This window comes from Mesorhizobium sp. CA13, from assembly GCF_020165235.1.
Taxonomy (GTDB): domain Bacteria; phylum Pseudomonadota; class Alphaproteobacteria; order Rhizobiales; family Rhizobiaceae; genus Mesorhizobium.
This window is the reverse complement of record NZ_JAIUHS010000001.1, coordinates 1-54,415: the sequence shown is the minus strand read 5'-3', so window position 1 is coordinate 54,415 and position 54,415 is coordinate 1. Positions and strand designations below refer to the sequence as shown.

63 protein-coding genes, 1 tRNA gene and 1 pseudogene (1 of these 65 cut by a window edge) are annotated in these 54,415 nt (G+C 62.6%); 32 read left to right on the top strand and 33 right to left on the bottom strand.

Annotated elements, in window-relative coordinates:
- The 4 genes from LB566_RS00320 to LB566_RS00305 form a co-directional block, all read left to right on the top strand.
- Positions 1 to 361, top strand: partial view of an XdhC family protein gene (locus tag LB566_RS00320; protein WP_224622397.1) — the 3' portion only. It extends 344 nt beyond the left edge of the window; 361 of the gene's 705 nt are visible here — the last part of the coding sequence; its start codon lies off the left edge, out of view; the stop codon is at positions 359 to 361.
- Positions 358 to 1,968: an NTP transferase domain-containing protein gene (locus LB566_RS00315; RefSeq protein ID WP_224622395.1), complete on the top strand. Its 1,611-nt coding sequence runs from the start codon at positions 358 to 360 to the stop codon at positions 1,966 to 1,968. The genes LB566_RS00320 and LB566_RS00315 overlap by 4 nt, the downstream gene beginning before the upstream one ends.
- Positions 1,969 to 2,153: 185 nt before the next feature.
- Entirely contained in the window at positions 2,154 to 3,065 is a 912-nt protein-coding gene (locus LB566_RS00310) for an alpha/beta hydrolase (protein WP_224622393.1), read from the top strand.
- Between the two features lie 99 nt (positions 3,066 to 3,164).
- On the top strand, positions 3,165 to 4,337 hold the full coding sequence (locus LB566_RS00305) for an epoxide hydrolase family protein (protein ID WP_224622391.1): 1,173 nt from the start codon (positions 3,165 to 3,167) through the stop codon (positions 4,335 to 4,337).
- Positions 4,338 to 4,381: 44 nt separating this feature from the next.
- Here LB566_RS00305 and LB566_RS00300 read toward each other — a convergent pair whose 3' ends face one another.
- Entirely contained in the window at positions 4,382 to 5,419 is a 1,038-nt protein-coding gene (locus LB566_RS00300; protein WP_224622390.1) for a DUF1176 domain-containing protein, read from the bottom strand.
- Positions 5,420 to 5,560: 141 nt separating this feature from the next.
- On the opposite strand from LB566_RS00300, the gene LB566_RS00295 reads away from it, so the two are divergent.
- Positions 5,561 to 6,067, top strand: a complete 507-nt coding sequence (locus LB566_RS00295) for a DUF1993 family protein (RefSeq protein WP_224622388.1) — start codon at positions 5,561 to 5,563, stop codon at positions 6,065 to 6,067.
- Between the two features lie 58 nt (positions 6,068 to 6,125).
- Here LB566_RS00295 and LB566_RS00290 read toward each other — a convergent pair whose 3' ends face one another.
- On the bottom strand, positions 6,126 to 6,290 hold the full coding sequence (locus tag LB566_RS00290; protein WP_140493788.1) for a hypothetical protein: 165 nt from the start codon (positions 6,288 to 6,290) through the stop codon (positions 6,126 to 6,128).
- 384 nt (positions 6,291 to 6,674) lie between these two features.
- On the opposite strand from LB566_RS00290, the gene LB566_RS00285 reads away from it, so the two are divergent.
- The 3 genes from LB566_RS00285 (at position 6,675) to LB566_RS00275 (ending at position 9,641) form a co-directional block, all read left to right on the top strand.
- Positions 6,675 to 7,136 carry a hypothetical protein gene (locus LB566_RS00285; RefSeq protein ID WP_224623602.1) on the top strand — a complete coding sequence of 154 codons (462 nt, stop codon included), beginning with the start codon at positions 6,675 to 6,677 and terminating at the stop codon, positions 7,134 to 7,136.
- A gap of 121 nt (positions 7,137 to 7,257) precedes the next feature.
- Positions 7,258 to 8,325 (top strand): aldo/keto reductase, encoded by a 1,068-nt coding sequence (locus LB566_RS00280; protein WP_224622387.1) that lies wholly within the window; start codon positions 7,258 to 7,260, stop codon positions 8,323 to 8,325.
- A gap of 47 nt (positions 8,326 to 8,372) precedes the next feature.
- Entirely contained in the window at positions 8,373 to 9,641 is a 1,269-nt protein-coding gene (locus LB566_RS00275) for a cysteine desulfurase-like protein (protein WP_224622385.1), read from the top strand.
- Between the two features lie 15 nt (positions 9,642 to 9,656).
- Here LB566_RS00275 and LB566_RS00270 read toward each other — a convergent pair whose 3' ends face one another.
- From LB566_RS00270 to LB566_RS00230, 9 genes are all read right to left on the bottom strand, one after another.
- Positions 9,657 to 10,685 (bottom strand): histone deacetylase family protein, encoded by a 1,029-nt coding sequence (locus LB566_RS00270; RefSeq protein WP_224622383.1) that lies wholly within the window; start codon positions 10,683 to 10,685, stop codon positions 9,657 to 9,659.
- Positions 10,682 to 11,197, bottom strand: coding sequence for an N-acetyltransferase family protein (locus LB566_RS00265; RefSeq protein WP_411910446.1), 516 nt, complete (start codon positions 11,195 to 11,197; stop codon positions 10,682 to 10,684). Before LB566_RS00265 ends, LB566_RS00270 begins: the two co-directional genes overlap by 4 nt.
- Positions 11,198 to 11,397: 200 nt before the next feature.
- Positions 11,398 to 12,327, bottom strand: a complete 930-nt coding sequence (locus tag LB566_RS00260) for a 3-keto-5-aminohexanoate cleavage protein (RefSeq protein ID WP_224622379.1) — start codon at positions 12,325 to 12,327, stop codon at positions 11,398 to 11,400.
- Between the two features lie 4 nt (positions 12,328 to 12,331).
- Complete coding sequence (locus LB566_RS00255) at positions 12,332 to 13,717, bottom strand: aspartate aminotransferase family protein (RefSeq protein WP_224622377.1); 1,386 nt, start codon at positions 13,715 to 13,717, stop codon at positions 12,332 to 12,334.
- Between the two features lies 1 nt (position 13,718).
- Positions 13,719 to 15,359, bottom strand: a complete 1,641-nt coding sequence (locus LB566_RS00250; protein WP_224622375.1) for a N,N-dimethylformamidase beta subunit family domain-containing protein — start codon at positions 15,357 to 15,359, stop codon at positions 13,719 to 13,721.
- A gap of 8 nt (positions 15,360 to 15,367) precedes the next feature.
- Positions 15,368 to 16,132: an amino acid ABC transporter ATP-binding protein gene (locus LB566_RS00245; protein WP_318012807.1), complete on the bottom strand. Its 765-nt coding sequence runs from the start codon at positions 16,130 to 16,132 to the stop codon at positions 15,368 to 15,370.
- Entirely contained in the window at positions 16,129 to 16,788 is a 660-nt protein-coding gene (locus LB566_RS00240; protein ID WP_224622374.1) for an amino acid ABC transporter permease, read from the bottom strand. The genes LB566_RS00245 and LB566_RS00240 overlap by 4 nt, the downstream gene beginning before the upstream one ends.
- A gap of 13 nt (positions 16,789 to 16,801) precedes the next feature.
- On the bottom strand, positions 16,802 to 17,449 hold the full coding sequence (locus LB566_RS00235; protein WP_224622372.1) for an amino acid ABC transporter permease: 648 nt from the start codon (positions 17,447 to 17,449) through the stop codon (positions 16,802 to 16,804).
- 56 nt (positions 17,450 to 17,505) lie between these two features.
- Positions 17,506 to 18,288, bottom strand: a complete 783-nt coding sequence (locus LB566_RS00230; protein ID WP_224622370.1) for an ABC transporter substrate-binding protein — start codon at positions 18,286 to 18,288, stop codon at positions 17,506 to 17,508.
- Positions 18,289 to 18,421: 133 nt separating this feature from the next.
- Here LB566_RS00230 and LB566_RS00225 point away from each other — a divergent pair, with 133 nt between their 5' ends.
- The 9 genes from LB566_RS00225 (at position 18,422) to LB566_RS00185 (ending at position 26,041) form a co-directional block, all read left to right on the top strand.
- On the top strand, positions 18,422 to 19,381 hold the full coding sequence (locus LB566_RS00225; protein ID WP_224622368.1) for a LysR family transcriptional regulator: 960 nt from the start codon (positions 18,422 to 18,424) through the stop codon (positions 19,379 to 19,381).
- 122 nt (positions 19,382 to 19,503) lie between these two features.
- Positions 19,504 to 19,752 carry a ParB N-terminal domain-containing protein gene (locus LB566_RS00220; protein WP_006206067.1) on the top strand — a complete coding sequence of 83 codons (249 nt, stop codon included), beginning with the start codon at positions 19,504 to 19,506 and terminating at the stop codon, positions 19,750 to 19,752.
- Between the two features lie 207 nt (positions 19,753 to 19,959).
- On the top strand, positions 19,960 to 20,916 hold the full coding sequence (locus LB566_RS00215) for an alpha/beta fold hydrolase (protein WP_224622366.1): 957 nt from the start codon (positions 19,960 to 19,962) through the stop codon (positions 20,914 to 20,916).
- 148 nt (positions 20,917 to 21,064) lie between these two features.
- A complete protein-coding gene (locus tag LB566_RS00210; RefSeq protein WP_224622363.1) occupies positions 21,065 to 21,460 on the top strand; it encodes a GFA family protein in 396 nt (131 codons plus the stop codon).
- A 270-nt stretch (positions 21,461 to 21,730) separates the two neighbouring features.
- Positions 21,731 to 21,928 (top strand): hypothetical protein, encoded by a 198-nt coding sequence (locus LB566_RS00205; RefSeq protein WP_224622361.1) that lies wholly within the window; start codon positions 21,731 to 21,733, stop codon positions 21,926 to 21,928.
- 255 nt (positions 21,929 to 22,183) lie between these two features.
- Positions 22,184 to 23,056 (top strand): undecaprenyl-diphosphate phosphatase, encoded by an 873-nt coding sequence (locus tag LB566_RS00200; protein WP_224622359.1) that lies wholly within the window; start codon positions 22,184 to 22,186, stop codon positions 23,054 to 23,056.
- Positions 23,057 to 23,262: 206 nt separating this feature from the next.
- A complete protein-coding gene (locus LB566_RS00195; RefSeq protein WP_140548834.1) occupies positions 23,263 to 23,889 on the top strand; it encodes a transglutaminase-like cysteine peptidase in 627 nt (208 codons plus the stop codon).
- A gap of 131 nt (positions 23,890 to 24,020) precedes the next feature.
- Positions 24,021 to 24,806, top strand: coding sequence for a phosphodiester glycosidase family protein (locus LB566_RS00190; RefSeq protein WP_224622358.1), 786 nt, complete (start codon positions 24,021 to 24,023; stop codon positions 24,804 to 24,806).
- Positions 24,807 to 24,976: 170 nt separating this feature from the next.
- On the top strand, positions 24,977 to 26,041 hold the full coding sequence (locus LB566_RS00185; RefSeq protein WP_140548830.1) for a GH25 family lysozyme: 1,065 nt from the start codon (positions 24,977 to 24,979) through the stop codon (positions 26,039 to 26,041).
- Between the two features lie 113 nt (positions 26,042 to 26,154).
- Here LB566_RS00185 and LB566_RS00180 read toward each other — a convergent pair whose 3' ends face one another.
- The 8 genes from LB566_RS00180 to LB566_RS00145 form a co-directional block, all read right to left on the bottom strand.
- Positions 26,155 to 26,361: a type II toxin-antitoxin system HicB family antitoxin gene (locus LB566_RS00180; protein ID WP_224622356.1), complete on the bottom strand. Its 207-nt coding sequence runs from the start codon at positions 26,359 to 26,361 to the stop codon at positions 26,155 to 26,157.
- 4 nt (positions 26,362 to 26,365) lie between these two features.
- Complete coding sequence (locus LB566_RS30470) at positions 26,366 to 26,443, bottom strand: hypothetical protein (RefSeq protein ID WP_318012821.1); 78 nt, start codon at positions 26,441 to 26,443, stop codon at positions 26,366 to 26,368.
- Between the two features lie 77 nt (positions 26,444 to 26,520).
- Positions 26,521 to 30,282 (bottom strand): vitamin B12-dependent ribonucleotide reductase, encoded by a 3,762-nt coding sequence (locus tag LB566_RS00170; protein WP_224622352.1) that lies wholly within the window; start codon positions 30,280 to 30,282, stop codon positions 26,521 to 26,523.
- Positions 30,283 to 30,942: 660 nt separating this feature from the next.
- On the bottom strand, positions 30,943 to 31,254 hold the full coding sequence (locus LB566_RS00165; RefSeq protein WP_224622350.1) for a PilZ domain-containing protein: 312 nt from the start codon (positions 31,252 to 31,254) through the stop codon (positions 30,943 to 30,945).
- A 108-nt stretch (positions 31,255 to 31,362) separates the two neighbouring features.
- Complete coding sequence (locus LB566_RS00160) at positions 31,363 to 31,851, bottom strand: NUDIX hydrolase (protein ID WP_224622348.1); 489 nt, start codon at positions 31,849 to 31,851, stop codon at positions 31,363 to 31,365.
- Positions 31,852 to 32,060: 209 nt separating this feature from the next.
- Entirely contained in the window at positions 32,061 to 32,561 is a 501-nt protein-coding gene (gpt, locus tag LB566_RS00155; RefSeq protein ID WP_140493737.1) for a xanthine phosphoribosyltransferase, read from the bottom strand.
- A 114-nt stretch (positions 32,562 to 32,675) separates the two neighbouring features.
- A complete protein-coding gene (locus LB566_RS00150; protein ID WP_224622346.1) occupies positions 32,676 to 33,509 on the bottom strand; it encodes a universal stress protein in 834 nt (277 codons plus the stop codon).
- Positions 33,510 to 33,590: 81 nt separating this feature from the next.
- Positions 33,591 to 34,334: a competence/damage-inducible protein A gene (locus LB566_RS00145; RefSeq protein ID WP_224622344.1), complete on the bottom strand. Its 744-nt coding sequence runs from the start codon at positions 34,332 to 34,334 to the stop codon at positions 33,591 to 33,593.
- A gap of 347 nt (positions 34,335 to 34,681) precedes the next feature.
- Here LB566_RS00145 and LB566_RS00140 point away from each other — a divergent pair, with 347 nt between their 5' ends.
- The gene (locus LB566_RS00140; RefSeq protein ID WP_224622342.1) at positions 34,682 to 34,978 is read left to right on the top strand and encodes a hypothetical protein; all 297 of its coding nucleotides are present in this window, start codon (positions 34,682 to 34,684) and stop codon (positions 34,976 to 34,978) included.
- 107 nt (positions 34,979 to 35,085) lie between these two features.
- On the opposite strand, the gene LB566_RS00135 is transcribed toward LB566_RS00140, so the two are convergent.
- The 4 genes from LB566_RS00135 to LB566_RS00125 form a co-directional block, all read right to left on the bottom strand.
- Positions 35,086 to 35,325: a DUF2188 domain-containing protein gene (locus tag LB566_RS00135; RefSeq protein WP_140493732.1), complete on the bottom strand. Its 240-nt coding sequence runs from the start codon at positions 35,323 to 35,325 to the stop codon at positions 35,086 to 35,088.
- Positions 35,326 to 35,355: 30 nt separating this feature from the next.
- A complete protein-coding gene (locus tag LB566_RS30545; RefSeq protein WP_411910445.1) occupies positions 35,356 to 35,469 on the bottom strand; it encodes a hypothetical protein in 114 nt (37 codons plus the stop codon).
- Between the two features lie 22 nt (positions 35,470 to 35,491).
- Positions 35,492 to 35,635 carry a DUF982 domain-containing protein gene (locus tag LB566_RS30540; RefSeq protein WP_263497927.1) on the bottom strand — a complete coding sequence of 48 codons (144 nt, stop codon included), beginning with the start codon at positions 35,633 to 35,635 and terminating at the stop codon, positions 35,492 to 35,494.
- Positions 35,636 to 35,744: 109 nt separating this feature from the next.
- Positions 35,745 to 36,848, bottom strand: coding sequence for an NADH:flavin oxidoreductase/NADH oxidase (locus tag LB566_RS00125; protein ID WP_224622341.1), 1,104 nt, complete (start codon positions 36,846 to 36,848; stop codon positions 35,745 to 35,747).
- Positions 36,849 to 37,001: 153 nt separating this feature from the next.
- Between LB566_RS00125 and LB566_RS00120 the strand changes: the two genes are divergently transcribed.
- Together LB566_RS00120 and LB566_RS00115 are read left to right on the top strand one after the other, a co-directional pair.
- A complete protein-coding gene (locus LB566_RS00120; protein ID WP_140548808.1) occupies positions 37,002 to 37,580 on the top strand; it encodes an NUDIX domain-containing protein in 579 nt (192 codons plus the stop codon).
- 159 nt (positions 37,581 to 37,739) lie between these two features.
- A tRNA-Leu gene (locus LB566_RS00115) sits at positions 37,740 to 37,825 on the top strand.
- Positions 37,826 to 37,997: 172 nt separating this feature from the next.
- On the opposite strand, the gene LB566_RS00110 is transcribed toward LB566_RS00115, so the two are convergent.
- Positions 37,998 to 38,297, bottom strand: a complete 300-nt coding sequence (locus tag LB566_RS00110; RefSeq protein WP_224622339.1) for a DUF1236 domain-containing protein — start codon at positions 38,295 to 38,297, stop codon at positions 37,998 to 38,000.
- A 210-nt stretch (positions 38,298 to 38,507) separates the two neighbouring features.
- Positions 38,508 to 38,825 (bottom strand): hypothetical protein, encoded by a 318-nt coding sequence (locus LB566_RS00105; RefSeq protein ID WP_224622337.1) that lies wholly within the window; start codon positions 38,823 to 38,825, stop codon positions 38,508 to 38,510.
- 23 nt (positions 38,826 to 38,848) lie between these two features.
- Here LB566_RS00105 and LB566_RS00100 point away from each other — a divergent pair, with 23 nt between their 5' ends.
- Positions 38,849 to 39,091 (top strand): hypothetical protein, encoded by a 243-nt coding sequence (locus tag LB566_RS00100; RefSeq protein ID WP_224622335.1) that lies wholly within the window; start codon positions 38,849 to 38,851, stop codon positions 39,089 to 39,091.
- Between the two features lie 152 nt (positions 39,092 to 39,243).
- Here the strand turns inward: LB566_RS00100 and LB566_RS00095 are convergent, their stop codons facing one another.
- Both LB566_RS00095 and LB566_RS00090 read right to left on the bottom strand, forming a co-directional pair.
- Positions 39,244 to 39,537 (bottom strand): hypothetical protein, encoded by a 294-nt coding sequence (locus tag LB566_RS00095; protein ID WP_140548802.1) that lies wholly within the window; start codon positions 39,535 to 39,537, stop codon positions 39,244 to 39,246.
- Positions 39,538 to 40,176: 639 nt separating this feature from the next.
- Positions 40,177 to 40,842: an outer membrane protein gene (locus tag LB566_RS00090; protein WP_224622333.1), complete on the bottom strand. Its 666-nt coding sequence runs from the start codon at positions 40,840 to 40,842 to the stop codon at positions 40,177 to 40,179.
- Between the two features lie 240 nt (positions 40,843 to 41,082).
- Here LB566_RS00090 and ade point away from each other — a divergent pair, with 240 nt between their 5' ends.
- Positions 41,083 to 42,900, top strand: coding sequence for an adenine deaminase (gene ade, locus LB566_RS00085; protein ID WP_224622331.1), 1,818 nt, complete (start codon positions 41,083 to 41,085; stop codon positions 42,898 to 42,900).
- 21 nt (positions 42,901 to 42,921) lie between these two features.
- Here the strand turns inward: ade and LB566_RS00080 are convergent, their stop codons facing one another.
- Together LB566_RS00080 and LB566_RS00075 are read right to left on the bottom strand one after the other, a co-directional pair.
- A complete protein-coding gene (locus LB566_RS00080) occupies positions 42,922 to 44,082 on the bottom strand; it encodes an alpha/beta hydrolase (protein ID WP_224622329.1) in 1,161 nt (386 codons plus the stop codon).
- Between the two features lie 140 nt (positions 44,083 to 44,222).
- Positions 44,223 to 45,296 carry an alpha/beta hydrolase gene (locus tag LB566_RS00075; protein WP_140548794.1) on the bottom strand — a complete coding sequence of 358 codons (1,074 nt, stop codon included), beginning with the start codon at positions 45,294 to 45,296 and terminating at the stop codon, positions 44,223 to 44,225.
- Between the two features lie 417 nt (positions 45,297 to 45,713).
- On the opposite strand from LB566_RS00075, the gene ilvA reads away from it, so the two are divergent.
- Both ilvA and LB566_RS00065 read left to right on the top strand, forming a co-directional pair.
- A complete protein-coding gene (gene ilvA / locus LB566_RS00070; RefSeq protein WP_224622327.1) occupies positions 45,714 to 46,970 on the top strand; it encodes a threonine ammonia-lyase IlvA in 1,257 nt (418 codons plus the stop codon).
- Entirely contained in the window at positions 46,967 to 47,524 is a 558-nt protein-coding gene (locus tag LB566_RS00065; protein ID WP_224622325.1) for a DUF1697 domain-containing protein, read from the top strand. Before ilvA ends, LB566_RS00065 begins: the two co-directional genes overlap by 4 nt.
- 27 nt (positions 47,525 to 47,551) lie before the next feature.
- On the opposite strand, the pseudogene LB566_RS00060 reads toward LB566_RS00065, so the two are convergent.
- Positions 47,552 to 47,772: pseudogene (locus tag LB566_RS00060) on the bottom strand (DUF2218 domain-containing protein).
- Between LB566_RS00060 and LB566_RS00055 the strand changes: the two are divergent.
- Entirely contained in the window at positions 47,722 to 47,898 is a 177-nt protein-coding gene (locus tag LB566_RS00055) for a hypothetical protein (RefSeq protein ID WP_224623644.1), read from the top strand. The pseudogene LB566_RS00060 and the gene LB566_RS00055 sit on opposite strands and share 51 nt — an antisense overlap.
- 60 nt (positions 47,899 to 47,958) lie before the next feature.
- On the opposite strand, the gene gloA is transcribed toward LB566_RS00055, so the two are convergent.
- Entirely contained in the window at positions 47,959 to 48,399 is a 441-nt protein-coding gene (gene gloA / locus LB566_RS00050) for a lactoylglutathione lyase (protein WP_224622323.1), read from the bottom strand.
- A gap of 268 nt (positions 48,400 to 48,667) precedes the next feature.
- Between gloA and LB566_RS00045 the strand changes: the two genes are divergently transcribed.
- Genes LB566_RS00045 through LB566_RS00035 form a run of 3 tightly spaced genes read left to right on the top strand, consistent with a single transcriptional unit; the run spans position 48,668 to position 50,587 of the window.
- A complete protein-coding gene (locus LB566_RS00045; protein ID WP_181165163.1) occupies positions 48,668 to 49,213 on the top strand; it encodes a cold-shock protein in 546 nt (181 codons plus the stop codon).
- A 22-nt stretch (positions 49,214 to 49,235) separates the two neighbouring features.
- Positions 49,236 to 49,799, top strand: coding sequence for a DUF192 domain-containing protein (locus LB566_RS00040; protein ID WP_224622321.1), 564 nt, complete (start codon positions 49,236 to 49,238; stop codon positions 49,797 to 49,799).
- A gap of 20 nt (positions 49,800 to 49,819) precedes the next feature.
- Positions 49,820 to 50,587 (top strand): alpha/beta fold hydrolase, encoded by a 768-nt coding sequence (locus LB566_RS00035; RefSeq protein WP_224622319.1) that lies wholly within the window; start codon positions 49,820 to 49,822, stop codon positions 50,585 to 50,587.
- Between the two features lie 42 nt (positions 50,588 to 50,629).
- On the opposite strand, the gene LB566_RS00030 is transcribed toward LB566_RS00035, so the two are convergent.
- A complete protein-coding gene (locus tag LB566_RS00030) occupies positions 50,630 to 51,235 on the bottom strand; it encodes a hypothetical protein (protein ID WP_224622317.1) in 606 nt (201 codons plus the stop codon).
- Positions 51,236 to 51,359: 124 nt separating this feature from the next.
- Here LB566_RS00030 and cysE point away from each other — a divergent pair, with 124 nt between their 5' ends.
- Complete coding sequence (cysE, locus tag LB566_RS00025; protein ID WP_140493699.1) at positions 51,360 to 52,208, top strand: serine O-acetyltransferase; 849 nt, start codon at positions 51,360 to 51,362, stop codon at positions 52,206 to 52,208.
- 148 nt (positions 52,209 to 52,356) lie between these two features.
- Positions 52,357 to 52,560 (top strand): DUF3126 family protein, encoded by a 204-nt coding sequence (locus LB566_RS00020; RefSeq protein WP_019857879.1) that lies wholly within the window; start codon positions 52,357 to 52,359, stop codon positions 52,558 to 52,560.
- A 50-nt stretch (positions 52,561 to 52,610) separates the two neighbouring features.
- On the opposite strand, the gene LB566_RS00015 is transcribed toward LB566_RS00020, so the two are convergent.
- Complete coding sequence (locus tag LB566_RS00015) at positions 52,611 to 53,342, bottom strand: hypothetical protein (protein ID WP_224622315.1); 732 nt, start codon at positions 53,340 to 53,342, stop codon at positions 52,611 to 52,613.
- A 102-nt stretch (positions 53,343 to 53,444) separates the two neighbouring features.
- On the opposite strand from LB566_RS00015, the gene LB566_RS00010 reads away from it, so the two are divergent.
- Positions 53,445 to 53,789, top strand: a complete 345-nt coding sequence (locus tag LB566_RS00010; protein ID WP_140548776.1) for a DUF6949 family protein — start codon at positions 53,445 to 53,447, stop codon at positions 53,787 to 53,789.
- Between the two features lie 19 nt (positions 53,790 to 53,808).
- On the top strand, positions 53,809 to 54,336 hold the full coding sequence (locus LB566_RS00005; protein ID WP_224622313.1) for a gamma carbonic anhydrase family protein: 528 nt from the start codon (positions 53,809 to 53,811) through the stop codon (positions 54,334 to 54,336).
- Positions 54,337 to 54,415: the final 79 nt, after the last annotated feature.

Sequence of the window (54,415 nt, the reverse complement as noted above, 5' to 3'; positions counted from 1 at the left end):
CCCCGACGTCGCGTTGCACGCCGAATGGCCTGCGGAGGTCCTGCAACGACAGCCACTCGACAGCTACACGGCGGTCGCTGCCGTCACCCACGATCCCAAGATCGACGATTTCGCGTTGAAAGCGGCGCTCGACGCCAGGTGCTTCTATGTCGGGGCACTTGGCAGCAGGAAAACCCACGCCAAGCGGGTCGAGCGCCTGTTGGCGCTGGGCGCCACTTCCGAGCAGATCGATCGCATCCATGCGCCGATCGGTCTCGACATCGGTGCGGCCAGCCCCGCCGAGATCGCCGCCGCCGTGCTGGCGCAGGTTATTCACGCATTTCGCTCGCGCGGCCTTGAAGCCAGGGACGCCGCAGCGTGAAATTCGGCCCGGTTCCTATCGAACAGGCTGAGGGCGCCGTGCTTGCGCACGCGACGACGGTCGGCGAGCGACGTTTCCGCAAAGCGCATCGGCTGAGTGCAGAGGATGTCGGGGTGCTGAAAGCGGCGGGCATCGGCGAAGTCGTTGCGGCCGTGCTTTCTCCCGGCGATCTGGGCGAAGACGCCGCCGCTGAACGGATCGCGACCGGTATGCGCCACCGCAATGTCGTGGCCAAGCCTGCCGCGACCGGGCGGGTCAACCTCCATGCCCAAGCCGCTGGCGTCTTCACCGTCAACAGCGCGATGATCGACGCCATCAATGCCGTCGATCCAACCATTACCATTGCCACGCTTGGCCAGCATGCGCCGGTTGAAAAGGGCCAGATGGTAGCGACAGTGAAGATCATTCCCTTCGCCGTCGGGTCGGCGCTGGTCGATGCGGTCATGAAGATCTGCGCCGGCGGCGAGATCTTTGCCGTCAATGCCTATCGGCCCATTCGTGTCGGTGTCATCCAGACCGTGTTGCCGGGCGTCAAGCCGAGCGTGCTCGACAAGACGTTGCGCGTCACCGAGGCACGGCTGGCGCGTTCGGGCGGGCGGCTGACGGCCGAGCGCCGCACGCCGCACGAGGTTGCGTCGGTGGCCGAGGCGGCCGCCTCGCTGGCGCGCGATAACGACATGGTGGTGATCTTCGGCGCTTCGGCCATGAGCGATTTCGCCGACGTCGTTCCGGCCGCGATCGAGGAAGCGGGCGGTACCGTCATCCGCGCCGGCATGCCGGTCGACCCCGGCAATCTGCTGGTGCTCGGCAAGCTTGCCGGCAAGCAGATCATCGGCGCGCCGGGCTGCGCCCGCAGCCCCAAGGAGAACGGCTTCGACTGGGTGCTCGACCGGCTGATCGCCGGCCTCGACGTAACGGCGACCGACATCGCCGGCATGGGCGTCGGCGGCCTGCTGATGGAAATCCCGACACGCCCGCAGCCGCGCGAACCGCTGCCGGCCGTAAGCCGGCTCAAGGTTGGGATCGTGCTTTTGGCAGCAGGCCGTTCGAGCCGCATGGGCGGGCCGAACAAGCTTATGGCGCTTTTCGACGGCCAACCGTTGGTCCGCCGTACAGCAGAGCGTGCGCTCGCCTCGCAAGCTTCGGGCACGATCGTCGTCACCGGCCATCAACGTGAGCGGGTGCGCGGCGCGTTGTCGGGCCTGGACGTGACCTTCGCCGACAATCCCGATTTTGCCGATGGGCTCTCCACCTCCGTGAAAGCCGGTATGGCCTATCTGCCGGGAGACGCCGCCGGTGCGATGATCGTTCTCGGAGACATGCCGGGTGTCTCGTCCGGCGATCTCAACCGGCTGATCGATGCGTTTCGCGGGGCAGGAGGCAATTCGGTGGTCCGCGCCTCGCACCTTGGCAAACGCGGCAACCCGGTACTTCTGCCGCGCTCGCTGTTCCCGGCGATCGCCCATCTCGAAGGCGATACCGGCGCACGCCATCTGGTGGAGGCCGAGGGGCTCGACGTCATCGATGTGGAGATCGGCGAGGGCGCGTCCGTTGATGTCGACACCCGCGAGGCGCTGGAAGGCGCCGGCGGCGTGCTGCAGGATTGACAAACCGAAGCTGAATTACGCATGGCTGAGTGATGGTTTTCAGTTCACCAGCGTCTGCGCTTCTACCCCCCTCTGGCCTGCCGGCCATCTCCCCCTCAAGGGGGGAGATCGACAGTTTCGATGACGGCTCCCGCCTTGCAAGCGTGGAGGTTGGCGAAAGCCGAACATATGTCCAATCTCTCCCCTTGAGGGGGAGATGGCCGGCAAGCCAGAGGGGGGCGTGCCGCGCTGCCCTCACAGCTTTACTTTTCTTGTTTTCCGCCGCCTATGCCGATGCGCTCGAACTAAAACCCTTCAAGGACGATCTGTTCGCCTATCCCCCGACGCTCTCATCCGACACCAATGGCGCCTATACGGTCATCGACTACCGAGAGATGCGTGACATCAACCAGCGTGACCAGGTGCCGGAGCGAAGGGTGCACGCCCAGTACACCGACACCGGCGTACGCAAGGTGCAGCAGGATCTGCTGTTGAAGACCGATGTCGGCGATGTCAGGCACATTGCCGTTGGCAAGACGCAAGGCGCCGGCATCATCGTGCTTTACCTGCACGGGCAAGGGGGCAGCCGCAAGCAGGGCGTCGACGACTTCACCTTCGGCGGTAATTTCAACCGACTGAAAAACCTGATGGCCGGCAATGGCGGCCTCTATCTCAGCCCGGACTTTTCCGATTTCGGCGACACCGGCGCGGCGCAGGTCGCGGCCCTGATCAATCACTATGCCGAACAATCGCCAGCCGCGAAAATCTTCGTCGCCTGTGGCTCGATGGGCGGCGCCCTGTGCTGGAAGCTTGCCGCCCGCAACGATACCGGCCGGCGCATCAACGGGCTGCTGCTGCTCGGCTCGCTATGGGACGAGAGTTTCCTCGCAAGCCCTGCCTTCAGGCGCCATGTCCCGGTCTTCTTCGGCCAGGGCAGCCATGACGTGGTTTTCCCTGTGGAAAAGCAGGAAGCGTTCTTCCGCTCCATCATCGCGAGATCGAAAGCCTATCCCTATCCGACGCGGTTTGTCCGCTTCGAGACCGGCACCCATGGCACGCCGATCCGCATGACCGACTGGCGGGGCACGCTCAACTGGATGTTGTCGAAGGCGCCTTGATGCATGTCGACCAAAGAGCATTGGGTTTGGCTATCATCGTTCGGCCGATATCCTCTTGCAGGTGTAGGCTGATATGATCCAACGGCTCGGAGCACGGCGATGGACGCTCGCCCCTTCAATATCCAGATTCCGAACGAACAACTTGAGGATCTCCAGGGCCGTCTTCACGCAACGCGATGGCCCGTTCCGCCAATCGAAACAGGCTGGAACGATGGGGCCGACCTGACGTTCATGGAGCGCCTTGCCGGTTACTGGCGAGATCGCTTCGACTGGAGAGCGCAAGAGGCGCGGCTGAACCGGCTGCCGCAATATCTGGCCAGGGTGAACAACCTGGACGTCCATTTTGTCCACCAGCCAGGCACCGGACCGGCGCCGCTGCCGCTGATCATCACGCATGGCTGGCCCGGTTCCTTCATCGAAATGGAACGCATCATTCCATTGCTGACGGATCCATCTGCCCATGGTGGTGACCCAGCCGACGCTTTCCACGTCGTGGTTCCCTCGTTGCCCGGATATGGCTTCTCGCAGGCGCCGACGGAACTAGGCTTCCACTCCGGCCGCATCGCGGAGCTATGGGTGCAGTTGATGTGCGGGCTCGGCTATGACCGCTTCGCTTGCCAGGGCGGCGACATCGGCGCGGGCGTCTCCACCTGGATGGCACGGCTCCTTCCTGAAAAAGTGCTTGGCGTCCACGTCAATTACATTCCCGGGAGCTATCGGCCACCCTTGGGTGCAACTGAGCCACCTGTCACCGTTGAGGAACAGGCATTTCTGGACAAGGCTGCGGCCTGGACGGCAACGGAGGGTGCCTATGCCCATCTGCAGGGCACGAAGCCTCAGACGCTTGCTTATGCGCTGACAGACTCGCCGATCGGTCTCGCAGGCTGGATGATCGAGAAGTTCCGTTCCTGGAGCGATTGCGACGGTGACGTGGAACGCGCCTTTGGCATGGACGCGCTCCTTACGGACGTTTCTCTCTACTGGTTCACCAATGCGCTCACCTCGTCCTTGCGACTCTACAAGGAGAATCGGCTGTCCCCTCTTGCGTTCAAGGCGCGGGAACGCGTTTCGCCGCCGCTTGGGGTAGCGCTTTTCCCCCGCGAACTGCCAATGCCGCCGCGCTCCTGGGTGGCGAGGGTCTTCGACGTGCAGCGATGGACACCGATGCCGCGGGGCGGCCATTTCGCTGCGCTGGAGGAGCCCAATCTTCTGGTCCAGGACATTCGCGCCTTCTTTCGGCCGATGCGTTCGCGGCCTGAATCGAGCAGGTGAATGCGAAGGACCGGTCGAACGCGGCGTTCTTGATTGAGTCTTCCCTACGGAGCGGTGTTGTAGTCGACAACCGTCTGCGGGTTTTCCTCGCCGTCATAGGAAGCGTCGACGTCGTACTGGACGAGCGAAAAATCGCCGTTGCGGAACAGATAGGTGCCTGCTGACGAGGCATCGCCGGCGCCGCGCCATTTGTTGAAGGTGGTGATTGTGTGGGCGTCCTGGTCGTAGCTGGAATTGGTCGCCCAGCCGGTGGTCTGAAAGCCGACGATGTGCATGGATTCGACCTTGCCTTCGCTGTCGTTGTTTACGTAGCGGATGTCCATCTCCGGTTCGGTGAACTGCAATTGCCTGACGCCGTTCGCCTCGTCGGTCATGTAGTAGATCGAGCTTTCATTGTATGCGGCCGCCGAGCAGGAAAAATGGAACAGGCGCGTTTCCTTGTCGGGATCGCCGGCCGCCGCATCCTTGTCCCTGTATTTAATGGAAAAAATCTCCGGCTCCTTGGCCGCGAGATCCCTGTCGCATTGATCGCTATAGCTGGCCAGGAAAGCCTTCCTGGCCTGCTCCAGGGCTGCATCCTTCTCCGGCGGCGGCGGGCCGTCGCCACAGCTAGCGGGCACAGCCTGCTCGAAATCCGCGCTCGACGGCTTCAGCGCTCCGCTGTCGATGAAGATCGGCTGGAATGGCGGCGCCTGAATCTGGGCATTGACCTGGCGCAGAGTGTAGCAGCCGGCAAAGACCTTCGCCTCGCCCTTCTTGTCGGTTGCCTGGATGGCGACCGGAACGCTGTAGTAGATGCTGCCTGCCGCGCCCTCGTTGGATACGGCGCCGGTCCTGACCTCCACCTTGTCGGTACCGTCATAGCCCTTGACGAAGCTATCGAAGTCCTTGGCCGGCTTGGTATCGCCGTAATAACCCCAGGCACGCGCGAATTCATGCCGGTTGATGGCACTGTAGAGCGAGTGGACAACCGCCTCGGCGCTCGACCTGTCATCGACGTAGGGCGTTTCGTCGGCAGGTGCCGACTGGGCGATGGAGGCAAGGGGCAACAAGGCGGTCGCTGCGAGAAAAGCGTGTCTCATCGGGAATCTCCACGCGGTAACGGAAATTCTACCACGGTGATTGCGGCGACGTGGTGACGCCTTGCGGGTATCGCTTGAAGAATCGCCCGGGAAGGCGCTAGTTCGCGCTCGCGGCGCCTCAACTGCCCGGGAGATAATTGCGTGACCCTATCCATGTATGAAGTATCGGTGGCCGTGTTTTCGGCCCGGTTGAAAGCGCTGTCCAGCGTGCTGTCCACCGCCGAACAGAACGCCGGCGATCGCAAGATCGACCCGCAGGTATTCCTGACGGCGCGGCTGGCGCCCGACATGTTCGCGCTGACCAGGCAGGTGCAGATCGCCACCGACCATGCCAAGGGAGCCCCATCGCGGCTCGCCGGCCGGGAGGTTCCCAAATACGAGGACAATGAGGCGAGCTTTGCCGAATTGCAGGCACGCATCGCCAAGACGCTTGACCATCTGGCGACGTTCTCCGCGGCCGATCTCGAAGGTTCGGACGAGCGGATTATCGAGGTCAGGCTCGGCGGGCGCGAGGTCTCGATGGCCGGTTTGCAGTATCTCCTGCATCTGGCCATGCCCAACTTCTATTTCCACCTCACCACCGCCTACGACATTCTTCGCCACAATGGTGTGCCGCTGGGCAAGGCAACGTTCCTGGGCTCGCGTTGACGGATTACGCCGTCAAGGCGTTGCGCATCAGGAGCGGAAAATATCCTGGCTGCCGGAACTAGCGAACGGACATTTCGCGGGCGATGCGCGGGAAATCGGCGGGCTTGATGCCGATGTCGGCGCGGTCCGCATTGCTCATGGAATGCAGCAGCGCGAGCGCGGCACGATAACGCAGATGTTCCTGCGGCCGTGGCCGCGCGAACATTTCAGTGAAGAACCCCATAATCCAGGCCCCTGTTGGACCTCCCAGCGTCGGAATATAGGGGATTCGTGACAATTGTGCAGTGCAGCATTTGCATGCCTGCCATGCTCAGCAAAATTTTCTGCCACGATCCTGCATCGCCTGAAATTTTTGCAGATCGCGAAATCCCTCTTGCTGGCACTTGGCCGGTTTTTCCTCGCCGCTTCCGGCGAATTCCGGACTGCCGAAAGTGCGGCCTGGCCTTTTGTGAGTGACGGGGCTGCGGTCCAGTCTCGTCAACGCTTTCAATTGTTAAAATCGGCGGCATGCATTTTTAACGAGCGGACCCTAAGGTGGATGTCTCGAACACACCGTGAGACTGGGGAGGCTGACATCGTTACCAGCGCCAAGCGGGATTTCGCTTCGTTGCTCGATGATCTCTTCGTCGCCCCCGACAAGGACGGCGAAGAGGCCGCCACTCGCCCGTCGATTCCATTTGACTATCTTTCCGTCGCCGACGAGCTCCATTCCGGCCGTATCAAGGTTTCTGGCAGCGGATTTGCCACGGAGTATCGCGAGGCAGGCGCGGATCTCGCCGCAGAATTCGCGGCCCTGCTCGATCACGCGAAGCTGGCGCTGGCGGGCGAAGAAACGAAGCCCGAGGAAAAACTGCCGCCGATCGATCCCGAATCAATTGCCGTGGAATTGGGATTGGACACACCTAAGGCTGTCGCCGATTTTGGCCGCATGCGCCGCAGCTTCGCCTTTTCGAACCATCCCGATCGCGTCGCGCCGCACCTGCGCCAGCGCGCCATGATCCGCATGCAGGTGGCCAACATGCTGATCGACGAGGCCAAGCGGCGCGCCCTGGCAGGGGCTCGCCGGTAGCGCAGTCTGGTTCACGCAAAAGTCGGTTTGCCGAGGCTTGGAGAGCGCCTCTGCTTTCTTGTAGGATGAAACTTCCTTCCCCGCGCAGCCGCGCAAGCTTTTCCCGCCGGAGCACACTTCCATGCACAAACGCCGTCTCGGTCGGACCGATCTTCTTGTCACCCAGATCTGCCTCGGTTCGATGACTTGGGGCCAGCAGAACACCGAAGCCGACGGCCACGCCCAGATGGACCTGGCCTTTTCGCGCGGGGTGAATTTCATCGACACTGCCGAGCTCTACCCAATCCCGCCCAAGCCGGAGACGCAGGGGCGGACCGAGAAGATCATCGGCAGCTGGATGAAGGCAAAGGGCAACCGCGACAAGGTGATACTCGCCTCGAAGGTCGTCGGGCGCACCGCCAACAGCTGGTTTCGCGGCGACAGGCCGTCGCAGCTGGTGCGCGCCGATATCTTCGATGCCGTCGACAAATCGCTGGCCAGGCTCGGCACGGACTATATCGACCTCTACCAGATCCACTGGCCGGAGCGGGACATACCCTGGGGCGCCAATCCGACGCGCGTCGGCGCCGTGGCGCGCCGCACTGATTCCGTCGGGGCGCCGACCGGGGAAACGCCGATCGCGGAGACGCTTGCCGTTTTTGATGAGCTGATGAAGGCAGGAAAGATCCGCCATTTCGGCCTGTCGAACGAGAGCTCCTGGGGCGTCATGCGCTTCATTGCAGAGGCTGACAAAGCTATTGGTCCGCGCGTCGCCTCGATCCAGAACGCCTATAATCTGGTCAACCGGACCTTCGAGGTGAACCTCGCCGAAGTCTGCGATCGCGAAGAGGTCTCGCTGCTTGCCTATTCGCCGCTCGCACAGGGTTATCTCTCGGGCAAATACGATCACGGTGCGCGTCCGCAGGGGTCGCGCACGCAGCTCTTCAACCGCGGCCAGCGTTACGAGACGCCTAACGCCGCCGAGGCGCAGCTTGAATACAACGAGCTGGCGCGCTCCTTTGGCCTGGAGCCGGCGCTGTTCGCCAACGCCTATGTATCGAGCCGGCCCTTTGTCACCTCGAATATCATTGGCGCGACGACCATTTCGCAACTCGAAATGGCGCTGTCTTCAGTCGAGGTCGTCTGGACCGAAGAGATGCAGAAGGCGGTGGACGCCATTCACCAGCGGGTCGGCAATCCCTGTCCTTGATTGGCTCGCGAGTGGAATTAACCAAGAATAACATTGGGATGCAGACGATGGTGGATTTTCCGATTGAAACAGTGCGTGGAAAATTCCCCGCGCTCGCTCTGACCGATAAAGGGCGCCGGCGCATCTATCTCGACAATCCCGCCGGCACGCAGGTGCCGCAGGTTGTGGCAGACGCAGTGTCGCGCTGCCTGTTGACCACCAACGCCAATCTCGGCGGCTATTTCGAAACGACGATCGCGGCTCAAGCTGTCGTCGACGAAGCGCATCACGCAATGGCCGACTTCCTTGGCGCCGCGAGCCCTGAGGAGATCATCATCGGCGCCAACATGACGACGATGACCTACCACATGTCGCGTACGCTCGGCCGCACGATGAAGCCCGGCGACGAGATCATCCTCACGCGCATGGACCACGAGGGCAATGTTTCGCCGTGGCTGCAGCTTGCCGAGGATCTTGGTCTCGTCGTGCGCTGGCTGCCCTTCGATGAAAAGAGCTGGCAGGTCGAAGAGGCCGCGCTGACCGGGCTTCTGTCCGGGAAGACTCGAATGGTCGCTTTGAACTATGCCTCGAACCTGACCGGTTCGATCAATCGGGTTAAATCTCTGACGCGCCTCGCAAAACAAGCCGGTGCCCTGGTCTATGTCGATGCGGTGCAGTTCGCGCCGCATGGCCTGATCGACGTGCAGGACCTCGGCTGCGATTTCCTGATCTGCTCGGCCTACAAATTCTTCGGACCGCATATGGGCATATTGTGGGGCCGTCGCGATGTCATCGATGACTTGCAACCCTACAAATGCCGCTGCTCGTCAGACAACCTGCCGGAGCGGTTCGAACTTGGCACGCCGCAGATCGAACTGATGGCCGGTTTGACGGCGGCCATCGACTATTTCGCCGATCTCGGTGCCGCGGCGGGCGAGGGCGGTTCACGGCGGCAAAGCATTGCCAAGGCGTTCGAAGTGTCGATCCCATATGAGAACGTGCTGGCCCGGAGGCTGATCGACGGCCTGTCGGATATCCAGGGGCTGACGATCCGTGGCATCACCGACCCCGCCCGGATCGGCGAGCGCGTGCCGACGGTCTCCTTCACCGTCGACGGCATCGCGCCGGAGACGATCGTCCGGCAGATGAACGCAGAGAACATCTTCCTCTGGTCCGGCCACAACTACGCCTGGGAGGTCGTCCACCAGCTCGGCATTCCGGCCGAACAAGGCGTCGTGCGCATCGGCATCGCCCACTACAACACATCCGGCGAGATCGACGAGACGCTGGAGAGCGTGCATCGGGTCATCGCCATGCTCAGGCAGCAGCGGCCCTGACCCGAGATCGACCGGTCAGCGTGCCTTGGTGCCGAACCCGGTCAGGAAAGCGGTGAGGTTGTCACCGAGTTCGTCGCAGAGATAGCCGCCTTCCTGGACGATTGCCGTCGGCAGGCCGAGCTTGGCGATGGCTTCGCCGATGCGCGAGAAACCCGGCGTCGTCACCGAAAGTCCGCCGAACGGATCACCCTCGAACGCGTCGAGCCCGAGCGCCACGACCAGCGCGTCGGGCGAGAAGGCGCGGATGCGCTGGAACGCCACCTCAAGCGCTTCCAGAAACGCCGCGTCGGCGGATTTGCGTGGCAAGGGCAGGTTGAAATTGTAGCCGAGACCGGGGCCTTCGCCGCGCTCGTCGGCGTGGCCCCAGAAGAACGGATAGAAGCGCACCGGATCGGCATGCAGCGAAACGGTCAGCACGTCGGGCCGCGCATAGAAGATGCCTTGCGTGCCGTTGCCGTGATGCAGATCGACATCGAGGACCGCAACCCGTGCCGCTTGGCGGCGCAGTACCTGTGCTGCGACGGCCGAATTGTTGATGAAGCAGAAGCCGCCGGCGACGTCGGCGAACGCATGGTGACCGGGCGGGCGGCAAAGCGCATAGGTGGCCGGCGCGCCCGCCATCACCGCTTCCGCCGCCTCGACCGCGCTCCACGCGCTCCACAGCGCGCTTTGCCAGGTCTCGCCAGAGATCGGGCAGGCCGTATCGGCCATGTGGTACCCAGCCTGGCCGACCGCGGAGGCCGGATAGGAGCCGTTGCGCGCGATCGGGTGGATGTTCGGGATCACTTCCTCCGAGGCACCCTCAATGCGTTGCCAACGCGTATAGATATGCTCCAGGAAATCGAGATATTCGGGCGTGTGCACCGCCGCGACCGGACCAAGTCCGTGATTGCGCGGCCGCTCGATCGTGCAGCCGGCCGATTTTGCGCCTGCCAACAATCTCTCGACGCGCTCCGGCTTTTCCGGATTGGGCTGCGGGGCGCCGCTGGAAAGGAAAGCCTTGGGGTCGTGGCGCTTCTGCTCCTGCGCGTAGAAGGCTTTCATTCCTTTTCCTCCGGCGCGTCGGCAAAGGTGAAGAAAGCGTCGCCGATGATCTTCTGCGTCTGCTCGTAGCTCGACCAGGCGATGCCCAGCCGTTCATAAAAGGCCTTTGCGCTCTCATTGTCGGTATCGACGGACAATCTGAGATAAACACCGCCTTGCTTGCGGCACTCGGCCGCGACGCGCCGCAGCAGGCGCTCGCCGATCCTGCGGCCGCGAAACCGGTCCTCGACATAGAGGTCCTGCACATAGACGCCGGGCCGCCCCATCCAGGTCGAGAAGATCGGGAAATACAGGCAAAGTCCGGCGAATTCGCCATCGACTTCGGCGATCAGGGTCGAGAAGGCAGGTCTTTCGCCAAAGCCGTAGCGGCGCAGGTCCTCTGGCGTCGAGGTGATCTCCTGATGCGCGCCGATATGGTTTCCGAGTTTCAGGATTGCCGCGTGGATGGTTTCGACATCGTCGATCCGGCCGGGACGAAGTGTAACCGCTCGTGATGGGCGAACCTTGTTCATTGAGAGCATGGCGCCAAGGCACCCCCCTCTGTCCTACCGGACATCTCCCCCTCAAGGGGGGAGATTGGCAGCTTCGAGGTCACCGCCGGTGTTGCGATGTCAGTGATTAGCGAAAGCCGCAGCGATGTTCGATCTCCCCCCTTGAGGGGGAGATGGCCGGCAGGCCAGAGCGGGGTGGGCGCTACCATCTCAATCGCATCTCAAAACGCCACCCTGTCGCCGCCCTTCAGCGCCAGCATGTCGCGTGCTTCGGCCGGCGTGGCAACCTCCAGCGACAGTCCCTCGAGAATGCCACGGATACGGCGCACCTGATCGGCGTTGGATTTCGCCAGCTGGCGGCCGTCGTAGAGACTGTCTTCCAGCCCGACACGGACATTGCCGCCCATGGCTGCGGCGATGGAGATCAGCGGCATCTGGTGGCGGCCGGCGGCCAGAACCGAGAACTGGTAGCTGTCGCCGAACAGCTTGTCGGCGATGCGCTTCATGTGGATGAGATTGTCCGGATCAGCGCCGATGCCGCCCAGAATGCCCAGCACGAACTGAATGAACAGCGGCCCCGACACCAGCCCCCGGTCGCGGAAATGCGCCAGCGAATAGAGGTGGCCGACATCGTAGCACTCGAATTCGAAGCGCGTGCCGCAGCCCTTGCCCAGCCTCTCCAGCACGCCTTCCATGTCGGCGAAGGTATTCTTGAAAATCGTGTCGCGTGTGGCTTCCAGCAGCTTCGGTTCCCATTCGTGTTGCCATTCCCTTGGCTTGTCGAGCATCGGGAACAGCGCGAAATTCATCGAGCCCATGTTGAGCGAACACATTTCGGGCTCGGCCTGCAAAGGTGCCGCCAGCCGCTGGTCCAGCGTCATCAATGAGGAGCCGCCGGTGGTGATGTTGATCACCGCCGACGTCGCCTGCTTGATGCGCGGCAGGAACTGCATGAACACGTCCGGATGGGCCGTTGGCCGACCGTCTTTTGGGTCTCGGGCATGGAGATGCAGGATCGAGGCGCCGGCCTCGGCCGCGGCGATGGCATCCGCCGCGATCTGATCCGGCGTTACCGGCAGATAAGGCGACATGGACGGTGTATGGACCGAGCCGGTGACGGCGCAGGTGATGATGACCTTTCTCGGCGCCATTGTTTTATCCCTGGCCTTCGACCGGCAGGTCGAGTTCGGTAGCCAGAACTTCGAGCGAGTCGCCGATAATGGAGACGATCTCGCCGACCTGTTCGCTGGTGACGATCATCGGTGGGGCGACCATGAAATTGTCGCCGTCGACACCGCCCTTGACCTTGCGGCCATAGATGATCAGCCCGCGCTCATAGGCGAGGTCGAGCAGGCGCTGGGTGGCCTTTTTGCCCTGGTCTATCGGCCGCAGCGTTTCGGGGTCGGCAACCATCTCGGCGCCGGTGAGCAGGCCCTTTCCGCGCACGTCGGCGATGAACGGGAAGCGCTTGGCGAGCCCCTGCAATCCGTCCATCAGCACATCGCCCATGGCGGCCGCATTGGCGATCAGGTTGAGCCGGTCCATTTCGCCGAGCACGGCCAGCCCTGCGGCGCAGGCGAGCGGATTGCCGGCATAGGTATGGCCGTGCTGGAAGCCGCCGGAGGCAAGCAGCGGCTGTACCAGCCGCATCGGCGCCGCCAGCGCGCCGAGCGGCGCATAACCCGATCCCAGGCCTTTTGATAGCGCGACGATGTCTGGCTTGCAGTTCCAGTGGTCGCCGCCGAGGAATTTGCCGGTGCGGCCGGCGCCGCTCATCACTTCGTCATGGATGAGCAGGATGCCGTAGCGGTCGCAGGTCTCGCGGATGCGCGCATAATAACTGTCCGGCGCCACCAGCGCTGCGGTGGCAGCACCCCCGATCGGTTCCATGATGAAGGCGAGCACGCTTTCCGGCCCCTCGGCCAGGATCTTTTCCTCAAGCATATCGGCATAGCGGACGCCGCGCTGTTCCATCGAGAGATTGTCGCGGTCGCGCCAGGCGGTCGGCGCCGGCACGGTCGGCATCACCCGCATCATCGGCGTGAAGGCCTCGGCCAGCGCATCGTCGCCGGTGATCGAGAGCGAACCCAGCGTGCCGCCATGATAGGAAGGGAAGCGGGTGATGACCTTCCAGCGGCTGGCTTGGCCGGTGGCCACCGCCCACTGCCGCGCCAGCTTGATGCAGGATTCGGTCGCTTCCGAGCCGCCTGAGACGAAGAAGATACGATCCATGCCTTCGGGCAGCTTGCCGGCGAGCTCGCGCGCCAGCTCTTCGGCCGGCTCGTTCTCGAAATGCAGCCGGTAGGCGAAGGTGGCGCGGTCCATCTGCCGCTTCATCGCGTCGAGCACATTGCGGTTGGAATGGCCGATATTGGCGACCATTGGGCCGCTCGATCCGTCGATGAAACGGCGGCCGTCCTGCGTCCACATATAAATGCCCTCTGCGCGGTCGATCAGCGGCCGGCGCAGGCTGGAGAGGTAGAACAGATGCGATTGGCGCCAGGCTTCGGCGTCCGGGGCGGCGGTCTGGGCGTTCGACATGTCAGGACTTTCCGAGATAACGATCGAGGACATTTTGGGTAACGCGTTCGACCATCGGGTCCTGCCTCAGCAGGCCGGCGACCCATTCGCAGCTTCCGGCGTGGAACACCTCGCCCTTGCCGCGCGGGAAACTGACGATCATGCCGTTGCCGCGTTTGACTTTTTCCAGGCTGGCGTCGCTCCGATCGCCAAACAGCGTCTCGGCGCTGAAGCGGCCGTCCTCGTCGGTGAGAAACTGATCCTCGATCGGGATATCGGCGCTTTCCTCGACCTGGCTGGCCATACCGACCGCGAGAACCTCCAAGCCATCCGGCGCGCCGCTGGTCGCGGTCGGATAGGGCAGGCCGCCGCGGATTTCGAAATCCAGCCCGTCGACCTCGTAGCCATAGACATGGCTGTCGGCGCCAAGCAGGTCGCCATAATAGATGCCGGTTCCGGCAAAGGCCCAGTGCTCGGGTCGATACACGGGAAAGCCGCGCACACCGCGTGGCGCGCAGCCGCCCCATCCGGCATAGAGTCCGCGTGTGGCGTTGAGCCCGAAGGTCGCCGAACCCGGCCGGCCGATCTCAGGCGCCTCCCAGGAGTTGGTGGCGCGGGTGACGTCGCCGCCGCGATAGGCGGGGTCCTCGGCGCGGGCACGGTATTTGTAGCAGACCTGGCGGCGGCCTTCATCTTCCAGCCGCGTCTGCCACATGAAATTGCCGGCGAAACGCGCCGCATGGCCGCCGCGCTCGACATAGCTGTCGACTGCATCGCGCATCTCCCAGGTCCAGTATTCGTCATGGCCGACAAAGACAGCGCAGTCGTAGCCATCGAGAATGTCCGGCGAGAAATGCAGATCATGCTGGCTGGCGAGGTCGACGGCGTAGCCCGCCCGTTCGGCGAAGCGGAAGAAATGGCTGTCATAGCTCGCCCAGCCCGACGAGGCGTATTTCTTCGAATGGCCGGTCGCAAGGGCCCATTCCATGTGCGGATAGCGCGGCACGGTCTTTGGCGGCACCGCGACCTCCAGCGGCACGCGCGGCGCCTCCTTGGGCAGCACGACGAAGCCGCGGCACCAGGGGCGCTGCGTCGAGACAACAGGCGAGTACTGGTTGCGGTCCGGCCCGGTGATGCCCTGATAATGATTGGAGCCGCCCCAGGTGTTGTAGGCGAGCCAGGTGCCTGTCGCCGCCACCTGCAGCACACGGCCTGTCTTCTTGCCGGGCAGGGGCGCGACGATGAAGAGATGATAGGATTGGATCGGCTTGCCGTCACGGCCGTCCGCGGTCAGCGTCACGCGATAGGCCCCGGACGGCCAGTCGCTGGCGATGCGGAATTCGAACGACGCCTCCCAGCCGCAGCCTTCGGCCGAACACTGGTCGGGGGTGTCCTGCCAACGCGCCGCGATGCCCGATTTCTCGAACATTCTCGTTTCCGTGCCGCCGTCGCGGACGATCGCCATGCTGAAGGACGGTGCCGTCGAACTGACATGCAGCGTCACTGTCTCGCCGGCGCGATAGGAAAACCGGTCGCTGTAGCACCAGATTTCGCCGCGCTCGCCATCCATGCCTGGCCACTCATAATAGTGGCCGCGCACTGCGTGGCGGCGCTGCTCTGGCGTCAGTCCGAAATTGGGGAATTCAGTGGTCAGTCTGGTCATCGTCATACTCAGGCGGAAAGGTATTTCTTGAGGAAGGTGCGGGTGCGTTCCTTTTGCGGGGCGCGGAAGATGTCGCCCGGCGGGCCTTCTTCCACCACCACGCCGCCATCCATGAACAGCACTCTGTCCGCCACTTCGCCGGCAAAGCGCATCTCATGCGTTACGATGAGCATGGTCATATGCTCGGCGGCAAGCTGCTTCATCACCGCGTTGACCTCATCGACCAACTCCGGATCGAGGGCCGAGGTGGCCTCGTCGAACAGCATCACCTTGGGCTGCATGGCCAGCGCGCGGGCAATCGCCACGCGCTGCTTCTGCCCGCCCGAAAGGCGCGAGGGATAGGCGTCGATCTTGTCGGCGAGCCCGACCTTGGACAGCAGACCAAGCGCCAGCGCACGAGCTTCGGCTTTTGGCATGCTTTTCAGGATCACCGGGCCCATCGTGATGTTCTCGATCACGGTCAAATGCGGGAACAGGTTGAAGTGCTGGAACACCATGCCCATCTGCTGACGCACCTTGTTGATGTGCCTTTCGAACGCATGGCCATGCAGCTCTTGGTTGACCTGTACGCCGTCCAGCCAGACCTCGCCGCCGTTCAAACTCTCGAGATGGTTGATGGAACGCAGCAGCGTGCTCTTGCCGGAGCCGCTCGGCCCGATGATGGCGACGATCTGCCCACGTTCGACCGACAGGTCGATGCCTCTGAGGACCTCGACGGCGCCAAACGATTTGCGTGCGCCGCGGACCTCGACCATTGGCCGCTGCGTGCTCATCGGGAAACCTCCACATGTCTTTCAAACCGATGCAAGGCCGCCTCGAGCACGAGATTGAGAATGTAGTAGAGCGCCGCGGCCGTGATGTAGAATTCGAAGGGGCGGAATGTTTCGCTGATCGCCAGTTGCGCCGAGTGAACCAACTCGGCAATGCCGATGACCGAGACGATAGAAGATTCCTTCAACAGCGCGATCAAATTGCTGCCGATGGGTGGCGCCGTGTTGCGGATGGCCTGCGGTATCACGACATGGCGCAGCGTCTGCCACTTGCCGAAGCCGATGCTGCGCGCGCCTTCCGTCTGGCCGACGTCGACGGCCACGATGCCCGCCCGGATGACATCGGCATTGTAGACGGCAAAATGCAGTCCAAGACCGACAATGCCGGCCGCAAGGGCAGGGATGTCGATGCCGACCTGCACCAGGCCGAAGTAGATCAGGAAGAGCTGCAACAGCAGCGGCGTGCCCATGAACACCCACATGAAGGCGCGCACGGGGTAGGCCAGGATTACCGGTGCGTAGAGTACGACAACGGCAAAGAAGATGCCGCCGGCGAAGCTTAGCGCTCCCGCCGAGACCGTCAGCACCGATGTCCACCAGGCGCCGGTCAGCAGAAGATCCCAGTAGGGCGCGACGACGGTGAAATCCAGGCCTTGCATCGTTTTCCGCCCCTCAGACGATTGCGAAGCGCTTGTCGAGCAAGTCGACGACACGGGCGACGGCATAAACCATGATCATGTAGAGCAGGGCCGCGATGCCGAAGATCTCGAACGGCTTGTAGGTGGAGCCGATGAAGCGCTGGGCGGTGTAGGTCAATTCCACGACCGAGATGGTGGACACCAGTGCCGACCCTTTCAGCAGCGCGACCGTGTTGACGCCGAGCGGCCGGATCATCAGCCTGGCGGCCTGCGGCAGCACGACCTTGCGCAAGGTCTGGAACCGGCCGAACCCGATCGTGCGCGCCGCCTCCGTCTGGCCCCGGTCGACCGCCACCACGGCGCCGCGGATTGATTCCGCCATATAGGCGCCGATGTTCAGCCCGAGGCCGATCACGCCGGCCGCGAACGGATCCAGATTGATGCCGATCTGCGGACCGCCGAAATAGAGCACGAAGAGCTGGATCAGGCAGGGTGTGCCGCGAAACAGGCTCACATAGAGCGTGCCGACGGCCCGCAGGACCGCCGATCTCGACATTCTTGCGGTCGCGGCCAGTGCTGCCGCGACCAGCCCCAGGATCAGGGCCAGCGCTGTCAGTTCCAGTGTCACCAAGGCGGCTTCCACGAAGAACGGGAAGACGCGCTGCATCAAGGAGAAATCCATGCAATGGCCCGTGGCTCTTGGCTTCAGGCGGCCTTGACCGCCGAAGCCTGGCGAAGTTAGCGGATGTCGCTGCCCACCCAGTGCATGGATATCTTCTGGTAGGTGCCGTCGGCCATCATGCCGTCCAGCGCCTTCTGCATGGCGGCCTTGAGCTCCGGATTGTCCTTGCGGATGGCGATGCCGATGGCGACGCTGCCGCCTTCGATACCCGGCGTGTCGAGCTTGCGCACCTTCTCGCCGGTCTCCTTGACGGCGACCATGACCGGAATGTTGTCGACGACGATGGCGTCGACACGACCGGCCTTCAATTCCAGCAGCAATTCCGGCAGCCCCTTATAAGTGCGGATGTCCCAGCCGCCCTGTTGGCGCGCCCATTTCTCATGCGTTTCGCCGAGCGTCACGCCAAGGGTCTTGCCCTTGAGTTCGTCGAGGCTCTGCACCTTGGAATCCTGGTTGACGAAAACCGCGCGGCCGGCGTGGTAGTAGGGGCCGACGAAATCGACCACCTTCTCACGCTCCGGCGTGATCGTCATCGAGCCGACCACGGTGTCGTATTTGTTGGCGAGCAGGCCGGCGATGATGCCGTCCCAGGCGGTGGTGATGATGGTGCCCTTCACGCCGATGCGCTCGGCGATCGCCTTGCCGATATCGGCGTCGAAGCCGACGACCTCGTTCTGATCGTTGACGAAGTTGAAAGGCGGATACTGTCCGCTCATGGAAATCTTCAATTCGCCCGCCGCCTTGATCTTCTCGAGGTCGTCGGCCCGAGCCGAGACGGCTGCGAAGGAAGACGCAAACAGCAGCGTCGCCACGGCAATACCGGAAAATATTTTGTTCATCTGATTCCTGTCCTCTGGATGGAGCGCGACGGCTTCTTCTTGGGAGGCGTTGGAGCGCTCCTGAGGTCAATGATTGCCTTTGCGGTAGCATTGCGCAAATAGATAATGGAAATAAGGAGCATAGATATCAGGAATGGCATTGCCGCGCCCCGAACGGCTGGTCTGGGATCTGGACTGGAACCTGCTGCGGACATTCGTCGTCATCGCGGAAGTGAAGAGCATCACGCGTGCCGCTGAGAGGCTGAACCTCAAGCAGCCAAGCGTCAGCAATGCGCTGCGGCGGCTGGAAGACCGGGTCGGCCGGCGGCTGGTCGAGCGTGACGCGACACGCTTCGAGCTCACCGAGGTTGGACGGCTTCTCTACGAGCAGAGCATCGAGGTGTTCGGCACCATATCGCAGCTGCCGCTGCTGATGCGCGGCATCAGCGACGATGTCACCGGCCATGTCATGATCGCGACCGCAAGCCATGTGGTCTCGCCGCTGTTCGACCGGGCGCTGTCGGAATTCCACAGCAACTATCCACGCGCCAGCATCACCATTTCGGTCGCGGCAAGCACGGAAGTGGCGAAGCAGGTGAGGGAGCGCCGTGCTTCGTTTGGCGTCTGCCTAGTCAGCCAGCGCGATCCGGCGCTGCAATACGACATGGTCTATCGCGAGTTCTTCGGCTTCTTCTGCGGGCCGCGGCACAGGCTCTACGGGCAAACCGGACTGACGCTCGCCGATCTCCGCGACGAGCCCTCGGTATCGTTCCAGACCGATCATATATCGGATGCGCTGCGGCCGGTCGCGCTGTTGCGCAGCGAAGCACGGCTGAACGCGGATGTCGTGGGCGTGTCGTCGAGCCTGGAGGAGGTGCGGCGCATGATCGTCGCCGGGCTCGGCATCGGCCCGCTGCCGCTGCATGTCGCGCGGCGCGATGTGGCCGACGGCACGCTCTGGCGGCTGCCGCCCTACGATGCGCCGCCGGCTATCGACATCTTCCTGCTGGTCAATCCGGACAAGGCTATGAACCGCGCCGAGAAGGCGTTGCTGTCGGGCCTGCAGACGCTGATCGCCGAAACGCCGCTCGAGGACCGTATCTACAAAGGCTGATAATATCGAAATGCGCGGCGGCAGACAAACCCGCTTGCCTCCCTATTCGTCGCCATGCCCTTGGCCCTCGTCAAGAAAGCGACTATCTCAGGACAAGGCGGCGTTCCGCCCCGGGGATCGACATGCTCAGAGTGCAGAAGGTCAAGGTCGACGACATCTACGTGCCGACGGCGCGCAAGAAGACGCTGCATCCCGAGACGGTCCGTCATCTCGCCGAGGACATTCTGGAGAACGGCATGAAGATGCCGATCCAGGTCCGCCACGACGGTAAACGGCATATATTGGTCGAAGGCCTGCACCGGCTGGAAGCGGCCAAGTGGCTCGGCGAGACCGAGATCGATGCCTATCTGGTGCAAGCCAAGCGCCACTGAGGCGTCCTCGATTTCGCCGTTGGTCCCCATCCACCGGAAAGCCCCAGAATTTCTCCTTGATGATGTCGGTTTGCATTTCGCTGGTTCGTCCTTGGGACGGAAAGCCGGGTCAGACCAATATTCTCGATCGGTTTTCGCGCGGGTTGGGCCGGTGCACCAGCCAGTTCAAGAACGCACCGACACACGGACAGACTGGAGGAGATCGATATGTCCAAAGCCCTGCTTTTCGCCATTCTTGCTTCGGCCGCGGCGCTTCTCGCCTGTCCGGGCATCACCAACGCAAACGAGGTAAAATCTGCCATGACGACCGAAGCGAAGACACCGCCGAAGCCTGAAAAATCCGGCCTGCTGCCGATCAACGGCCTGAATTACTATTATGCCGTCCACGGCAAGGGTGAGCCGCTGCTTCTGCTGCATGGCGGTCTCGGCACAGCGGACATGTTCGCCCCCATCCTGCCGAAGCTTGCCGAACATCGCACTGTCATCACCGTCGACCTGCAAGGCCATGGCCGCACCGCGCTTGGCGACCGGCCGTTCACGCTGGAGGCGATGGGCAACGACATGGCCGATATCGTCAAGGCGCTCGGCTACGATCATGTCGACGTCATGGGCTATTCGCTGGGTGGCGGCGTCGCCTTCCGCATGGCTGTCCAGCATCCCGAATCGGTGCGCCGGCTTGTGCTGGTCTCGACCGGCTATGCCGCCGACGGGTTCTATGACGAGATGCGCCCGCAGCAGGCGCAGGTGAGCGCGGCCGCCGCCCCTTTCATGAAGGACACGCCGATGTACAAATCCTACGTCGCCGTGGCGCCGCATCCCGAGGAGTTCCCCAAGCTGCTCGACACGCTCGGCAACTTCATGCGCCAGAACTACGACTACTCGGCCGATGTTCCCAAGCTCAAGATGCCGGTCATGCTGGCCTATGGCGACAGCGACATGTACAAGCCCGAGCACGAGATCAAGTTTTACCAGATGCTCGGCGGCGGGTTGAAGGACGCTGGCTGGATGCGCGAGAACCTGTCGCGGAACCGCCTGGCGATTCTGCCCAACCGAACGCACTACGATGTCTTCTTCGCCCCGGAACTGACTGCGGCAGCACTGCCGTTCCTCGACGGCCAGACCAAGGTGAAGAGCTGGGACGAGGTAGTCGGCGAAACCGAATAGCTTGTCCGGTATTGAGTGCCGGCAGTCTCCTTGAGGCGGCCGGCAGTTTCATCGCAGCCGTCGATGGGATCGCATCAATGCTTTTGAATTGACCCAATGTCGGGCGTCGATAGTCTCGCATCAAATCCTCTCGGGAACGGATACGGCAATGGCTAAATATCACGGCGGATGCCTGTGCGGAGCGGTGCGTTATCGCGCCGACGTCGAGCCCGTCAACGAACGCATCTGCCATTGTCGGCTTTGTCAAAAAGCGATCGGCGCCGCCTTCAATGCGCGTGTGCTGTTTCGCATCGAGGATGTGACGGTCGAAGGGCCGTTCGCGATCGTGAACAGCTCGCCGGATATTAAGCGCGGGTTTTGCCCCAGCTGCGGCACGACGATGTTTTCGCGACGCGATGCCGCCGGCATCATAGGCGTCACCACCGGGTCACTCGATGATCCGTCCGTCTTCAAGCCGCAGATGCACATCTGGACCGCCTCCAAGCAACCTTGGGTGGTGCTCGATGACGGCTTGCCGCAGCACGAAGGCCCGCCGCCTGCCTAAGGCCTCCGGCCTCGCTTCTCGACTTATGAAAGAAGATGGATCGGCGCTCGAGCGCCGAGACGGTTGAGGCGTGCTGGATGAAGTGTGGCATTGCCACGCATCCACCCTTCGGGCCAACAGAGGGATGAAGTTACGTGACCATGACAAAAATTAATCGAAACAGTCACGAAATAATCGAAACAGTCACGCGAAAGCCGGCAAAGCGTCATTGGCGAGCCATCATTGTCTCCCTATTTAACCGGTGCGGGCCGGCATTCGAGGAGACGACGGATGAACGACAGCATCAGTACCCTGGACGAGCTTTTGAGCGATCCGATGGTCCTGCTTGTGATGGAGCGCGATCGTGTGCGCCCGGAACAGGTGCGCACGCTGCTCGAACGGGCGCGTCGGCCTTCCGTCGAGGAGCCGGTTGTCCCGCCGGCGCACGTGATCGCCAGGGCGTGCCAGAAACTCTGGCTGTGCCCCTGATCGCATCGTGATTTCCTCCAGTTTTTGCAGACCGACCCAACGGGCCGGTCTGGCCACTGCCTGGCGCGGCCTCCGCCGGGGCCGCGCAGTGTTGACATTCGACCACGCCTTCCGAGCCCGGTGACACCCGTTCGCGGGCGCCAGTTCACAAATCCGTAAATTGATTTTCCTCCCCATGGCGGTATGGCTTGCCTCGGGCCGATCGCCATCAGTCGTTGTCCGCGCAACTCCGATCTCTCCGACATGGAATTCGACATGGCCGACAGCTGCATGCAAGGCATGGACATGGGCTTTGTCGGCCTGGGCTACGCCAAGGTCGCATTTCTCGGCTTGGTGCAAGGCATCACCGAACTGCTGCCGATTTCCTCGACCGCCCACATGCGCGTCGTCCCTGCGGTGCTGGGCTGGCAAGATCCCGGCTCCGCTTTCTCCGCCGCCATGCAGCTTGCGGCCCTCGCCGCGGTGATCAGCTACTTCTGGAACGATGTCAGGGACATCCTGTCCGGTTCGCTCGGCGCCTTGAAACGGCGCGATTTCGCCGACCGGCATTTCCGGCTGGCGCTCTGGATCATGCTGGCGACGATCCCGATCGTCGTCGCGGGCGTGGCTCTGTCCGGCGTGCTCAACGCCTGCAATTCACCGCTGCGCGGCCTCGGGGTCATCGGCTGGGCCTGCATCGCTATGGCACTTCTGCTGGCGCTGGCCGAACTCCGTGCCCGCCATGCGCGCACCATGGGCCAGGCGTCCATGGTCGATGCGCTGCTCGTCGGCGTCGCCCAAATCGGCGCATTGGTCCCGGGCGTCTCGCGGTCCGGCTCGACCTTGACGGCAGCACTGGGGCTCGGCTTCAAGCGGGAAGAAGCGGCGCGCTTTTCATTCCTGCTGGGGCTGCCAGCCATCGCGCTCGCCGGTCTCAAGGAGCTCTGGGAACTGCACAAGGCTCATCTCGATGCCCATGGCTGGTCGATCCTCGCGGTCGGCCTGGTGGTTGCCTCGCTATCCGCCTTCCTCGCCATATGGGGCCTGATGCGCGTGCTGGAACGCTTCTCGGCCTGGCCTTTCGTCATCTATCGTGGCGTGCTCGGCATCGCCCTGCTGCTGGGGCTGGCCATGGGATGGTTTGCCTAAAGCATTCCAGGAAAGTGCGTAGCGGTTTTCCGCCGGCTTCACACAAGGACTAAAAGGCACTTCCAGGAATGTGCTTGCCGGTGTTGCTTCGGCGCAACCCTGGTCGGGCATGCGTCGATCGCCAAAGATGTGATCGGCCGCCTTCATTGACTCCGGGCAAAATCCATCTTTAACGTTCTGTTAACAAAATAGATGGGTGGGGCCGTATGGCATCCTCGGTGGGTTGGCGCCGCAAGGCGACGGGTTTGGGGTTCGCGTTTGCGCTGACGGCTTTTTGTTCGGCCGCGGGTTTGGCGAATGCGGGACCGCTTTCCATGACCATCGGCGGGCAAACCTCCCAGCCGATCGGGCACTATGATTTTTGCAAGGTCCATTCCGCCGAATGCTCCATCCGCTCGCCCGACAACGCGCCGGAGAGCATGACCGGCCAGCTGTTGCGGCAAATTTCCGCCGTGAATCTCTCGGTCAACACCCGCGTCAAGCCGATGAGCGACATCGACAATTACGGCAAGGACGAGTGGTGGGCCTATCCCGACAACGGGTTTGGCGACTGCGAAGACTACGCGCTTGAAAAGCAGCGCGAGCTCAAGGCCGCCGGCATTGCCATCGCCAATCTGCTGATGACGGTGGTGCGCAAGCCGGACGGCGAAGGCCACGCCGTGCTCACGGTGCGCACCGACAAGGGCGATTTCATCCTCGACAATCTCAGCGACAAGGTTCGCCTCTGGAACCAGACAGGCTATCGTTACCTGAAGAGACAGGCGAGCGACAACAGCGGTCGCTGGGTTTCCATCCTTGGCGGCGACGAGCGGCTCGTCAGCTCTGTTCAATGATGTCGCCGCTTTCTGATATCGGCAGCCGCACTTCGACCTTGGCCGTCTGATCCATTCCCTCTTGGGACCGGTCTTGCGTCGCGCCGGCGAATGCTGGCAGCGGCTCGTTGGACTGGCAATCCGGTGCGCACATGGATCTTTTGACTGTCCTCCAATCCGCGCCTTTGCTGCTCGCGCTGATCAAGACCGCGCTGCCGTCGGCGGCGGCGATCGGCATGGCGCTCGGCCAGTGGCTCGCCTCGTTGCCGCCGTGCCGCGACTTCGCCTTCGAGGCCACCAGCTATCTCGTCTGTGAGGTCGATCCCAGGCAATATCGGATCGAACTGTTCTGGAAGGACCCCGCCGGCAAGCCCTATCAGTCGCTGCACAATCTCGACGACGCCCAGCGGCGGGCCGGGCGCACGATGCTGTTCGCCATCAATGCCGGCATGTACCATCCAAATCTCGCGCCGGTCGGCCTGTATGTCGAGCGCGGGCAGGAACTGGCCTCGGCGAAGGTCGGGTCGGGAAGCGGCAATTTTTCGCTCCAGCCCAATGGCATTTTCTACATCAGCGACGGCAAGGCCGCGGTCCGCGCGACAAGGGATTTCCTGAGGAAGCGTCCGCCCACCGACTATGCCACGCAGTCCGGACCGATGCTGGTGATCGACGGCCGATTGCACCAGAAATTCCGGGCCGACAGCACCTCGCGCAAGACGCGCGACGGTGTCGGGGTGCGAAGGGACGGTGTCGCCGTCTTCGCCATTTCGAATGGCACGGTGACATTCCATGCTTTCGCACGCCTGTTTCGCGACGGGCTCGGCTGCGACAATGCGCTGTTCCTCGACGGGTCGATATCGAGCTTGCTCGCGCCGGCCATCGGCCGCAATGACGACTACTGGAATCTGGGGCCGATGATCGGCGTCTTCAGGCGATAGGATCGGCAGGCCTAGATTGCGCTTGTGACCGCGCACGGCCGACACTCGGAACCGTGCCCAACATGCTTAAAACTTGATTCAATCTTTATTGGTAATTTCCCGTTCATAACTAGACCTGGTTTGTCCGTCGGCCGTCGCCTTCGGTCTGTTGTGTTTGAGTACAGGTCAAGATGCGGTTACCAGGCGCCGTCAGTTTCGTGATCGCATCGCTGTGCCTTGCCGGCTGCTCATCGACATCGGGCATGGACGCGCTGGACATGCAGAAACCATCGAACGAGATCACCAGCTCGGTAGTGCGGCCCAGCGCGCCGATCGCATCGGTCCCAGTGAGAAAGGCTGAACGCAGAGTGGCGGAAGCCGTGCCGGCGGACGAGAATGTCCGGCCTTACGGCCTGGCCGAGGAAGAGACGGTGGCGTTTCCGGCGCCCGACCTGCCGGACAGCGTGGAGCCGCCGGTCGTCGAGCCAGCGGCGCTGGTGTCGCCGCCGAAGCTCTTGTCGCGGGCAGCCCCTGCGATGCTTGCCGGGCCGGTCACGCGCTACGGCTTTCGCGATGCCAAGCCGATCAATTTCGGCCGCTCCTCGCCCCGTCACCTTGCCGTGCATGGTGTCGACGTGTCGCGCTGGCAAGGCAACGTCAACTGGGAGAAGCTGCGCGCACAGGGCGCCAACTTCGCCTATATCAAGGCCACGGACGGTGGCGACCATCTCGATCCCCTGTTCATGAAAAACTGGCGCAACGCCGACGCCGCCGGACTGAAGCGCGGCGCCTATCACTTCTTCTACTGGTGCCGCACCGCCGGCGAGCAGGCCGACTGGTTCATCCGCAACGTGCCCAAGGTCGACGGTGCCTTGCCGCCGGTGATCGATGTCGAGTGGAACGGTGAATCCAGCTGCAAGCGGCGCCCGTCGCGTGAAAAGGTGCTGGAGAAGATGCAGGTGTTCATGGACAAGCTTGAGCGCCATTACGGCCAGCGGCCCATCATCTACACCGCGCCCGATTTCTACCGCGACAATCTCAGGGGCGAATTCCTCGATTATTCATTCTGGCTGCGCGCCGTGGCGCAGCACCCCTCAAAAGTCTATCCCGGCCGCAAATGGCTGTTCTGGCAATATTCCGGCTCCGGCCTGTCGCATGGCGTCACCGGCCGCATCGACCTCAACGTCTTCCACGGCGACGAGCGGCAATGGCGCGCCTGGGCCGGTGGCCGGCAAATGGTGGCCGACGCGGATTGAGGCGGCGCCATTCGCCCCGTCCTGGCGCCTGTTTGAGCTGCTTGCTCTTGCCGTTGACTCCTCGCTCCGCGAAAGGGCCCCAAGCACCGTGTTGAGCAGTGCCTGGATATAGACTATGCCTCTATATATTCCGCCAGGCTGACACTTTCGGGCACATCCAGCCCATCGGCTTGCAAGCCTTCGATATGAAACCGTATTGCGTCGCGAATCTCGGTTTCCACCTCGGATACCGTCGCGCCGGTCGCGATACAGCCCGGTAGGTCCGGCACATAAGCAGAAAAATTATTTCCTGCTTTCTCAATCACTACCGCGTAACGCAAGTCGTCACTCCTTTAAACCGGACTGCTTGAGGATGCTGTTCAGGGTTCCTGGCGTAGCCTCTTCAGACGGCTTGCCGGCCACGGTGACGCGGCCGGCTTTGGCACTGTGCTTTACTGGCGATGGTTGCCCTTGGTTGCAACCAGAGGCGGCGTCAGCTCTCAGCTGCACCCGCTGGTGCTTCCACACGTATCGCACTTCTCGCAGGTGCCATTCCGCACCATGGTGAAGTTATGGCACTCGGAGCATTCGTTGCCGGTGTAGCCCTGCATCAGCGATTGCTGGCGCCGGGTGGCGGCAAGCGCCTTGGCTTCCGCGGCCTCATGCGCGGCGGTGTCGGTGAACAGCCCGCCCGAAGCCTCGGCTTCCTCCTCGACGATATCCTCGACCAGTTCCCTGGCGCGTTCCTCATAGTCGCGCTTGTAGGCGATGGCCTCGTCGCTCGCCGGCTTCAGCGCCAGCACGTTGGAGCCGGAGAAGGCCGTCGGCGCCACGCGGGCAGGGGCCGTTGCCGGGCCAGAACCGCCAAACCCCTTGGGCTCGGCACCCGATACCAGCTTGACCGGTGAGGCACCGCGATAGAGCCCCTTGGAGAAGGGCGTGGCCTTGCCTTCGGTGATGCCGCGGCCGAGTGCCGTCTTGTCGAAATCCGACTGGTCGACATGGGCGAGGTCGTGGCGGTTGAGATAGGACACGGCAAGTTCGCGGAACACGTAATCGAGGATCGACGTGGCATTCTTGATCGCGTCATTGCCCTGCACCATGCCGGCCGGCTCGAACTTGGTGAAGGTGAAGGCTTCGACAAATTCCTCGAGCGGCACGCCATATTGCAGGCCGAGCGAGATGGCGATGGCAAAATTGTTCATCATCGCCCGGAAGGCAGCGCCTTCCTTGTGCATGTCGATGAAGATCTCGCCGAGACGCCCGTCGTCGAACTCGCCGGTGCGCAGGTAGACCTTGTGGCCGCCGACGACCGCCTTCTGCGTATACCCCTTGCGGCGGTTCGGCAGTTTTTCGCGGTCGCGGTAGAGACGCTCCACGACGCGCTCGACGATCTTTTCGGTGACCTGCACCGCACGCTGCGCGGCTGGGGCGGCGATCAGCTGCTCGATGGCTTCGTCCTCGTCGTCCTCGCCATCGGCGAGCAGCGAGGAGTTCAGCGGCTGCGACAGCTTCGAGCCGTCGCGGTAGAGCGCGTTAGCCTTGAGAGCCAATTTCCAAGACAGCATGTAGGCGCCCTTGGCGTCCTCCACCGTCGCGTCGTTCGGCATGTTGATGGTCTTGGAGATGGCGCCGGAGATGAAGGGCTGTGCGGCCGCCATCATCTGGATGTGGCTGTTGATCGACAGCGAACGCTTGCCGATCTTGCCGCAGGGGCTGGCGCAGTCGAACACGGGGAGGTGTTCGGCCTTGAGGAAGGGCGCTCCCTCGAGCGTCATCGCACCGCAGACATGGATGTTGGCGGCTTCGATGTCCTTCCTGGAGAAGCCCAGTGCCGGCAGCATCTCGAACGAGAAGTCGTTGAGCTGCTCGTCGGTGAAGCCAAAGGTCTCCTTCACCCAGTCGGCGCCCAGCGTCCACTGGTTGAAGACGAACTTGATGTCGAAGGCCGACTTCAGCGCGGCATTGAGCGCCGCGATCTTGTCGTCTGTGAAGCCCTTGGCCTTGAGCGAGCCGGGGTTGATGCCGGGCGCCTGGTTGAGGTTGCCGTGGCCGACGGCGTAAGCCTCGATCTCTGCGATCTGGCTTTCCGAATAACCCAGCGTGCGCAGCGCTTCCGGCACGGCGCGGTTGATGATCTTGAAGTAGCCGCCGCCGGCGAGCTTCTTGAACTTCACCAGGGCGAAGTCGGGCTCGATGCCGGTGGTGTCGCAATCCATGACGAGACCGATCGTGCCGGTCGGCGCGATCACGGTCGCCTGCGCGTTGCGATACCCATGCTCCTCGCCGAGTTCGATGGCGCGGTCCCAGGCAGCCTTGGCGTGCGTCGCCAGGTCCTGCTGCTTGAGGTCGGAAGCGACCAGCGGCACCGGATTGACGGCCAGTTTCTCATAGCCGTCCTTGTCGCCATAGGCGGCGCGGCGATGATTGCGCATGACGCGCAGCATGTTCTGCGCATTGCGGTCGTAATCGGGGAAGGCGCCGAGTTCGGACGCCATTTCGGCCGAAGTGGCGTAGGCGGTGCCGGTCATGATGGCGGTCAGCGCGGCGCAGATGGCGCGGCCCTCATCGGAATCATAGGGAATGCCCGAGGTCATCAACAGGCCGCCAATGTTGGCGTAGCCGAGGCCCAGCGTGCGGTATTCGTAGGAGAGCTTGGCGATCTCCTTCGACGGAAACTGCGCCATCATGACCGAGATTTCGAGAACGATGGTCCACAGCCGCACGGTGTGCTCGTAAGCGGCGATGTCGATCGTGCCGTCCGCATTGCGGTAGGGGAGCAGATTGATCGAGGCGAGATTGCAGGCCGTGTCGTCGAGAAACATGTATTCCGAGCACGGGTTGGAGGCGCGGATCGCACCGGCGGACGCGCAGGTGTGCCAGTCGTTCATCGTCGTGTTGAAGTGCAGGCCCGGATCGGCGGATGCCCAGGCGGCGTAGCCGATCTTTTCCCAGAGATCCCTGGCCTTCAGCGTCTTCAGCACCTTGCCGTCCTTGCGGGCGGTGAGGTGCCAGTCGGCATCATCCTCGACGGCGCGCAGGAAATTGTCCTTCAGCGACACCGAATTGTTGGAGTTCTGGCCCGACACGGTGAGGTAGGCGTCGGAATCCCAGTCGGTGTCGTAGGTCTTGAACGACATCGAGGTGTAGCCCTGCTTGGCGAACTGGATGACGCGATAGATGTAGTTCTCCGGCACCGCGGACTTCTTGGCCGCCTTGATCTCGCGCTTCAGTGCGGTGTTGACGGCGGGGTCGAAGCAGTCGTCGTCATGGCCTTCGCAGTTGACGCAGGCCTTCATGATGGCTTCGAGATGCTTCTTGACGATCTTGGAGCCGGTCACCAGCGAGGCGACCTTCTGCTCTTCATTGACCTTCCAGTCGATGAATTCCTCGATGTCGGGGTGATCGGCATCGACGATGACCATCTTGGCGGCGCGGCGCGTCGTGCCGCCCGACTTGATGGCGCCCGCAGCGCGGTCGCCGATCTTGAGGAAGCTCATCAGGCCGGACGAACGGCCGCCGCCGGACAGCTTTTCGCCCTCGCCGCGCAGCAGCGAGAAATTGGAGCCGGTGCCCGAGCCATATTTGAACAGGCGCGCCTCGCGCACCCACAGATCCATGATGCCGCCCTCGTTGACGAGGTCGTCCTGCACGCCCTGGATGAAGCAGGCATGCGGCTGCGGGTGCTCGTAGGAGGATTTCGACTTGGTCAGCTTGCCGGTGAACGGGTCGACATAGAAGTGGCCCTGGCTCGGGCCGTCTATGCCATAGGCCCAGTGCAGGCCGGTGTTGAACCATTGCGGCGAGTTCGGCGCCACGCGCTGGGTGGCCAGCATGTAGGCAAGCTCGTCGCGGAAGGCGCGCGCGTCTTCCTCCGACTTGAAATAGCCGCCCTTCCAGCCCCAATAGGTCCAGGTGCCGGCCAGACGGTCGAAGACCTGGCGGGCGTCGATCTCGGACCCGTAGCGCTCGGCTTCCGGCAGCTTGGCAAGTTCGGCCTCGTCGGCCACGGAGCGCCACAGGAAGGAGGGAACATCGTTCTCCTCGACCTTCTTCAGCCGCGCGGGGACGCCGGCCTTGCGGAAATATTTCTGCGCCAGGATGTCGGCAGCGACCTGCGAGAACTGCGCCGGCACGTCGATATTGTCCAAGCGGAACACCACCGAGCCATCCGGATTCTTGATCTCGGAAAGCGCCTTGCGGAATTCGATCTCCGCATAAGCAGATTGGCCTGGCTTGGTGAAACGACGCTCGATGCGCATTGGTCCGGTCCCTTTTGTCTATATATAGCGCTTTTCCCGAGGGATTTCTGCCCCAAAGGTGAAACGCGCACTCCGCCGTCTGCCGGCGTTCGAAAACGGCCGGCTCTCCATTTTCGCGGTCTCTGTCCGACTTGCTGGTCAAACTTCTCGCGAAGCGCCTGTCCAGCTCACCGACGAACCCGCGGGTCCCTCAAAACTGATTTTTTCCGATTCCCTCACTCGAGGGAAATTCACATTATCTAGCGTCGAACCTGCCTGCAAACACTAAATATAGTGTTAACAGACAATTTATTCCAGTCCGACAATTCTCCCTTTATCGCCCAGGCCCCCACAATCCCAACGCTTCCGCCAGCCTCGTAAACAGGCGGAAATGTGGGGAAAAACGCACATAATCCGGGAAAAAGACCGGGCTCAGAACTTTCCGGTCGCGCTCTCAACAGGAGCGCATGGCCTATAAAAGGCGACTCGTTTTGCGCCGTCAAGGATTCGTTTGCGTAGCTTTTGTGACCCCAACATCTTGTGTGTCACACATGTGGATAACGGGGATAGAATGAAGGTGCGGCGGTCGCCCCTCGCCGAGGGGAAAAAGGCGCGCTTGTCAGGCTCCGCGATGGCTTCGGGGCGTCATCCGGGCACGCCTGGCGCATCCGGCGTCGCGGATCAGCCGTAATGCGTCCTGGGCTTCGGCTCGGTTCCGGTGAACTGCACCCCGATCCGGCCGTTGCGGCGCCAGCGGACCTCGCATCGATAGCCGATGCCGTCGACGGGCACATAGAGAAGGAAGCGATCCGGAATTCTTGCTTCGGGGGGAATCTTGAGTTCGGCGCCGCTATCATTTTGATTGCGCAGCGTGCAGCCAACTTCCGAATTCGAGATGCCGGTAATGATCGTGCCGCCCTTGAGCACGCGCTGGCGATGCTCCCGCTTGTGCTCGTCGGATCGCTCTGGAATGGGATTTGCGGGATTTGTCATCGGTGAAACGCCAGGATCGGATCAGATCCTATTACGTCTTCATTAGCAAAGCATTCACGCCGGCGGGCACGCCCCTCCGGGTCGCTTGGTCGCACGGTCAATCCCGGTTCAGGTAAACCGGTGCGGGTCGGCGCAGAAATAGGCGATGATCTGGCAGAGGTCCGGTTCGTTGACCATGCGCACCGCTTCGCCCGAGCTGACCCATTTGCGGGTGCGGGAGCGTTTTTCCTTCCAATGATCGGCGACCTTGTCGACATGCAGCGGGAACACCAGCACCTCGCACGGCACTTCCTCGCCGGAGGCCAGGGCCTTGGCATAGAAATAGCGGCCGGCCTCGAGATGCGAGATCGTCCCGCGCAGTCCGGCTTCCTCGACAGCCTCGCGCGCCGCGGCTTCACAAAGCGGCTCCCTGGCTTCAGGCCAGCCCTTCGGAAGCACCCAGCGGCCGGTATCGCGGCTGGTAATCAGCATGATTTCGACACCGTTTCCGGTTTCGCGCCAGGGCAGGGCGGCTACCTGCAGACGGCACGGCGCGGTGCCGAAGAGTCGCCGGACCCTTTCGGCCAGATGGTTGTGCGTCGTTGGCCTCGTCAGCATCGGAGAAGCTAGCCCCAGCCTCCAGAATCGTTTGCCGTCTCACGAATCTTACGGCCAATTATCGGCAATAAAAGTAAAAACTTTCATCAGGATGGCCGATTTTCGCCAATAGACGCCGATTCCGCGCGCTGGCCTGCCTCGCGAGACCCCTTTGCCTAGTGGATGAGACTTCCCTGCGGCTCGATTTGCAGCAGGTTACTTGCCGCGAATCAGCCGGCGTGATCGTCGGCGATCGGCTTCTGGTAGGTGAAGCCCATGTCCCAGGGAAAATAGATCCAGGTATCCTGGCTGACCTCGGTGACGAAAGTGTCGACCAGCGGCCGCCCTTTCGGCTTGGCATAGACGGTAGCGAAATGCGCCTTCGGCATCATGGCGCGCACGATGCCCGCCGTCTTGCCGGTATCGGTCAGGTCATCGATGATCAGCACGCCCGCGCCGTCGTCGGCGAGCAGGGCCGGCGTGACCTCCTTCAGCACCTGCAACTGCCCCTGGCTGCTGTAGTCGTGATAGGAGGCGACGCAGACCGTCTCGATAACGCGGATGCCGAGTTCCCGCGAGATGATCGCCGCGGGCACCAGCCCGCCGCGCGTGATGCAGACGATGGCTTTCCATTGCGCCTTGTTGGTACCGGCAAGCCGCCAGGCGAGCGCGCGCGCATCGCGGTGGAACTGGTCCCATGAGACCGGAAAGGCTTTTTCGGGAAGGGACATTCTTCGCGCACTCCGCAGCACGCGCGGTCGCGCGCAAAAAACAGGGGATTGCGCGCGGAAGTAACTGGAAAACCTCGCGCTTGGCAAGGGCGGCCGCAAACGATCCTTGTGGACTTACCGCGACAGGAAAGCCGCGACCGGCGCGGTGCGCAGCACGGAGCGCGTCACCCCGCCGAACAGGAGCTGGCGCAGCCACGAGTGGCTGTAGGCGCCAAGGACCAGCAGATCGGCGCCCGTTTCTGCGATCCTGGTCTGGATCACCTCGTCGACCGAGGTGCCGCCCGACCTCTGCACCGAGACACTCACGCTGGCGCCATGACGCGACAAAGCGGAAGCGATTTCCGCTCCCGCGGCTTCGGGGCGTTCATCGAGCGTGTCCGGCGGATCGATGACCAGAATGTCGGTCTTCTCGGCCTCGATGATGAAGGGCAGCGCATCGAAGGCGGCGCGTGCGGCCTCCTTGCTGCCGTTCCAGGCAAGCAGCACACGCTTGAAGGTGGTGATCAGCGGACCCAGATGCGGCACCACCAGCACCGGCCGTCCGGCGTCGTAGACCAGCGTGTCGACGTCGGCGCTCGCATCGCCGCCCGTCTCGCGCTGCGCGGCGATGATCAGGTCGGCGGCACGCACGCTTGAAATGCCCGTCAAGGCGCTGTCGCCGGAAAAACTCTCCAGGCTGTGCCATTCGAAGGACAGGCCGGAATTCTCGATATGCCTGAGAAACGCGGCCCGCAGCTTTTCGGCCCGTTCACGGTTCATGTCGGCCGAAACCTGCAGGAACTCGGTGTCGGGAAAGCCGGTGGCCGAGGTGTAGGGCACCGGAAGCGCTTCGGCGTGGATACCGATCAGATGGCTCTGGAAGCGGTTTGCAAGCGGAATGGCGAAGTCGAGCACGCGCTCCGCGTCCTGCTCGTTCTGCAGAATGGCGACGATCGTCTTGAAGCGCATGGTGATCCCCTCATTTTGCGAGCGATCCGCCCGCGGTAAGGAAACGTCGCAGCGCTGTGCTTGGTTCCGGCCTGGACCGGATCAGCTCGCGCTGCCGGCAAAGCCGGCCACCATCGCCTCGACATCGACACGCGCGGCGTCCAGGGCCTGCTGGCTGCGGGCACGGACCACCAGTTCGGTCCAGAACTTGCCGTCGCCGTATTTCGGGTAGGAGCCGATGATCGTATCCGGATGGGCTTTCTGGATCTCGCCCAGCGGCCCGCCGACGAGACCTTCGCCGAACGGGCAATGCACTGCCGCCGACAGCATTTTCGTGCCGGCCTTCAGCGTCGGCACGACATTGTCGAGCATGGCCTGGAAAATCGAAGGCACGCCGGCCATGACGTGAACATTGCCGATGCGGAATCCAGGCGCGACCGACACCGGATTGTCGATATGGTCGGCGCCGCGCGGCATCCGGGCCATTCGCTTGCGGGCCTCGGTGTATTCGATGCCTCGCGCGGCATAGCTTGCTTCCAGCAGGGCATAGGCCTTGGCATCGTATTCGCAAGGCACGCCGAAGGCCTTGGCAATCGAATCGGCTGTGATGTCGTCATGGGTCGGGCCGATGCCGCCGGTTGTGAACACATAGGTGTAGCGGGCCCGCACTGCATTTACCGCGGCAACGATCTCGTCTTCCTCGTCGGGAACGATGCGCACCTCCTTCAGGTCGATGCCGATGGCCGTCATGATGTCGGCCAGATGGCCTATATTCCTGTCCTTGGTGCGGCCGGACAGGATCTCATCGCCGATGACGAGCATGGCGGCGGTAACGATTTCGGACATTGAAGGCTCCGGCAAAACGGGTCGCCTGAAATAGCGCGGCAAGCGGCCAGCGGCAATGCCACCCGACCGGTGAACAATCTGTGCCCGCATACGCGCCTGTCCCCGCACTTCAACTTTTCGGCGGCCCGCGGCGAACATGGGCGGGAGGCGCTCGTCTTCCTGAACGGGCTTGGCGCTGAAGTGCATCACGTTCGCCATCCGTCGCCGCCTTCATCCAAGGCATAGTGGCTCGCGCATTTGGGATCGGCTTCACCGACGCTTCACAAGGAATTCAAGGAACCATTCGGTTGATGACTGGTTTGCCCCGTGTCGCACCCAAGGCGACGAAGACAAAACGGAGTGATCCAATGTACAAAAAACTTCTCGCGGCATTCGTTCTGACAGCCGGCCTTGCCACATCGGCGATGGCGCAGTCGACGGACGGCAGGTATTACAACCATGACAATTGGTGGAACAATTGGTCCCTGTTCGGCAATGAGGATTCATCAGGCATCGACCGGAGCACCACCGGGAGCATCGATGCATACGGCTCCGGGTTGAGCACCCAAGGCTATACCGGTGCGATGGGCCCATGTGCCCATAACACTCCAGGCCCGGACGCCAATGCTCAAGGCAACGTCAATGACCAGTACTGCGGCAAATAATCAGCCGTAGGCTCCCTGCTGACCGTAGGACGTTTTCTCTCCCGACGTCCGCGGTCGGCGCTCCGGGGCGGCCGGCCTTTGGGGCGATCGGGCTTTGGGCTGCAAGATCAGTCGGAAACCTCGGTCTGCGGCCGGTCGCGTCCATCGGCCAGTTCCTCGTGCCATTTGCCGTCGGCATCCTCGTACTGGATGCCGTCCGTCGACCCAGCGACCTGCTGCTCGGCCGAAGCGATCTCGGCGGCCCGCAGCGCGTCCTGGTGCGTGGGAAACGTCTCCGAGAAGGTCGCTCCGACCTTGTAGGCCCAGCCGCCGTCATGCTCGACGATCTTGTAAGTCAGCTTCGCCATCAAAAACCTCCGGTTTAAAGGTCCGTCCGCTCAATGCAGCCGGTCGTCGGACAGCTTGTCGTCCGGCACCAGCACGTCCGATTCCCTGGCGGCTTCGATAAGTGCCCGACGCGCATCCGCTGTCGAACGATAACCTTCCAGCACTTTGAGGCAAGTGTCGAGAGCATCACGATGACGAGTGGCCGCGATTGAGCGGCCAAACCGTCATCAGGCACTCCGCCGCCTCCTGGGCGCTGCGGATATGGCGATATTTGCCGACATGGCCGAGTTCGACCACGACCGGTGTTTCAAAAGGCTTGTTGTCCATCATGGCCGCAACGCAAAGCAGCCAATTTGGTTGCAACCGTGTCCCGAGCCTGCGCCCAAACGTCTCAAGAGCGGGGCCGGCGGGCTCGAGGGCCCGCCAGACCGGGCAAATGTCAGCCCGTCGCCTTCATCCAGTGCTGCATCGTCGTCACCGAGCGCGCGAGCTGCGGCGCCGGATGGATCGTCTCGCTGAACGTGGCGGCCGCACGCCATCCCCAGCGCGGGTCGGCGAGGAAGGCGCGCGCCAGCGCCACCATGTCGGCGCGCCCTTCGGTGATGATCGCCTCGGCCTGCTTGGGATCGTCGATCAGACCGACCGCGCGGGTAGGGATGCCGGCGCCCCTGCGCACGGCTTCCGCCAGATGCACCTGGTAGCCCGGGCCGGAGGGCAGTTTCTGCAAGGGCGAATTGCCGCCGCTCGAGCAACAGAGATAGGCGACGCCTTCGGCCTTCAGCGCTTTCGCCACTTCGATCGCATCCTCGACGTCGAAACCGCCATCGACCCAATCCTTGACCGACAGCCGGGCGCCCAGCATCAGTTTTGGCGCTGCCTTCTTCACCGCCCTGGCGATCTCGACGACAAGACGCATGCGATTTTCCAGCGAGCCGCCCCAGCGGTCCGTGCGTTGGTTGGAGAGCGGCGACAGGAACTGGAAGATCAGATAGCCGTGCGCTGCGTGCAGCTCGATGAAGTCGAAGCCCGCGCGTTCGGCCCGCCTTGCCGCCTCGGCGAACCGCTCGATGAGCTGGAGGATCTCCTCGTCTTCCAGCGCCCGTGGCACGTTCCAGCCGGTATCGTAGGCGATTGCCGAGGCCGAGACGGTCTGCCAGGGATCCTCGTCCGGCTGCAGCGGTCCGCCGCCCTCCCAGGGCTTGCGGTTGGAGGCCTTGCGCCCTGCATGGGCAAGCTGAGTGCCGAACTTGGTGCCGGGTGCGGCCACGCGCCTTGCTGCGTCCAGCGCCCGCCGCGCTGCGGCTTCATTGTCTTCCGAATAAAGGCCGAGGCAGCCATGGCTGATGCGGCCACGCCGCTCGACATCGGTCATCTCGACCGTGACCATGCCGGCGCCGGACATTGCGAGGTTCATCCAGTGGTGGAGATGCCAGTCGCTCGCCGAGCCGTCCTCGGCCGAATACTGGCACATCGGCGCGACGGCGATGCGGTTGGGAAAGCTCAAGCCATCGAGCGTGATCGGCTGGAAAAGCGATGTCGTCATGAAAGAAAACTCCGGGAGGGAACGCGCTATCTAGGCGATCGATCGCCTCCATACCAGACACGAGAGAGTGAAACGCCTGCTGGACCAATCGCTGCCCCGATTGCGCGAACGCCGGTTCGCGGCTACGCCTCGCTGGCAACATGGAGGCAGCCGATGGAAGATCGTATCCGCATACGTTCTGAAGAGATCCTGTCCGACGACTGGGCGGTTCTGAAGAAGACCGTCCTCGACTATCGCCGCCGCGACGGACAATGGGAGACGCAAATCCGCCAGACTTACGATCGCGGCGATGGCGCGGTGATCCTGCCTTACGATCCCCAGCGTTCGACCGTGCTTCTGGTGCGCCAGTTCCGTTATCCCGCTTACGTCACCGGCCACCGCGAGCCACTCATCGAGGCCTGCGCGGGGCTGCTCGATCAAAACGATCCGGAGACCTGCATCCGCAAGGAGGCTGAGGAAGAGCTCGGCTATCGGCTGAACCATGTGGAGCGGCTGTTCTCGCCCTATATGAGCCCGGGCAGCGTCACCGAGCGGCTCTGGTTCTTCACCGCCCTCTATTCGCCCGCCGACCGCATTTCGGCCGGTGGCGGCGCCGCCGACGAAGGCGAGGACATCGAGGTGCTGGAAATGCCGCTCGACGAGGCTCTGGCCGGCATCGCCGATGGCCGCATCATCGACGCCAAGACCATCATCCTGATCCAGCATCTGAAGCTCAATCCGATCGCTGCTTGACCGACTTCGGTCGCCCTCGGCTCCCGGGGGCCTTGGACGCGTGCGGGACAAAGAATCGGGTGCGGGGCGAATGAAAACGAACGTGTTTTGCACAACGCTTTTTCGGGACTGCATGACACCGATTGACGAGATCGCCTAGGTAGTTGAAACGAAAGGCGCGCGGACGTGGCGGAATTGGTAGACGCAAGGGACTTAAAATCCCTCGATCTCTGATCGTACGGGTTCGATTCCCGTCGTCCGCACCAACCTTGACTCTACTTCAGCGCTCGGCAGGGCCTAAGCGCCATCAGCGGAAACTGCCTTGCGGGTCTTTTCGGCTCGGCGAGCGCGCACCGAGGCGTGCCGTCCGGCAAGAGGTTCTCGGCGAATGTCGCCATGGTCCGCCGCCTTGAAGCGGCGGACCATGCGCTCAATCGCTCACTGGAGGATCTTTACGATCTTGCGCGTGCCGGGATCCACGATAACCGTGCGATTGTCCACGACGACATAGCGATATTTGACGTTGGGAACTTCATGGAGCTCGACCGTGTCGGGCAGGGCGGTCCCGACATTGAGTTCCAGGCCGGGAATCTTGACCGAGGCCAGAGGCTCTTTCTTGACGTACTCCTGTATGACTGTCTCGTCCTGCGGCTGAATGACCACATCCTGTGCGGCGGCGGCACCGATGCCGGTAAGCAGCAGAATTCCCGCTGCGATGGTTGCAAGATCGGTTCTCATTGTTGCTTCCTTTCTTTCTCGTTGAGCTTGCGCGAAGAGCGGTGGGCGCCCGGCGGCTTGCCAGGAATTTGGCAGGGGCTCCCAATGCAGGCCATCGATCAGGAACCATCGTTCGATGGCTTGTCAGGCAATCGCCTTTAGACGAGTGGGTTCCGAACAACCGTAAGTTTGGGCCTTTTGCGCGCTATGACCTGACCTTTAGTCGCATGTTCAATAGGACCGAAGCCCTAGCAGTGGAACTGCTGGTAGGAAGCGTGCGTTGCGTTTGCTGCTGATTTTCCAGAGGAGGCCGATCATGGCAGCTCGCCCCACGGTGATAAATCTGGCGGTGGCGGCGCTGCCGTGGCCATAGTACTCGCGATTATTGCGATTGTTGTCCTGCTCATCTTCATGGGCGTGATAAATGTCGGCGGCGGCGGAAAAGACATCGACGTCAAGATCGACGCTCCCAAAGTCGGGACGCCTTCCACGCCTGCACCGGCAAAGCCGGCGGCGCCAGCCGCTCCGTCGAACGGTGGCTGATGTCAATCCGACGCTTCGTGAGGTTAAGCATGACCCCTGGCTCCATCAAAACTGATGGCCGCGATCGTGTGGAGATCCCTGCCAATGACAATCACATGGCTGGCGTCGAAATCTCCACCGACCCGCTGTTGGACGTTATCGAGAGCGACGACTTCGCCAACGCGCTTTGCGCGAGAGCGGAGCGCTTCGCGACCAAGATGGTCGTGGTAATGGCGATTTGCTGGACATCAACACTGGTCGCCAGTCTTTGTTTTCTACTGGCGCCCTCTTGAAAGGCCGGCCTCGCTTCTTCGGTCTCGACCTCCGCTAGCCCAGGCTGGCGAGGCTTTGTTGAGGGGACGAGCGCCGCATCCCTTTGTTGTCAGCCCGCCGCTTCCTGGACGGCCCGGTGGGTTGGCGATCAGCCGGGCCGAACTGCACAACATTAGTAGTCGCTGTTGTCGATCACCACTGGGTGATGCCGATGGTGACGGTGTTCAATAGAGCCCGTTACGACGACGGTGTCGTGGCGATGATGATGCCGACGACCTTGGTCATAGAAAGCCACTGTGCCATGGCGCCGATGATGGAGGCGCTGCCCCTGATCGTTTATCACGGCCACGTGGCGGTGATGGTGGCGGTGGGTTTTGATGACGACATCGGCCTCTGCCGCCGAAGCGACGATCGGCATCGCAACGAAAATGAGCGCCATGGCACTTGTCAAAAGAGTCGCTTTCATCAGTGTTCTCCATCTTTCGGATCCCTCGGCTACGTCCACGGCAGCCCAAGCCGCACGAGATCTCGATTGAGCTTTCTGCCTTCGAAATGAGCAGGGGCCGCCAACTGTTTGGGGTACGGTTTGATCGGTGACCCCTGCTCTCATGGGCGCATGAAGGGACCGTTGCTGCACCCGTCCAACAAATGGAAGGCTTGCGAGTACGTTCCTCGCAGGAGAGCGGATCGGACCTCTGCTGTAGGTATTCAGACCAAGGTCTGGCGGATGTTCTTGGACCTTCGTCCTCAACTGCGGCTCGACAGCCCTCTTCTCGATGCAATTCCTCAACGGGTGCGCCGTGCGATCAGGCGAGGGCGTTGCCATGGGGAATGCGCGCCTTTGCGCGAGGGCAGGAGCATGACCGCACGCGGCATCAAGCTCCTGCGCGGTCGCGTTCAGACAAGCGGGCGTGACGATACTGGTGCGATCGCGCAATTCCGCGCGCCGCGAGCAATGATAGGGTGTTTGAGCGGCGGATCTGATCCGTCCAGGCCGGCGTCCACCAGCCCCAACCCATCCCCCCGCCCACTGGGGGACGCCGGCCCCTCAGTTTTCCGAATTGCCGTCGCGGACCTGCGACATCGGACCAGATCCTGCCGGGGCTCAGAACTTGTAGCTCAGATTGATGCCGACCGTGTTCAGCTTCACATTCTGGTCGCGGTCGAGAAAATCGTCCGGAGCATCGAAGTGCTCCTTGCTGAAATCGTAGTAGCGATACTGCGCCCCGACGACGAACTTGTCGGTAAGGGCATAGTCGACCCCGGCGCCAACCGTCCAACCGACGCTGGTTCGCGTGTTGTCGAACGAGGTGCCGGCATTTTGCGAGGTTTCGATACCGGCAAAGGCGATGCCGCCGATGCCGTAGATCAGGAACCGGTCCATCGCATAGCCGGCCTTGGCATTGACGGAACCGAACCACTTGACATCCGTGCCGAGCAGATTTCCCGCGCCCAGTTCTTCGGCGCCCTTTGCCGAGGAATAGTTGAGCTCTGCTTCGGCGCCGAGCACCGCCTGGTCGAATTGCCACAGACCGGCGACATGGCCACCGACGAAACCGCCGTCGAGGTCTGGCGAGGCGGCAAACGGCTCGCCCTCGGTTCCCGAAATCTCGGAACTGCCCCAGCCATAACCGCCCTGCAGGCCGGCATAGTAGCCGGTCCAGTCGAAACCGGGCGCGGTCATCGGCACATCGGCCGCAGGCTCGGCTGCGAAAGCCGGGGCGGCCAGAGCGGCAAGAAAACCAGCACTTACAAGCGCTAGGCGGCGCATCGAACTCCCCGAACGAAGAGCTGGAAAGATCCTGGCGGGCACGGTAGCCCGATTTGCGGCAAAACGGTATCGGATTTCTGTGCGGCCGATTTACGCTCTCCTTCGGCCTTCGATAAGAGGCCAGAGGCCCCCCGCGATTCCGTCCGGAATTGCGTAAAACCTTGGAGCAATTCCAGGAAAAGTGTGAGGCTGGTCAAAATGCTGTCGGCTTGGCACAGTCACGCAAACGGGAGTTCCTTCATGGCAAAGAAGCCGGCGGCGCATGCTACGAAACCGAAACCCTGGACCGAAATGGCGACGCATCTGGTCGACGTCGCGATGGGCAGGAAACCCGCCGATCTCGTCATTCGCAATGGACGCTGGGTGAACGTCCATTCGGGCGAGATCATCCCCGGCACCGACATTGCCATTGCCGGCGGCCGCTTCGCTTATTGCGGTCCGAATGCCGGCCACGCCATCGGGCAGGGCACCAAGGTGGTCGATGCCGGCGGGCGCTATCTGGTGCCCGGCCTTTGCGACGCGCACATGCATGTCGAGAGCGGCATGGTGACGGTGACCGAATTCTGCCGCGCGGTGATCCCGCACGGCACGACTTCGATGTTCATCGATCCGCACGAGATCGCCAATGTGCTCGGCCTGCCCGGCGTGCGGCTGATGCATGACGAGGCCGTCGCTATGCCGATCAACGTGCATGTCCAGATGCCATCCTGCGTGCCCTCGGCCCCCGGGCTCGAACATGCCGGCGCCGAACTGACGGTCGCCGACGTCGCCGAGGCGATGGGCTGGGAAAATATCATCGGGCTGGGCGAGGTGATGAATTTCCCCGGCGTCGCCGCCAACGATCCAGTGATGTCGGGCGAGATCGCCGCGACGGTGAAAGCCGGCAAGACCGTCGGCGGGCACTATGCCTCGCGCGATCTCGGCCTGCCGTTCCACGGCTATGTCGCCGGCGGCCCGGAGGACGACCATGAGGGCACGCGCGCCGAGGATGCCATCGCTCGCGTGCGGCAGGGGATGAAGGCGATGCTTCGGCTGGGCTCGGCCTGGTACGACGTCGCCTCGCAGATCAAGGCGGTCACCGAGAGCGGCATCGATCCGCGCAATTTCATCCTGTGCACCGACGACAGCCATTCCGGCACCTTGGTTCATGAAGGGCATATGGACCGCGTGGTCCGTCACGCCATCAGCCAGGGCCTGAAACCGGTGACCGCGATCCAGATGGCGACGCTCAACACCGCTCAGCATTTCCGGCTGGAGCGCGAGATCGGATCGATCGCGCCGGGGCGGCTGGCTGACTTTTTGATCGTCTCGGATCTCGCCGAAATGACCATGGACGAGGTCTATGCGCGCGGCGTCAGGCTGGCCAGGGCCGGCAAGCTCGACGTCGACATTCCGGTCTACGACTATCCCAAGGCGGCGAAGAACACCGTCAAGCTCGGCAAGAAGCTGAAGGCCCACGATTTCGACATCACGGCACCCAAGGGCGCGAACGAAGTCCGGGTCCGGGTTATCGGGGTCATCGAAAATCAGGCACCGACGCGGGCGCTGGAAGCGGATCTCGCCGTCGAGGACGGGCTGGTCGCCATGGATCGCCGCAATGACGTCTGCCAGATCGCGCTGGTCGAGCGTCACAAGGGTACCGGCGGCGTCACCAATGCCTTTGTCTCCGGCTTCGGCTACATCGGCGATTGCGCGATGGCGTCGAGCGTGGCGCATGATGCCCACCACATCATCGTCGTCGGCACCAACAAGCGGGATATGGCGCTGGCGGTCAACCGACTGGGCGAGGTCGGTGGCGGCGTCGTGCTGTTTTCCAAGGGTAAGGAACTGGCGCTGGTCGAAATGCCGATCGCCGGGCTGATGTCGGACGAGCGGGCCGAAATCGTCGCGGCCAAGGCCGACAAATTGACCGAGGCCATGCGCCAGATGGGCTGCTCGCTGAACAACGCCTACATGCAGCACTCGCTGCTGGCGCTGGTCGTCATTCCGGAACTCAGGATTTCCGATGTCGGCCTGGTAGACGTGACGACCTTCCAGAAGGTCGACCTCTTCGTGTAAGAGCAGTTGCGGTCGCTTCGCTCATCCGCCGGTGGCGATCGTCAGCACCTTGAACGGCGTGGTGATGACGATCTCGGCAACCGAGCCGACGGCCTTGCCGAGGTCTTGGCCGAGATTGTTGAGCTGCACTGGAGGTTCGTCCGACGCCAGGCCGGCCGGGGCCCGGAGCCGGTCGCCGAGTAACTGAACCAGGATCGGATTGTCGGCGAATTTGGCGTGGTTCAGCCGGTCGCCACCCTTGGTCTGGCTGAGATCGACCACGGACACGCCATAGCTGGCGAGATCGGCCGCATCGCCATAGTCGCCGACGCGGGGCTTGTCGCCCGAGATCAGGGAAGACAATTTGAGCGCCCGGTCGTCCGCGGAAAGCAGGATGGCGAAGGGTTTGTCCGGCTTGCCGTAGCGGATCATCTGTTTCTTGAACACGTCGACGTCGATGTCGGGCGAGGCCAGGATGACATAACCAAGCTTGCCGTCGAGATCGCGGTCGCCGGTGATGGCAAGCTGGCGCAGCGCCTCCATGGTCACCCATGTTCCCATCGAATGGGCGACGATGTCGATGCTCTTGGCCCGCGTCTTGGCCAGCATCCTGAGCGTTGCCTCGAGGTCGTCACGCGCCGCGTTGGCGCTCTCCTTGTCGTAGATGTAGCCCGTCGTCTTGCCGCTCGAAGCCCAGGAGAACAGCACCGGCGTGCCCGGATATTTCGTGTCGTGCGCGATCTGCGTCAGCCGGTAGATGCCGTCGTCGAAACCATTGTTGAACCCGTGCACGAAAACCAGCGCACGGTCGCCGCGCATGGCGATGTCGGCACCGACCGCCTTGGCGAATTGCGGCGCATCCGCATAGAACGCGACATCCTTGGCAGTGAAATCCTTGGCTGGATTGCTGTTGGCAGACCCTCGGACACGCTCGATCATGCCGACCTTATGGCTTTTCGGCACGGTGACGTCGACCCGGGCGAAGCTGGTGGTCAAGGAGCGATCGCCGTCGAACACCTGCCGCGGGTACTTCGTCGCCTTCTGGCGGGTGGTGGCGACGAATATCTCGTGGGTGGCCGCGATGTCGGACGCGGGTACGGCAACCGTCGTCCTGTTCAGCAGATCGTGCGTGTTTCGGCCGGCGCAGCCTGCGACCAGCAGCGCGAACGCAATGACGATGAAACTCTTCGAATGCACCGTCACACGCCGGCTCCCGCAAAGGAGGACGTCAAACGCGTGACGTCGCTGGATATTTCGATAAGGCCAGAGGCCGGCGCGGTCCAGTTCAAAGTTGGTCGACCGTCGCAAGGCCGAGCGGGCCATGCGAAGCCGCGGCGATGCATCTATTGCCCGAGCAGGCTGATGCGGTCGGTCACGTCGCGGTCGCTGGCAAATCCATCGTCTTCGCGCAGCCGTTGGCCGATCATCTTCACCAGCGCGGGATTGTCGGCGAATTTCGTATGGTTGAAACTGTCCGCTCCCTTGATCTTGGAGAGGTCGACGACCGTTACGCCGTAGGATGCAAGGTCGGCGGCGTCCTTGTAGTCGCCGACACGCGGCCGTGCGCCGGCAATCAGGCCGGAGAGCCTGAGCGCGCGGTCGTCATCGGACAACAACAGGATGAACGGCTTGTTGGGTTTGCCATACCGGCGCATCTGGCTCTTGAACACGTCGACATCGATGTCGGGCGATGCGAGCACGACGTCGCCGAGCTTGCCGCCGAGATCACGGTCGCCGGTGATGGCGAGCTGGCGCAGCGTCTCCATGGTCACCCAGGTTCCCATCGAATGGGCGACGATATCGATGCGCCGCGCGCCGGTCTGCGCCAGCATGCGCAACGTCACTTCGAGCTGGTCGCGCGCGGCGCTGGCGCTTTCCTTGTCGTAGACATAGTCGGTGGTCTTGGCGCCGGATGCCCAGGAAAACAGCACTGGTGTGCCGGGATAGCCGGAATCGTGGACGATCTGGGTCAGGCGGTAAACGGCGTCGTCAAAGCCGGTGTTGTAGCCATGGACGAAGACCATGACGCGGTCGCCGCGCGCCGCGATGTCAGCACTCAGCGCATTGGCGAATTTCGGCTGGGTGTCGTAGCCGACGACCTCGGAGGCCATGAAATACTTGGCCGGATCGTTCGACTTGCCGCGCGAGCGGCGTTCGATCTGCCCGGTCTGGTGGATGCCGGGAACGGTAACGTTGACGCGGGCATAGTTCAGCGTTGCCGATCGCTCGCCATCGAAGACCTTGTTCGGATCGTCGGACTTCTTGCGCGTGGTGGCGATGAAGATGCTGTGATTCCCGGCGATCTCGGTCACCGGCGCTGCCACGATGGCGCTGCCGAGCAGTTCCTGGGTCTGCTGTCCCGCGCAGCCCGCGACAAGCAAGGTTAGGCCAATGGCAAAAATCGTCTTCAACGGCACGTCTGAAATTCCACTCCGGCCCGAAAGGCCAATCGCCTCCGCGAAGTCTCCCCCGACAGCGCAAGTGCGGCGGAAGTAAGTCGTGCCCAGCCGAAAAACGGACGGCGTGCAGCGACCGCCGCCGCAGTGTTGCACGAAAGCCAGATTGGCATCAGGGCGGGCCCCGACGGTCCTTGGCACCCGCATCGATTTCAAGCTGGCCGATGCACGGCATGAACAAACGCCCCCAACTGACTGCAAGCATGTCACGAACGCCCGCCGCATGGGTGCATGAATGACTGGGCAATGGCTTCAGGGGGCAGCCTGTGCAATAGACGGAACCGGGATGCTCGACGGCTAGGCTCGCGGCAAACGGACGTTCCGCGGCCAATGGATGATAGACATTCCCAAACGACATGCGTTCAAGGTGGCTTTCCGATGACCAGCTTCTCTTCCCGTGTTGCCATCGCTGCTTCCGCGATCCGCCGGATCTTTCCGGAAACGCCGCTGCAGGAGAACGACTACCTGTCGAAGAAGACCGGCGCGCGGGTGCTTTTGAAGCGCGAGGACCTGAGCCCGGTGCGCTCCTACAAGATCCGCGGCGCCTTCAACTTCTTCCGCAAGGCACTGGGCGAGGGCAACCAGGCCGAACTGTTCGTCTGCGCTTCCGCAGGCAACCATGCGCAGGGTTTCGCCTTCGTCTGCCGCCATTTCGGCAAAAAGGGCGTTGTGTTCATGCCGGTAACGACGCCGCAGCAGAAGATCGACAAGACGCGGCTGTTCGGCGGCGACTTCGTCGAGATCAGGCTAGTCGGCGATTTCTTCGACGATTGCTATCGCGCCGCCATCGAATTCACCGAAAGCGACGGCGCCCATATGGTGCCGCCCTTCGACCACAAGGACATCATCGAGGGACAGGCGACGGTCGCCTATGAGATCGCCAACCAGATGCCCGGTGCGCGTATGCCCGATATCGTCATGCTGCCGGTCGGCGGCGGAGGTCTGGCTGCCGGGGTGACGCACTACTTCGCCGATCAGGGGCGTGAGGCGCGCTTCGTCTTTTGCGAACCGGCAGGGGCGCCAAGCCTGCGCGAGAGCCTTGCGGCGGGAAAACGGCTCAAACTCGCCAAGGTCGACAATTTCGTCGACGGCGCGGCGGTCGCCGAAATCGGCCGTGAGCCCCTGCGGCACCTCAAGGACTTCGCCGCCGAGACGGTGCGGCTGATCCCGGAAAACCGGCTCTGCGCGACCATGATCGAAATGCTCAATGTCGAGGGCGTGGTGCTGGAACCGGCCGGTGCGCTGGCTATCGATGCGCTGAAGGATTTTTCCAGGAAGGAAATCCGCGGCAAGACCATCGTGGCCGTGGTTTCGGGTGGGAATTTCGATTTCGAACGGCTGCCGGACGTCAAGGAACGGGCACTGCGCTTCGAGGGCCTGAAGAAATACTTCATCATCCGTTTTCCGCAGCGGCCGGGCGCGCTGCGCGACTTCCTTGAAATGCTGGGGCCGGACGACGACATCGCCCGGTTCGAATATCTGAAGAAGTCGGCACGCAATTTCGGCTCGGTTCTGATCGGTATCGAAACCAAGGCTCGCCGCAATTTCGACCTGCTGAAAGCGAATTTCGAGGCCGAAGGCGTCCAGTATCAAGACATCACCGACAACGAGACATTGGCCGGGTTCATCATATGAGCGGAAACGTCTTCATCGCCCTGTTTTCAGGCATCAATGTCGGCGGCAACCGCATCGTCAAGATGGCCGAGTTGCGGGCGTTCTTCGAGGATCTCGGGTTTTGCGATGTCGCTACCTACGTGCAGAGCGGCAATGCGGTGTTCCGAACCAAGGAGGGTGACGCCGCCGCGCTGACCAAACAGATCGAAGCGGCTTTCGAGGAGAAATGGGGTTTTCATTCGCGCATTATGGTACGCGATCTCGGCTGGCTCGAACGGCTGGTCAGGGAAAATCCCTATCCGGAGATTGCCGAGGAGCCGACCAAGCTGCACGCGTATGTGCTGGAGCGCGCGCCGACCGCCGAGGAGGCGGCACGGCTGGCCGAAAGATGTACGGGTCCGGAACGGTTCGAGATCAAGGGCGACGCGCTTTATCTGCACGCACCCGAGGGGCTCGGCAAATCGGTGTTTGCCAATCTCATTCCACGCGTGCTGAAGGTACCGGGCACCGCGCGCAACTGGCGCTCCGTGCTGGCGCTGCTGGAGATGGCCGGCAAGCCGGCGGCGGCTGATTGATGCCTGCCGTAATGCGCAGAGAAGGGCCTATGCCGCCTCGGCGCGTTTCCAGTCGAACGTCAGCTCCTCGCGAAACGCAAAGCGTTTGATGTGGTCGGCGACGACGCTTTCGAGGCGCTCGATGGAGCCGGAGTCGTCGCTCGATACGGTGATGTGCAGCGCAGCTCCATCGGCATCCATGATGGTGCGATGGCGCCATGATTGGGATCGAATTCCACGGGGAATTTGTGGGCCCAATGTTTGCACAATTGCTGCAGATAATGGCTTGCATGTGCGGTGGTGACATCGGCATGGCTGATCGTCATGAAGGGATCTCCGAGGGTGAAACGCACGAAACGGCGCCCGCTTTCGAGGCGGGCGCTATCGCCGCATAGATAGGCGCAACCTCGCCCGCCGCCATAGGCCGGCTGCCGACCGCTCGAAAAGGTGATCGATCACCAGCTTCCGGTGTTCGGCATCGACGCCCATGGTTCGGCCTTTGCCTTCGCCGGACCTTTCTGCAGAAGTTCGATCGAGATTCCGTCAGGCGACCTGACGAAAGCCATGTTGCCGTCGCGCGGCGGCCGGTTGATGGTGACGCCGCTGTCCATCAGCCGCTGGCAGGTGGCGTAGATGTCGTCGACCTCATAGGCGAGGTGGCCGAAATTGCGGCCGCCCTTGTAGTCTTCCGGGTCCCAATTGTAGGTGAGCTCGACCAGCGGTGCTTTCTCGTCGATGCCGCTTTGCTCGTCCTCAGGCGCGGCCAGGAAGATCAGCGTATAGCGGCCCTGCTCGTTCTCGTAGCGGCGCACTTCCTTCAGGCCGAGCTTGTTGCAGTAGAAATCGAGCGAAGCATCGATGTCGGCGACGCGGACCATGGTGTGCAGATAGCGCATGTGATTTCCTCGACTTGTTGGGTTGCGGCGCAACATAGGGGCGGGCCGTCCAAAGGGCAAACCCCAGGCGGCCGCCGGCGCCGCCAAAGAACAAATCCGGTATTCGCATAATGAACCGTGAAAAAAGGCACGTCAGGTCTTGCACACACCGGAAGCCGCAGTGTTAATCTGGTGTCAAGAATCAGTTGCGGTGTTCTTGAAAAAAGGGGGCATTCTTATGGGGGAAAAGGCCTCTTTGACGGGGCGGTCCGAAACCCTTGGCGACGCCATGAAGCGCGACGAAGGCGGCGATGCCGTCGATCTGACCGAAATATCCGGCGCCATCAAGTGGTTCGATGTAGCCAAGGGCTATGGCTTCATCCTCCCGGATGACGGCGTTTCAGGCGACATCCTCCTCCATGTGACATGCCTTAGACGGGATGGTTTCCAGACTGCTCTGGAGGGAGCGCGCGTTGTCTGTCTCGTCAAGCAGGGCGAGCGCGGATTGCAGGCTTTTCGCGTTCTCTCGATGGATGTCACCACAGCGGTCCATCCCGCCGAAATGCAGGAACAGCGCACCCATGTCTCGGTGACACCCGAAAGCGGGCTGGAACGTGCCTTGGTGAAGTGGTTCAACCGCACCAAGGGGTTTGGTTTCCTGACCCGGGGCGAGGGCACTGAGGACATCTTCGTCCATATGGAGACCTTGCGTCGCTACGGCATCACCGAGCTTCGGCCGGGGCAGGTCGTGCTTGTCCGCTTCGGGCGTGGCGACAAAGGCCTTATGGCTGCCGAAATCCACCCCGATATGGGAACCTTGCCGGTCGCGCATTAGGGCGGTTGCCGAGGATTTTCGCATGACACATAGGAACTGGCTGACGGCGGGCGCAATGTGCGTCCTGACTGCCGTCATCGTCGCCGCGGGCGCCTATTTCTATTCGCCCACACCGACGGCGGCCGACAGCCGGGTGATGATCCTGCCGGTCGACCCGACGCCGCTGGTCGTGGCGACGAAAGACGGGGATCGCTCCTTTTCCATCGAAATCGCCGACACCGACGCTGAACGCGAGGCTGGCTTGATGTATCGCCAGGATATGGCGGACGATCACGGCATGTTGTTCGTCTTCGATATGCAGCAGCAGGTCAATTTCTGGATGCAGAACACGCCGATGCCGCTTGACCTGATTTTTATCGGCCAGGATGGCAAGATCCGGGCGGTCAAGCACGGTGAGCCGCAATCCCAGGCCCTGATTTCGCCTGGCGTGCCGGTGCGCTTCGTGCTTGAGCTCAAGGCGGGCACAGCCGCGAGGAACGGTATCGACTATGGCGACCTCGTGCGCCATCCGGCCGTTGGCACCGTATCGGGCCCCGGCATGCCTCCATCGGACAATGGCGATGCGCCGAACGGCGGTGGCGGTTGAGGACGCGGGCGGTATAGCCGATGCAGTTTTTTTCCCATGACGGGTTCGATATCGCCTTCCTCGATCGCCAGCCGGGATCGGGCCGGGGAGATCCTGTGCTGATGATCCATGGCTTTGCCTCCAGCCACTACGTCAACTGGGTTTCGCCCGGTTGGTTCAAGACGCTGAACGATGCCGGCTACCGCGCTATTGCGCTGGACAATCGCGGCCACGGCTCGTCATCGAAAAGCTATGAAGAGGCAGACTACACCCCGGCCCGGATGGCCTCGGACGCGGCTGCCTTGCTCGATCATCTCGGCATCGGGCGCGCCCATGTCATGGGCTATTCGATGGGCGCGAGGATAGCGGCATTCCTGGCGCTGTCGGATCCCGACAAGGTGGCGACGCTGGTTTTCGGCGGTCTCGGCATCGGCATGATCGACGGCGTCGGCGATTGGGATCCGATCGCTGCAGCCCTTCTTGCCGACGATCCGGCCCAGACCACCCATCCCCGCGGCCGTTCGTTTCGCGCCTTCGCCGACCAGACCCGCAGCGACCGTCGGGCGCTCGCGGCCTGCATCGCCACCTCCCGCGAGTTGCTGAGCGAGGACGACATTGCCCGGATCGCCCAGCCGACGCTGATCGCCGTCGGCACCACGGACGACATTGGCGGCTCGCCCGACGAGCTTGCCGCGCTGATGCCCAATGCCAGGGCTTTCCACATCGAGGGCCGCGACCACATGCTGGCTGTTGGCGACAAGACCTTCAAGCGGCGTGTGCTGGAATTCTACGCCGAAAATCCGCTTTGACCCGGCGCAAGAGCCCGATAAACCTGAGGCACAAGCCCGATATCACGCCGGTTTTTGCAGCGCTTGAAGCGACCGGGTGAGATTCAGCCTGGCCTGCCGCTCGAAACGCCGGCGGAATTCCTCGCTGTGGAAGATGTGCGGGCGGGTCAGGAAGCTGTTCAGCACCGCGCCGCGTCCGGCCCGCCACATCGGCTCCTCCACCCATTGATATTCGGCGCGGATCGCGCGCTCATAGGCATCGAATGCGTCCGGCGCTGCGCCCAGGATCGACAAGTCCATGTCCAAGAAAAGAGCGGCGTCACGCACCGCGACCGTGTCCTCGAAGTCCGGCAATTGGTGTGTTGCGGTGGCAAGGATCATGGCGCTGATGCGGCCGAGGCGCTCGGCGTCGAGGCGGTCCGCGAGTTTTTTCTCCGCGAGCGCCGCGCTTTGCGCCTCATTGTCCTTGGCACGGCTGTCGTAAACGGCGTCGTGGAACCAGATCGCCGCCTCGACGGCTTCGGGATCGCCGAGCAGCTCCCGGTATTGGCCGGCGAGCGCCAGCATCGCCTCAATATGGGCAAGGTTGTGGTAATGGCGGTCCTCTCCCTCATAGAGGGCGGAGAGCTCGCGTTTGAGGGCATTGTCGAGCAAGCGTTCATTTTCCATGGCGGCTTGAATTCCCGCGAACCAAATCCATTTGACAAAGCACTAAGGAAAATTGAGTTCAATCGTGCTATGATCTGGCTTATATGTGCGGCCCGATATTAGGCAAGGCGGCAGGACGACGTCGATGAACAGCATCAGCATTTCCCGACACAGCGCGTTGCAGCCGGTCGATCCGATCTGGCGCTCGATCCGTGACGAAGCGATGGACGCGGTCAATCGCGACCCGCTGCTCGCCGCCTTCCTCTATTCGACCATCCTCAATCAGGAGAGCCTGGAGGAGGCAGTCATCCACCGGCTGGCCGAGCGGTTGGCGCACCAGGACATAGGCTCCGATCTCATCCGCCAGACCTTCAAGTCGATGTTGGCCGACGACAAGGATTGGCCGACCACCGTGCGTGTCGATATCCAGGCCTATTACGACCGCGACCCGGCCTGCGACCGCTTCATCATGCCGGTGCTCTACTTCAAGGGGTTTCACGCCATCCAGACCCACAGGCTGGCGCATTGGCTGTGGAACCAAGGGCGCAAGGATTTTGCGCTCTATCTGCAAAGCCGTTCGTCTTCGGTCTTCCAGACCGATATCAATCCGGCGGCCCGCATCGGCAAGGGCATCTTCATCGACCACGCCACCGGTCTGGTCGTCGGCGAGACAGCGGTCATCGAGGACGACGTGTCGATCCTGCACGGTGTCACGCTCGGCGGCACCGGCAAGGCCGGCGGCGACCGTCACCCAAAGATCCGTCGTGGCGTGCTGATCGGCGCCGGCGCCAAGATCCTCGGCAACATCGAAATCGGCCATTGCTCCAAGATCGCAGCCGGTTCGGTGGTGCTTTCGCCGGTGCCGCACAACAAGACGGTCGCGGGCGTGCCGGCTCGCGTCGTCGGCGAGACCGGTTGTGACCAGCCGTCGCGCCAGATGGACCAGCTTCTGCCGTCGCAGACGATGGACCAGGTCGTCAGCTTCGACATCTGATTTTCACCGCGGGGCGTCGCGGAGTTTCGCACTGCTCGCGCCGAGGGGTCCGATTGCCGTGCAATACGGCGAGCTTGCCTTTACATCGCCATCGTCGACGTGTCAGAAGCGCCGTTCAAACGAGCAAGCCGATGATCGGAGAAGACTGTTGAAGCCTGACGAAATCAGAAAGCTGGACGCCTATTTCAAGCGCGTCTTCCAGAACCCCAAGCTCGAGGTCAAGGCACGGCCGCGCAAAGAGGATTCGGCCGAAGTCTACGTCGGCGACGAATTCCTCGGCATCGTCTTCAAGGACGAGGATGACGGCGACTATAATTTCTCGATGGCGATCCTCGACATCGATCTGGGCTGAATCCCACCATCCCATGGCGGTGCCGGACGCAAGCGCGGCCGGCCTTCCCGTCAATGTCCCGTCTTCAGGACACGCCCGGCCTCGGCGGTGATTGCCGCGTCAAGGGCCTGCCAATCCCCCAGAAATTCTTTCGGGAAGCGATAGGTGAGGCTGAGATCCTCGCCGACATGGATGTCGCGCTCGCAAGGCGCTAGCGATTGTTCGGCTGCCGGCCCACTCAGGCAGCGGGCCACGAACGGGTCCTTGCCGGGCCGGTTGCCGACAACGAGCACCTCGTTGAGGTAACCTGATTTCGCGTTGAAACCGTAAATCGTCGTGCCGCCCGGACCTGCCGTGCCGGGCTGCACGATCAGCGCGCTGTAGATCGGCCCGAAACGTCCGCTCATGTCGCGAGACATCATCTGCTGTTCGAAGGACAGGAAGACGATGCTTTTGGCCGGCCCCGTGTGATTGAAATCGCCGCGGGCAGCTTCGCTGTAGCCATCCATCTGGGGGTAGCGCAAATAGAGATCGAGCCGCGAGGCGATCCCGTCGCGCCGCGCCTGCTCGAAACGCATGAAATTGGCGGGCACGACGATGACATTGTTGCCGATCACCACCTTGCGCATCGTCGCATCATCCGTGTAGCCGGCCATGGCGATCGAATGGCCGACCCATTTGCCGCCAAGGCTGATTGCGACCGACAGCAGGGCGAGTGCCGCGAAGGCGTAGAACACCCGCTTCATCAGCGTGGAATCGACCACGGTGAATTCGAGGTCTTCGGCGATCGCTGCCTGCTTCATCTCTGTCCCCGGATTCCTGTCCCGTGACGGCACGCATCGCACGGCACGGCTCTTGCAGTCCTTCCAGCGACTGTGCGATTTCATGGTAAACGGAAGGTAAAGATGGGCCCGGTTGAGCTAACTGCGTTCGCTTTTCTTGTCGGGTTGACGGCTTGCGGGCTGGTCGGATCGGCGATGGAGTTGGTTGCCGGGCGCAAGGTCGCGTTCACCGAGCCTTATGTGTCCTCCGCGCACGTACTGCGTTCGCTCGCCGCCACGGCGTGCGCCGGGCCGTTCATGCTGCTCAACGATGCCTTGGACGCCCGCCGCGAGGGGCGCATTTCGTCTGTGGCGCTGGTCTCCTGCGGCTGCACGGCGGTGGCCTGGATGCTGGCGCTCGGCATCGTCCTCGTCGCCATTGCGTGTTGGGGGGCTGCCAACCTAGGGTCGTTCGGCTTCCAGGCTTGAAACGAATCGGAGACCGGAAATGCCGCTTTATGCGATCGATGGCACAGAACCAAGCTTCGCGGATGCGGATTCAAACTGGATCGCGTCCGATGCGACCCTGATCGGCGATATCAGGATCGGCCGCAATGCCGGCTTCTGGTTCGGTGTCGTCATTCGCGGCGACAATGAACCTGTCGTGATCGGCGCCGACACCAACGTGCAGGAGCACACGGTCATGCACACCGATCCAGGCTTCCCGCTGACCATTGGCGAAGGCTGCACGATTGGACACCGGGCCATACTGCATGGCTGCACCATTGGCGACAACAGCCTGATAGGCATGGGCGCAATCGTGCTCAACGGCGCTAGGATCGGCAAAAACACACTGGTCGGCGCCGGCGCGCTGGTCACCGAAGGCAAGGAATTCCCTGACAATTCGCTGATCGTCGGCTCGCCGGCCAAGGCGATCAGGGTGCTCGACGAGGCGGCGATCGCGAGGCTGCGAGCCTCGGCCGCGCACTATGTCGCCAACGGCAAGCGGTTCAAGGCGGGGTTGAAGAAGGTCTAGGCCTCCGCCAGAAATGGCGGAGCCGGCCCGGGGACGGGGCCGGCTCCTTAGACCCGGTCGTTGGGACGGGGAGGGTGGG

Bases quoted from the DNA above. Each gene is read 5' to 3' on its own strand.
- LB566_RS00305 (WP_224622391.1), top strand. From the start codon at position 3,165: ATGGACGCTCGCCCCTTCAATATCCAGATTCCGAACGAACAACTTGAG.
- LB566_RS00300 (WP_224622390.1), bottom strand. From the start codon at position 5,419: ATGAGACACGCTTTTCTCGCAGCGACCGCCTTGTTGCCCCTTGCCTCC.
- LB566_RS00290 (WP_140493788.1), bottom strand. From the start codon at position 6,290: ATGGGGTTCTTCACTGAAATGTTCGCGCGGCCACGGCCGCAGGAACAT.
- LB566_RS00280 (WP_224622387.1), top strand. From the start codon at position 7,258: ATGCACAAACGCCGTCTCGGTCGGACCGATCTTCTTGTCACCCAGATC.
- LB566_RS00275 (WP_224622385.1), top strand. From the start codon at position 8,373: ATGGTGGATTTTCCGATTGAAACAGTGCGTGGAAAATTCCCCGCGCTC.
- LB566_RS00270 (WP_224622383.1), bottom strand. From the start codon at position 10,685: ATGAAAGCCTTCTACGCGCAGGAGCAGAAGCGCCACGACCCCAAGGCT.
- LB566_RS00265 (WP_411910446.1), bottom strand. From the start codon at position 11,197: ATGAACAAGGTTCGCCCATCACGAGCGGTTACACTTCGTCCCGGCCGG.
- LB566_RS00260 (WP_224622379.1), bottom strand. From the start codon at position 12,327: ATGGCGCCGAGAAAGGTCATCATCACCTGCGCCGTCACCGGCTCGGTC.
- LB566_RS00255 (WP_224622377.1), bottom strand. From the start codon at position 13,717: ATGTCGAACGCCCAGACCGCCGCCCCGGACGCCGAAGCCTGGCGCCAA.
- LB566_RS00250 (WP_224622375.1), bottom strand. From the start codon at position 15,359: ATGACCAGACTGACCACTGAATTCCCCAATTTCGGACTGACGCCAGAG.
- LB566_RS00245 (WP_318012807.1), bottom strand. From the start codon at position 16,132: ATGAGCACGCAGCGGCCAATGGTCGAGGTCCGCGGCGCACGCAAATCG.
- LB566_RS00240 (WP_224622374.1), bottom strand. From the start codon at position 16,788: ATGCAAGGCCTGGATTTCACCGTCGTCGCGCCCTACTGGGATCTTCTG.
- LB566_RS00235 (WP_224622372.1), bottom strand. From the start codon at position 17,449: ATGGATTTCTCCTTGATGCAGCGCGTCTTCCCGTTCTTCGTGGAAGCC.
- LB566_RS00230 (WP_224622370.1), bottom strand. From the start codon at position 18,288: ATGAACAAAATATTTTCCGGTATTGCCGTGGCGACGCTGCTGTTTGCG.
- LB566_RS00225 (WP_224622368.1), top strand. From the start codon at position 18,422: ATGGCATTGCCGCGCCCCGAACGGCTGGTCTGGGATCTGGACTGGAAC.
- LB566_RS00220 (WP_006206067.1), top strand. From the start codon at position 19,504: ATGCTCAGAGTGCAGAAGGTCAAGGTCGACGACATCTACGTGCCGACG.
- LB566_RS00215 (WP_224622366.1), top strand. From the start codon at position 19,960: ATGTCCAAAGCCCTGCTTTTCGCCATTCTTGCTTCGGCCGCGGCGCTT.
- LB566_RS00210 (WP_224622363.1), top strand. From the start codon at position 21,065: ATGGCTAAATATCACGGCGGATGCCTGTGCGGAGCGGTGCGTTATCGC.
- LB566_RS00205 (WP_224622361.1), top strand. From the start codon at position 21,731: ATGAACGACAGCATCAGTACCCTGGACGAGCTTTTGAGCGATCCGATG.
- LB566_RS00200 (WP_224622359.1), top strand. From the start codon at position 22,184: ATGGCCGACAGCTGCATGCAAGGCATGGACATGGGCTTTGTCGGCCTG.
- LB566_RS00195 (WP_140548834.1), top strand. From the start codon at position 23,263: ATGGCATCCTCGGTGGGTTGGCGCCGCAAGGCGACGGGTTTGGGGTTC.
- LB566_RS00190 (WP_224622358.1), top strand. From the start codon at position 24,021: ATGGATCTTTTGACTGTCCTCCAATCCGCGCCTTTGCTGCTCGCGCTG.
- LB566_RS00185 (WP_140548830.1), top strand. From the start codon at position 24,977: ATGCGGTTACCAGGCGCCGTCAGTTTCGTGATCGCATCGCTGTGCCTT.
- LB566_RS00170 (WP_224622352.1), bottom strand. From the start codon at position 30,282: ATGCGCATCGAGCGTCGTTTCACCAAGCCAGGCCAATCTGCTTATGCG.
- LB566_RS00165 (WP_224622350.1), bottom strand. From the start codon at position 31,254: ATGACAAATCCCGCAAATCCCATTCCAGAGCGATCCGACGAGCACAAG.
- LB566_RS00160 (WP_224622348.1), bottom strand. From the start codon at position 31,851: ATGCTGACGAGGCCAACGACGCACAACCATCTGGCCGAAAGGGTCCGG.
- gpt (WP_140493737.1), bottom strand. From the start codon at position 32,561: ATGTCCCTTCCCGAAAAAGCCTTTCCGGTCTCATGGGACCAGTTCCAC.
- LB566_RS00150 (WP_224622346.1), bottom strand. From the start codon at position 33,509: ATGCGCTTCAAGACGATCGTCGCCATTCTGCAGAACGAGCAGGACGCG.
- LB566_RS00145 (WP_224622344.1), bottom strand. From the start codon at position 34,334: ATGTCCGAAATCGTTACCGCCGCCATGCTCGTCATCGGCGATGAGATC.
- LB566_RS00140 (WP_224622342.1), top strand. From the start codon at position 34,682: ATGTACAAAAAACTTCTCGCGGCATTCGTTCTGACAGCCGGCCTTGCC.
- LB566_RS00135 (WP_140493732.1), bottom strand. From the start codon at position 35,325: ATGGCGAAGCTGACTTACAAGATCGTCGAGCATGACGGCGGCTGGGCC.
- LB566_RS30540 (WP_263497927.1), bottom strand. From the start codon at position 35,635: ATGATGGACAACAAGCCTTTTGAAACACCGGTCGTGGTCGAACTCGGC.
- LB566_RS00125 (WP_224622341.1), bottom strand. From the start codon at position 36,848: ATGACGACATCGCTTTTCCAGCCGATCACGCTCGATGGCTTGAGCTTT.
- LB566_RS00120 (WP_140548808.1), top strand. From the start codon at position 37,002: ATGGAAGATCGTATCCGCATACGTTCTGAAGAGATCCTGTCCGACGAC.
- LB566_RS00110 (WP_224622339.1), bottom strand. From the start codon at position 38,297: ATGAGAACCGATCTTGCAACCATCGCAGCGGGAATTCTGCTGCTTACC.
- LB566_RS00100 (WP_224622335.1), top strand. From the start codon at position 38,849: ATGACCCCTGGCTCCATCAAAACTGATGGCCGCGATCGTGTGGAGATC.
- LB566_RS00095 (WP_140548802.1), bottom strand. From the start codon at position 39,537: ATGAAAGCGACTCTTTTGACAAGTGCCATGGCGCTCATTTTCGTTGCG.
- LB566_RS00090 (WP_224622333.1), bottom strand. From the start codon at position 40,842: ATGCGCCGCCTAGCGCTTGTAAGTGCTGGTTTTCTTGCCGCTCTGGCC.
- ade (WP_224622331.1), top strand. From the start codon at position 41,083: ATGGCAAAGAAGCCGGCGGCGCATGCTACGAAACCGAAACCCTGGACC.
- ilvA (WP_224622327.1), top strand. From the start codon at position 45,714: ATGACCAGCTTCTCTTCCCGTGTTGCCATCGCTGCTTCCGCGATCCGC.
- LB566_RS00065 (WP_224622325.1), top strand. From the start codon at position 46,967: ATGAGCGGAAACGTCTTCATCGCCCTGTTTTCAGGCATCAATGTCGGC.
- LB566_RS00055 (WP_224623644.1), top strand. From the start codon at position 47,722: ATGATTGGGATCGAATTCCACGGGGAATTTGTGGGCCCAATGTTTGCA.
- gloA (WP_224622323.1), bottom strand. From the start codon at position 48,399: ATGCGCTATCTGCACACCATGGTCCGCGTCGCCGACATCGATGCTTCG.
- LB566_RS00045 (WP_181165163.1), top strand. From the start codon at position 48,668: ATGAAGCGCGACGAAGGCGGCGATGCCGTCGATCTGACCGAAATATCC.
- LB566_RS00040 (WP_224622321.1), top strand. From the start codon at position 49,236: ATGACACATAGGAACTGGCTGACGGCGGGCGCAATGTGCGTCCTGACT.
- LB566_RS00035 (WP_224622319.1), top strand. From the start codon at position 49,820: ATGCAGTTTTTTTCCCATGACGGGTTCGATATCGCCTTCCTCGATCGC.
- LB566_RS00030 (WP_224622317.1), bottom strand. From the start codon at position 51,235: ATGGAAAATGAACGCTTGCTCGACAATGCCCTCAAACGCGAGCTCTCC.
- cysE (WP_140493699.1), top strand. From the start codon at position 51,360: ATGAACAGCATCAGCATTTCCCGACACAGCGCGTTGCAGCCGGTCGAT.
- LB566_RS00015 (WP_224622315.1), bottom strand. From the start codon at position 53,342: ATGAAGCAGGCAGCGATCGCCGAAGACCTCGAATTCACCGTGGTCGAT.
- LB566_RS00010 (WP_140548776.1), top strand. From the start codon at position 53,445: ATGGGCCCGGTTGAGCTAACTGCGTTCGCTTTTCTTGTCGGGTTGACG.
- LB566_RS00005 (WP_224622313.1), top strand. From the start codon at position 53,809: ATGCCGCTTTATGCGATCGATGGCACAGAACCAAGCTTCGCGGATGCG.